58 protein-coding genes and 1 other RNA gene (1 of these 59 only partly in view) are annotated in these 55,764 nt (G+C 47.7%); 30 read left to right on the forward strand and 29 right to left on the reverse strand.

Going from position 1 to position 55,764, the window contains the following annotated elements; translation table 11 throughout:
- Positions 1-201: 201 nt before the first annotated feature.
- Positions 202-498 carry a hypothetical protein gene (locus J0A67_RS21970; RefSeq protein WP_206571554.1) on the forward strand — a complete coding sequence of 99 codons (297 nt, stop codon included), beginning with the start codon at positions 202-204 and terminating at the stop codon, positions 496-498.
- A 118-nt stretch (positions 499-616) separates the two neighbouring features.
- On the opposite strand, the gene J0A67_RS21975 is transcribed toward J0A67_RS21970, so the two are convergent.
- The gene (locus tag J0A67_RS21975; protein WP_206571555.1) at positions 617-1,090 is read right to left on the reverse strand and encodes a hypothetical protein; all 474 of its coding nucleotides are present in this window, start codon (positions 1,088-1,090) and stop codon (positions 617-619) included.
- A gap of 136 nt (positions 1,091-1,226) precedes the next feature.
- Between J0A67_RS21975 and J0A67_RS21980 the strand changes: the two genes are divergently transcribed.
- Positions 1,227-2,024: a helix-turn-helix domain-containing protein gene (locus J0A67_RS21980; RefSeq protein WP_206571556.1), complete on the forward strand. Its 798-nt coding sequence runs from the start codon at positions 1,227-1,229 to the stop codon at positions 2,022-2,024.
- A 257-nt stretch (positions 2,025-2,281) separates the two neighbouring features.
- A complete protein-coding gene (locus J0A67_RS21985; RefSeq protein ID WP_206571557.1) occupies positions 2,282-2,977 on the forward strand; it encodes a cupin domain-containing protein in 696 nt (231 codons plus the stop codon).
- Between the two features lie 153 nt (positions 2,978-3,130).
- On the opposite strand, the gene J0A67_RS21990 is transcribed toward J0A67_RS21985, so the two are convergent.
- On the reverse strand, positions 3,131-3,589 hold the full coding sequence (locus tag J0A67_RS21990; RefSeq protein ID WP_206571558.1) for a MarR family winged helix-turn-helix transcriptional regulator: 459 nt from the start codon (positions 3,587-3,589) through the stop codon (positions 3,131-3,133).
- Positions 3,590-3,737: 148 nt separating this feature from the next.
- A complete protein-coding gene (locus J0A67_RS21995; RefSeq protein WP_206571559.1) occupies positions 3,738-4,163 on the reverse strand; it encodes a DoxX family protein in 426 nt (141 codons plus the stop codon).
- Positions 4,164-4,449: 286 nt separating this feature from the next.
- Between J0A67_RS21995 and J0A67_RS22000 the strand changes: the two genes are divergently transcribed.
- On the forward strand, positions 4,450-5,589 hold the full coding sequence (locus J0A67_RS22000) for an acyltransferase family protein (protein WP_206571560.1): 1,140 nt from the start codon (positions 4,450-4,452) through the stop codon (positions 5,587-5,589).
- Between the two features lie 175 nt (positions 5,590-5,764).
- Here J0A67_RS22000 and J0A67_RS22005 read toward each other — a convergent pair whose 3' ends face one another.
- Positions 5,765-6,751 carry a GlxA family transcriptional regulator gene (locus J0A67_RS22005; RefSeq protein ID WP_206571561.1) on the reverse strand — a complete coding sequence of 329 codons (987 nt, stop codon included), beginning with the start codon at positions 6,749-6,751 and terminating at the stop codon, positions 5,765-5,767.
- A gap of 54 nt (positions 6,752-6,805) precedes the next feature.
- On the opposite strand from J0A67_RS22005, the gene J0A67_RS22010 reads away from it, so the two are divergent.
- The 3 genes from J0A67_RS22010 (at position 6,806) to J0A67_RS22020 (ending at position 8,528) form a co-directional block, all read left to right on the forward strand.
- A complete protein-coding gene (locus J0A67_RS22010) occupies positions 6,806-7,303 on the forward strand; it encodes an SRPBCC family protein (RefSeq protein WP_206571562.1) in 498 nt (165 codons plus the stop codon).
- Positions 7,304-7,366: 63 nt separating this feature from the next.
- Positions 7,367-7,861, forward strand: coding sequence for an SRPBCC domain-containing protein (locus tag J0A67_RS22015; protein ID WP_206571563.1), 495 nt, complete (start codon positions 7,367-7,369; stop codon positions 7,859-7,861).
- A gap of 304 nt (positions 7,862-8,165) precedes the next feature.
- Positions 8,166-8,528 (forward strand): VOC family protein, encoded by a 363-nt coding sequence (locus tag J0A67_RS22020; protein ID WP_206571564.1) that lies wholly within the window; start codon positions 8,166-8,168, stop codon positions 8,526-8,528.
- 211 nt (positions 8,529-8,739) lie between these two features.
- On the opposite strand, the gene J0A67_RS22025 is transcribed toward J0A67_RS22020, so the two are convergent.
- Entirely contained in the window at positions 8,740-10,269 is a 1,530-nt protein-coding gene (locus J0A67_RS22025) for a sulfatase family protein (protein ID WP_206571565.1), read from the reverse strand.
- 323 nt (positions 10,270-10,592) lie between these two features.
- Positions 10,593-12,272 (reverse strand): energy-dependent translational throttle protein EttA, encoded by a 1,680-nt coding sequence (gene ettA, locus J0A67_RS22030; protein ID WP_206571566.1) that lies wholly within the window; start codon positions 12,270-12,272, stop codon positions 10,593-10,595.
- Positions 12,273-12,403: 131 nt separating this feature from the next.
- On the opposite strand from ettA, the gene J0A67_RS22035 reads away from it, so the two are divergent.
- On the forward strand, positions 12,404-13,654 hold the full coding sequence (locus J0A67_RS22035; RefSeq protein WP_206571567.1) for a DUF349 domain-containing protein: 1,251 nt from the start codon (positions 12,404-12,406) through the stop codon (positions 13,652-13,654).
- A 74-nt stretch (positions 13,655-13,728) separates the two neighbouring features.
- Positions 13,729-13,950, forward strand: coding sequence for a DUF2795 domain-containing protein (locus tag J0A67_RS22040; protein ID WP_026952747.1), 222 nt, complete (start codon positions 13,729-13,731; stop codon positions 13,948-13,950).
- Between the two features lie 72 nt (positions 13,951-14,022).
- Here the strand turns inward: J0A67_RS22040 and J0A67_RS22045 are convergent, their stop codons facing one another.
- The 5 genes from J0A67_RS22045 to queA form a co-directional block, all read right to left on the reverse strand.
- Positions 14,023-14,754, reverse strand: coding sequence for a LytR/AlgR family response regulator transcription factor (locus tag J0A67_RS22045; protein WP_206571568.1), 732 nt, complete (start codon positions 14,752-14,754; stop codon positions 14,023-14,025).
- On the reverse strand, positions 14,751-15,827 hold the full coding sequence (locus J0A67_RS22050) for a sensor histidine kinase (RefSeq protein WP_241265299.1): 1,077 nt from the start codon (positions 15,825-15,827) through the stop codon (positions 14,751-14,753). Before J0A67_RS22050 ends, J0A67_RS22045 begins: the two co-directional genes overlap by 4 nt.
- Positions 15,824-16,672: a LiaF transmembrane domain-containing protein gene (locus tag J0A67_RS22055; protein ID WP_206571569.1), complete on the reverse strand. Its 849-nt coding sequence runs from the start codon at positions 16,670-16,672 to the stop codon at positions 15,824-15,826. The genes J0A67_RS22050 and J0A67_RS22055 overlap by 4 nt, the downstream gene beginning before the upstream one ends.
- 128 nt (positions 16,673-16,800) lie before the next feature.
- Positions 16,801-17,487 carry a 2-C-methyl-D-erythritol 4-phosphate cytidylyltransferase gene (locus J0A67_RS22060; RefSeq protein ID WP_206571570.1) on the reverse strand — a complete coding sequence of 229 codons (687 nt, stop codon included), beginning with the start codon at positions 17,485-17,487 and terminating at the stop codon, positions 16,801-16,803.
- Positions 17,488-17,579: 92 nt separating this feature from the next.
- Complete coding sequence (gene queA / locus J0A67_RS22065) at positions 17,580-18,629, reverse strand: tRNA preQ1(34) S-adenosylmethionine ribosyltransferase-isomerase QueA (protein ID WP_206571571.1); 1,050 nt, start codon at positions 18,627-18,629, stop codon at positions 17,580-17,582.
- A gap of 126 nt (positions 18,630-18,755) precedes the next feature.
- Here queA and J0A67_RS22070 point away from each other — a divergent pair, with 126 nt between their 5' ends.
- The gene (locus J0A67_RS22070; protein WP_206571572.1) at positions 18,756-20,003 is read left to right on the forward strand and encodes an ABC transporter permease; all 1,248 of its coding nucleotides are present in this window, start codon (positions 18,756-18,758) and stop codon (positions 20,001-20,003) included.
- Between the two features lie 64 nt (positions 20,004-20,067).
- Here J0A67_RS22070 and recA read toward each other — a convergent pair whose 3' ends face one another.
- On the reverse strand, positions 20,068-21,096 hold the full coding sequence (gene recA, locus J0A67_RS22075; protein ID WP_206571573.1) for a recombinase RecA: 1,029 nt from the start codon (positions 21,094-21,096) through the stop codon (positions 20,068-20,070).
- A 181-nt stretch (positions 21,097-21,277) separates the two neighbouring features.
- Between recA and J0A67_RS22080 the strand changes: the two genes are divergently transcribed.
- The 3 genes from J0A67_RS22080 (at position 21,278) to J0A67_RS22090 (ending at position 23,966) form a co-directional block, all read left to right on the forward strand.
- A complete protein-coding gene (locus J0A67_RS22080) occupies positions 21,278-22,066 on the forward strand; it encodes a DUF3108 domain-containing protein (protein WP_241265300.1) in 789 nt (262 codons plus the stop codon).
- Between the two features lie 152 nt (positions 22,067-22,218).
- Complete coding sequence (locus J0A67_RS22085; protein WP_206571574.1) at positions 22,219-22,908, forward strand: response regulator transcription factor; 690 nt, start codon at positions 22,219-22,221, stop codon at positions 22,906-22,908.
- A gap of 2 nt (positions 22,909-22,910) precedes the next feature.
- A complete protein-coding gene (locus tag J0A67_RS22090) occupies positions 22,911-23,966 on the forward strand; it encodes a sensor histidine kinase (RefSeq protein WP_206571575.1) in 1,056 nt (351 codons plus the stop codon).
- A 12-nt stretch (positions 23,967-23,978) separates the two neighbouring features.
- Here the strand turns inward: J0A67_RS22090 and J0A67_RS22095 are convergent, their stop codons facing one another.
- Both J0A67_RS22095 and J0A67_RS22100 read right to left on the reverse strand, forming a co-directional pair.
- Positions 23,979-24,362 carry a DUF3037 domain-containing protein gene (locus J0A67_RS22095; protein WP_206571576.1) on the reverse strand — a complete coding sequence of 128 codons (384 nt, stop codon included), beginning with the start codon at positions 24,360-24,362 and terminating at the stop codon, positions 23,979-23,981.
- On the reverse strand, positions 24,340-25,143 hold the full coding sequence (locus J0A67_RS22100; RefSeq protein WP_206571577.1) for a HipA family kinase: 804 nt from the start codon (positions 25,141-25,143) through the stop codon (positions 24,340-24,342). Before J0A67_RS22100 ends, J0A67_RS22095 begins: the two co-directional genes overlap by 23 nt.
- A gap of 166 nt (positions 25,144-25,309) precedes the next feature.
- Here J0A67_RS22100 and J0A67_RS22105 point away from each other — a divergent pair, with 166 nt between their 5' ends.
- From J0A67_RS22105 to tsf, 5 genes are all read left to right on the forward strand, one after another.
- Entirely contained in the window at positions 25,310-26,020 is a 711-nt protein-coding gene (locus tag J0A67_RS22105; protein ID WP_206571578.1) for an RluA family pseudouridine synthase, read from the forward strand.
- Positions 26,021-26,194: 174 nt separating this feature from the next.
- Positions 26,195-26,638, forward strand: a complete 444-nt coding sequence (gene rplM / locus J0A67_RS22110; RefSeq protein ID WP_206571579.1) for a 50S ribosomal protein L13 — start codon at positions 26,195-26,197, stop codon at positions 26,636-26,638.
- Positions 26,639-26,649: 11 nt separating this feature from the next.
- Positions 26,650-27,036 carry a 30S ribosomal protein S9 gene (rpsI, locus tag J0A67_RS22115; RefSeq protein WP_206571580.1) on the forward strand — a complete coding sequence of 129 codons (387 nt, stop codon included), beginning with the start codon at positions 26,650-26,652 and terminating at the stop codon, positions 27,034-27,036.
- A 38-nt stretch (positions 27,037-27,074) separates the two neighbouring features.
- Positions 27,075-27,836, forward strand: coding sequence for a 30S ribosomal protein S2 (gene rpsB / locus J0A67_RS22120; RefSeq protein ID WP_206571581.1), 762 nt, complete (start codon positions 27,075-27,077; stop codon positions 27,834-27,836).
- A gap of 114 nt (positions 27,837-27,950) precedes the next feature.
- Positions 27,951-28,781, forward strand: a complete 831-nt coding sequence (gene tsf / locus J0A67_RS22125; protein WP_206571582.1) for a translation elongation factor Ts — start codon at positions 27,951-27,953, stop codon at positions 28,779-28,781.
- A gap of 63 nt (positions 28,782-28,844) precedes the next feature.
- Here tsf and vapC read toward each other — a convergent pair whose 3' ends face one another.
- The 4 genes from vapC to J0A67_RS22145 all read right to left on the reverse strand — a co-directional run bounded on the left by vapC (position 28,845) and on the right by J0A67_RS22145 (position 31,738).
- Complete coding sequence (gene vapC / locus J0A67_RS23320; protein WP_206571583.1) at positions 28,845-29,237, reverse strand: type II toxin-antitoxin system VapC family toxin; 393 nt, start codon at positions 29,235-29,237, stop codon at positions 28,845-28,847.
- Positions 29,237-29,434, reverse strand: a complete 198-nt coding sequence (locus J0A67_RS22135; RefSeq protein ID WP_206571584.1) for a type II toxin-antitoxin system VapB family antitoxin — start codon at positions 29,432-29,434, stop codon at positions 29,237-29,239. The genes vapC and J0A67_RS22135 overlap by 1 nt, the downstream gene beginning before the upstream one ends.
- A gap of 164 nt (positions 29,435-29,598) precedes the next feature.
- Positions 29,599-30,888, reverse strand: a complete 1,290-nt coding sequence (locus J0A67_RS22140) for an aminopeptidase P family protein (protein WP_206571585.1) — start codon at positions 30,886-30,888, stop codon at positions 29,599-29,601.
- Positions 30,889-30,904: 16 nt separating this feature from the next.
- Positions 30,905-31,738, reverse strand: coding sequence for a glycosyltransferase (locus J0A67_RS22145; protein WP_206571586.1), 834 nt, complete (start codon positions 31,736-31,738; stop codon positions 30,905-30,907).
- A 139-nt stretch (positions 31,739-31,877) separates the two neighbouring features.
- Here J0A67_RS22145 and J0A67_RS22150 point away from each other — a divergent pair, with 139 nt between their 5' ends.
- The 4 genes from J0A67_RS22150 to J0A67_RS22165 all read left to right on the forward strand — a co-directional run bounded on the left by J0A67_RS22150 (position 31,878) and on the right by J0A67_RS22165 (position 36,430).
- Positions 31,878-33,104 (forward strand): M16 family metallopeptidase, encoded by a 1,227-nt coding sequence (locus J0A67_RS22150; RefSeq protein ID WP_206571587.1) that lies wholly within the window; start codon positions 31,878-31,880, stop codon positions 33,102-33,104.
- Between the two features lie 2 nt (positions 33,105-33,106).
- On the forward strand, positions 33,107-33,751 hold the full coding sequence (locus tag J0A67_RS22155) for an O-methyltransferase (RefSeq protein WP_206571588.1): 645 nt from the start codon (positions 33,107-33,109) through the stop codon (positions 33,749-33,751).
- A 61-nt stretch (positions 33,752-33,812) separates the two neighbouring features.
- Positions 33,813-35,414 carry a LysM peptidoglycan-binding domain-containing protein gene (locus tag J0A67_RS22160; RefSeq protein ID WP_206571589.1) on the forward strand — a complete coding sequence of 534 codons (1,602 nt, stop codon included), beginning with the start codon at positions 33,813-33,815 and terminating at the stop codon, positions 35,412-35,414.
- 23 nt (positions 35,415-35,437) lie between these two features.
- Positions 35,438-36,430 carry a DUF3078 domain-containing protein gene (locus J0A67_RS22165; protein WP_438839600.1) on the forward strand — a complete coding sequence of 331 codons (993 nt, stop codon included), beginning with the start codon at positions 35,438-35,440 and terminating at the stop codon, positions 36,428-36,430.
- On the opposite strand, the gene J0A67_RS22170 is transcribed toward J0A67_RS22165, so the two are convergent.
- Both J0A67_RS22170 and J0A67_RS22175 read right to left on the reverse strand, forming a co-directional pair.
- Positions 36,427-36,978, reverse strand: coding sequence for a hypothetical protein (locus J0A67_RS22170; RefSeq protein ID WP_206571590.1), 552 nt, complete (start codon positions 36,976-36,978; stop codon positions 36,427-36,429). The two genes, J0A67_RS22165 and J0A67_RS22170, sit on opposite strands and share 4 nt — an antisense overlap.
- 41 nt (positions 36,979-37,019) lie before the next feature.
- Positions 37,020-38,165, reverse strand: coding sequence for a DNA polymerase III subunit gamma/tau (locus J0A67_RS22175; RefSeq protein WP_206571591.1), 1,146 nt, complete (start codon positions 38,163-38,165; stop codon positions 37,020-37,022).
- Between the two features lie 280 nt (positions 38,166-38,445).
- Here J0A67_RS22175 and ssrA point away from each other — a divergent pair.
- Positions 38,446-38,846, forward strand: a transfer-messenger RNA (tmRNA) gene (gene ssrA / locus J0A67_RS22180).
- Between the two features lie 59 nt (positions 38,847-38,905).
- Here ssrA and J0A67_RS22185 read toward each other — a convergent pair.
- The 7 genes from J0A67_RS22185 to J0A67_RS22215 all read right to left on the reverse strand — a co-directional run bounded on the left by J0A67_RS22185 (position 38,906) and on the right by J0A67_RS22215 (position 47,117).
- The gene (locus J0A67_RS22185; RefSeq protein ID WP_241265301.1) at positions 38,906-41,563 is read right to left on the reverse strand and encodes an ABC transporter permease; all 2,658 of its coding nucleotides are present in this window, start codon (positions 41,561-41,563) and stop codon (positions 38,906-38,908) included.
- A gap of 1 nt (position 41,564) precedes the next feature.
- Complete coding sequence (locus J0A67_RS22190) at positions 41,565-41,897, reverse strand: PadR family transcriptional regulator (RefSeq protein WP_206571592.1); 333 nt, start codon at positions 41,895-41,897, stop codon at positions 41,565-41,567.
- Between the two features lie 178 nt (positions 41,898-42,075).
- On the reverse strand, positions 42,076-42,771 hold the full coding sequence (locus J0A67_RS22195) for an ABC transporter ATP-binding protein (RefSeq protein WP_206571593.1): 696 nt from the start codon (positions 42,769-42,771) through the stop codon (positions 42,076-42,078).
- The gene (locus tag J0A67_RS22200) at positions 42,768-44,255 is read right to left on the reverse strand and encodes a DUF5687 family protein (RefSeq protein WP_206571594.1); all 1,488 of its coding nucleotides are present in this window, start codon (positions 44,253-44,255) and stop codon (positions 42,768-42,770) included. The genes J0A67_RS22195 and J0A67_RS22200 overlap by 4 nt, the downstream gene beginning before the upstream one ends.
- Before the next feature lie 143 nt (positions 44,256-44,398).
- Positions 44,399-44,830 (reverse strand): VOC family protein, encoded by a 432-nt coding sequence (locus J0A67_RS22205; protein WP_206571595.1) that lies wholly within the window; start codon positions 44,828-44,830, stop codon positions 44,399-44,401.
- A 127-nt stretch (positions 44,831-44,957) separates the two neighbouring features.
- Positions 44,958-45,347, reverse strand: a complete 390-nt coding sequence (locus J0A67_RS22210) for a VOC family protein (RefSeq protein ID WP_206571596.1) — start codon at positions 45,345-45,347, stop codon at positions 44,958-44,960.
- A 126-nt stretch (positions 45,348-45,473) separates the two neighbouring features.
- Complete coding sequence (locus J0A67_RS22215) at positions 45,474-47,117, reverse strand: S41 family peptidase (protein ID WP_206571597.1); 1,644 nt, start codon at positions 47,115-47,117, stop codon at positions 45,474-45,476.
- Between the two features lie 157 nt (positions 47,118-47,274).
- Here J0A67_RS22215 and J0A67_RS22220 point away from each other — a divergent pair, with 157 nt between their 5' ends.
- From J0A67_RS22220 to J0A67_RS22240, 5 genes are all read left to right on the forward strand, one after another.
- Positions 47,275-48,033 (forward strand): hemerythrin domain-containing protein, encoded by a 759-nt coding sequence (locus J0A67_RS22220; protein WP_206571598.1) that lies wholly within the window; start codon positions 47,275-47,277, stop codon positions 48,031-48,033.
- On the forward strand, positions 48,033-48,446 hold the full coding sequence (gene ruvX / locus J0A67_RS22225; protein WP_206571599.1) for a Holliday junction resolvase RuvX: 414 nt from the start codon (positions 48,033-48,035) through the stop codon (positions 48,444-48,446). Before J0A67_RS22220 ends, ruvX begins: the two co-directional genes overlap by 1 nt.
- The gene (def, locus tag J0A67_RS22230) at positions 48,443-48,997 is read left to right on the forward strand and encodes a peptide deformylase (protein WP_206571600.1); all 555 of its coding nucleotides are present in this window, start codon (positions 48,443-48,445) and stop codon (positions 48,995-48,997) included. Before ruvX ends, def begins: the two co-directional genes overlap by 4 nt.
- Positions 48,998-49,795, forward strand: a complete 798-nt coding sequence (locus J0A67_RS22235) for an amidohydrolase (protein WP_206571601.1) — start codon at positions 48,998-49,000, stop codon at positions 49,793-49,795. It begins immediately after the preceding gene.
- A gap of 172 nt (positions 49,796-49,967) precedes the next feature.
- Positions 49,968-52,199, forward strand: coding sequence for an NADP-dependent isocitrate dehydrogenase (locus J0A67_RS22240; RefSeq protein ID WP_206571602.1), 2,232 nt, complete (start codon positions 49,968-49,970; stop codon positions 52,197-52,199).
- 193 nt (positions 52,200-52,392) lie between these two features.
- On the opposite strand, the gene J0A67_RS22245 is transcribed toward J0A67_RS22240, so the two are convergent.
- Positions 52,393-52,575, reverse strand: coding sequence for a hypothetical protein (locus J0A67_RS22245; RefSeq protein WP_206571603.1), 183 nt, complete (start codon positions 52,573-52,575; stop codon positions 52,393-52,395).
- A 217-nt stretch (positions 52,576-52,792) separates the two neighbouring features.
- Here J0A67_RS22245 and gap point away from each other — a divergent pair, with 217 nt between their 5' ends.
- Together gap and J0A67_RS22255 are read left to right on the forward strand one after the other, a co-directional pair.
- The gene (gene gap, locus J0A67_RS22250) at positions 52,793-53,797 is read left to right on the forward strand and encodes a type I glyceraldehyde-3-phosphate dehydrogenase (protein WP_206571604.1); all 1,005 of its coding nucleotides are present in this window, start codon (positions 52,793-52,795) and stop codon (positions 53,795-53,797) included.
- Positions 53,798-53,895: 98 nt separating this feature from the next.
- The gene (locus J0A67_RS22255) at positions 53,896-54,516 is read left to right on the forward strand and encodes an LON peptidase substrate-binding domain-containing protein (protein ID WP_206571605.1); all 621 of its coding nucleotides are present in this window, start codon (positions 53,896-53,898) and stop codon (positions 54,514-54,516) included.
- Between the two features lie 34 nt (positions 54,517-54,550).
- Here J0A67_RS22255 and J0A67_RS22260 read toward each other — a convergent pair whose 3' ends face one another.
- Positions 54,551-55,764, reverse strand: partial view of an arylsulfatase gene (locus J0A67_RS22260; protein ID WP_206571606.1) — the 3' portion only. The gene runs 598 nt beyond the window's last position; 1,214 of the gene's 1,812 nt are visible here — the last part of the coding sequence; its start codon lies off the right edge, out of view — the gene reads right to left on this strand; the stop codon is at positions 54,551-54,553.

Raw genomic sequence — 55,764 nt, forward strand, 5'->3', positions numbered from 1 at the left:
AGAGATTCGGCTTTATCTTTTCCCAAGTAGTCCTCGAAAGACTTAACATTGTCCTGCTTGTTATTGCATGAAAACAAAAGTAAAATTATAATTAAGTATCTCATTTCTCCGAAGTATTGTGCCTAACACCCATATAATAGACAACGACTTGTGCGCCTTCTTTTTGATGAGTAACTTAAGCTTTCAAGAAACGGAAAAGCCATGATTGTCCAAGCATCTGAGTTACTCAAGTACAATGAAGTCCTTGCTGTATTAAAAAGCAAATTCTCGGATTACGGCGTTTACGAGTTTGATTCGAAGCCCCAAAGAAGCATCATCGTACGGAAGTCGGCCACTGTCGGAGTACAAATTACTGTTCGCGATACCGAAATCATGATTGACGCATGTTGCCCAAACATTTTTGTATCTGGTCTGATAGGTTTTATGAGCACGATTTTTCCATTTTACCACAATTTCGAAATGAAGATCAGAGATTTTTTGAGAAAGACGTACAACTGAAAAACCAATCCAGCTTAGCAGTCTCAGTTTAAGCCAAACTATTTGAATCAGCATAGAAGCTTTACAAGGTTTCCAAATACGTTTGGAAGGGATCACGGCCAAACTTTCCCCACTCAGCCTAGTCTACTGCACTCGGTTTGGTAAGCCCCAAAAACAGGGCTATAGAAAGCACCACCAAGACAAACAACCGTACGATGCTCAACGCCTCCCACATTTTTGCCCTTCCAGTTAATTCCACATCGACTTCGGCAGAATAGGGCGTCCCCGTTATCTCCAAAAGCTGGGGAACGAAGTAAATACCCGTTATGATCAGAATCACGATATATCCGCTGACAGCGACTAATAGATTTTTTCGCCGGGGAGTCTTCCACGAAAGCACGAGCGTAATGATGAGAAGGAGCAGCGTGACCGGGTGGATGGGGATCCAAAACGCCTCCGGGTTGAGCGCATATTCTCCCTGAAACATGCTCAGGGAATAAGGTGGCGCAGCGGCCCACCGGGGCACCACGCAAAGATGTTCATAAATAGCAGCCCCGATCACGGCTGAAAAAGCTTGGCAAGCAAATGAGTAAACGATGTTCTTTAAGTGCATGATAATTTCAGTTTTGAATGCTCCACGCAAAAAAAGGGGGTCGGCACCTGGAGAAATTGTACTCATCGGACATCTCTAGGAAATTACATACTTTTGATTTTGAACCATTTCCGTTCTTCTCCCGTAGAGATCAGGCATGACATTCAATTCGCACATACCTCTCACTTCGTCGCATCTCAGCGACTCTATTTGTATGGTTTGGGAGGTACAGGGGCAATCTAACTTAAGAGAGACCATTCTTCCTAAGGGCGTTATAGAGCTTATCTTCAATCTTGGCGATGGAATAGCCGGCACACTCCCCGGTGACAAAAACATCCAAGCGCCCCCATGCTTCATACAGGGTATAGCCACTCAAGTAATCAGAACACGCTATGCCGGTCAACATCACTTGTTTGGAGTTCAGCTGAAACCTTCCATGCTGAGAAACATCTTTGGATTTGAGGGAGCGGAATTTAAAAACAACCTGGTGGACCTCACCCTCATCAAAGCCTCATTTTTGTCCCTTTGGCATCAGCTGATGGAGGCCGGATCTTTCGAAAAACGCATCCAGGTAATTGAAGCCGAATTTCCATTGGTGAAAAAAACGGATTGCATCCGTACCAAAAAAATGTGCAGTCTTTTTTTCTCCAACGGCGTTGAGGGCTTTGAGTCAGTGGAAGCATTTGCTTCCGCCATCAATTACTCTCCACGGCAGGTGAACCGCAAAGCGCATAGTCTTTTTGGTATCTCGGGTGAAGAACTTATCACCTACAAAAAATACCTCCAATCTGTCAATCTTATCCACAGTGGCAGACATACCTTAAGTGAAGTCGCTTACGAATCCGGCTTTTTTGACCAGGCGCACTTCTGCAAGAAATTCAGGATGTTCTCCGGCATCACCGCCAGAGAGTACATTTCCCTCAAAAGCCAAGCTCCATTTCATATCTTTTCATAGTTCTGCTTTAGCACCTACCTTCTACTGGCGTTCTGCAATCCCAGGGTCATTTCAAATAACCTCGCCCACACAAATCCTTGTCATTTCAGCATTGGGGCAAAATCCGTGTGGATAAAAGTATGACAAAGTAGGACGGCCTCACCAAACATGTCCGACAGGTACAATTTCTAAACCGGAAGCTTCCTGAATTTTGTCTAGCAGTTTTGTTTTGTAGAACGTGCGCTCGTTAAGGAGAATTTTTATCAAACAATTAAAAAATGAAAAACAAAATCAAGAAAATGGCCATCTATTCCATCATCATACTAGCAGGATACCTAGCTATTGGCTATCTGTTTCATCTCGTAATTTTTCCGGAAGACAAACCCGCTTTTGCCGGTTATTTCAAGCCCGACGACAGCTTTTACAGCAAGGCGGAAGGGATAAAACAATATGTTGAAAAGCAGGAAAACGGTTACGTTTACTGCTTCACCGAAATAGAACCCCTGGCAGCTGGGCCGCCTCCGCATATTCACAGTACGTTTGACGAAGTGTTCGAAGTCGTCAACGGAAAGCTTTCCATTTGGGTGGATGGCGAGAACCGGGAAATCGGTCCGGGGGAGAAACTTACCGTACCCAAGGGAACCCCACACAAACCTTACAATCCAACAAGTGAAACCATCCGAACGAAGGGAACCATTGCTTTTCCTGAGAGATTTGCCTACCACCTTCCCCAGGTATATGGAATCCTGGAAGAGGATCCAGAGTTGGCATATTCTCCCGGCATGTTATTACAAATGGCCATGTTCACCACCTCCGGCTTCGATTCTTATATCGCCGACGGCCCACCTGTAGTGGTTCAAAAAATCATCGGTTTTATCGTGACACCTTTGGCGAGGATATTGGGATATAAAAGCTACTATCCAAAATATGATAGCATCCGTCAACATGCGGAAGTGGGCTTGCATGGAAAGTAACGACTGCTTTCCCAAATTCAAAAACCCCAGTTTGAGAGCTCATATTATAAAAAGCCTCGCCAGATCCCGGTGACAAGAATATCAAGATTATGAGGCACCATCTTTCAAAACTAAAGTCCTCTGAACACTTTTAATCTTACGATCCCGGAGAGTTCATTCCCGGGTTTTTTCTTCCAAGACCGTCAAGAGCTTTTTGAGGGTTTCACGAAAGGCAATCCCTTCCTCCTGGCTGATGCTTTGGTCTTGAAAGGAAGCAATGATTTGGTCGGGGATGGCGACTGCATTCTCCCTCAGGCTCGTTCCCTCCGGGGTAAGGCTGACTAGAACTGAACGTTCATCCCTTTGGGACCTAGTGCGCTGGATGAGTTTTTTTTGCTCGAGTCGCTTCAGAAGTGGAGTAAGCGTGTTGGATTCAAGCATGAGCTTGTTGCCGATTTCATTGACCGTCTGCTCCGGAAGTTGCCATAAAACCAGCAGCACCAGATATTGGGGATAGGTGAGATCCAACTTCTTGAGAAAGGGCATGTAGATCTTGGTTGTCAGCCGTGAGGCCGCATAGAGTGGAAAACAGAGTTGGTTTTCCAGGTGTAGTTTGGCCAGTTGATCAGGCATAATCTAGGATCTTTTGGATATAAGGTTCCATTTTTCGAGCTTCTTAACTTTCGGCGTTTGAAAATGCACCTGCCGCCAGAGTCAACCTTCGAGACTTTTTTGCTTGTAGTGGTTCAGCCTTTAGACTTCAAAATCGGAAGTTTCAATCTTATTTCCTTTTGTTGAGCAAGTATCCCAGTGCGCCTGTAGACCAAAGTGCCCACAGGATCAATACTGGCTGAAAAAACAGGCGAATGAGTCTTTTTTGATCGGTATCCAAGCCAAATGCGTCAATCCCATTGGTGTATTGTGAAATATTTCCCGGGAAAATCAGGACAAAAAACACGGCGAGGACAATGCCGACCTTGACTTTGTGTCTGTACAAAAAGATCATGGTCAGTCCCAATAAAATCTCCACCACCCCGGAGGAAAGTACCACGAAATCCATAAAGGCAGGATCAGAAGGCAACCATCTCGGCACTTGGGCGAGAAATTCTTCCCGCTGGAATGTGAGGTGGCCAATCCCTGCGAAAGTCATAAAGGCCCCAAGAATAATTCTAAAGGTCGTCTGCACCCAGCTCGTTTCTGCATTCATATCGATAGCGTTTATATCGTACACGATACATATATAGAACGGTTTTTACAAACCGGATCTGCAATGAACATTTTGTTTGAGAAAAAGTGAAAAAGGGGCTGACTACTGCCTAGCCCTCGACATCCTTTGATGTCCCATTACACGGCTCAGGTCTTTTCAGTTTTAGAAAAAGTCCACGAAAAATAAAATTCGTAGGCCCAGGCCATAGAGGCATTAAAGCCACAGTATTGTTTGTCAATAACAAAAGTTTACATTAGTTTTTCCAACGCCCTACAAAATTTTACCCATGAAAAAGCAGCTACTGATTCCGGAGACGCTTAGCCAAAACAATTTTGATTTACTCCGTTTTCTTTTAGCCTCCGCGGTGATTTTTTGCCATTGCTATGCGATCTTCTACGGCTGGCAGCTTTTCGCAGAAAACGAACCTTTCATGAAATGGAGCGGCGGAAAAATAAGCATCGGCAGCGCCGCTGTGAATTTCTTCTTTGTCATCAGCGGCTTTTTGATCTTACGCAGCTTTGAGGGATCAGCCAATTTCCCTGATTTTTTAAAGAAGCGTGTTCTCAGAATCTACCCCGGATTCATAGTCGCTTTTCTGCTCTGCATCTTTGTATTTGGACCTATTGGGCATATCGGCCATAGCTGGATCAAATCCTATGGGGAGTTTATCAAGTATGTGCCACTAAAACTGGAATTGGCGAACATGCTCAGTTTGCAATCGCCAATTGAGGCCTACTACTTCAACCACTTGCCGCAGACAGGTCTAAACAACTCGATGTGGACCATCCAGTACGAATTTATCTGCTATTTGGCTGTCCCGCTATTGGTATGGCTGGGATTCCTAAAGTACAGGCTTGGCTTGGCTATTGTGTTTGTCGCCAGCTATGCGTGGCTAGCCTTGCAGAATTTAGGACTTGTTTTTCCGCATGATCCTAGTCTAAGTGGCCATCTCCTCGCCAATCCGCATTTCTATCCCCGCTTTTTCACTTACTTTCTCGCGGGGAGTTTCGCTTATGCCTATAGGCACCATATTCCGAGAAACAATGCTCTTCTGACACTATCCTTACCACTTTTTGTCTTGGCTTTTAAACTTCAACAGATTGACCTGCTATGGCCAATAGCGGGCACCTACTTGCTATTCTATTGTGCCTATCATCCGAAAGTGCTCTTCCCCAAGTTTGCAAAGCATGGAGACTTCTCCTACGGAATATATCTCTATGGCTGGCCCTTGCAACAACTGATCATGCTCTATTGGGGAGAGTATCTGACTCCGCTCACCTTCTTTGCTCTGGTCATGCCAGTGGTTTTGATTTTCGCAGTAGCGAGTTGGAATCTGGTAGAGAAGCCGGCCTTAAAATTGAAACAAATGACAATCAGGCAATTGAAACTGATTCCAATGAGGCAATCGGTTTTAAGGCAAAGGTGATGTTGGAGTATTGAAAGCCGTTGGTGACGGTCATGTGAGGAGAGAAGCGTCTACCAAGCGAGTGGAGGTGTTCTCAGGAGATCGGCTGGTTTGTTTCAAATGAGACTAAGCCTACAGTCAGTGAAGATCGAACTAATTCCTAAAAAGCATTTTTTCCAAAAAACGGAAAACCCAATCAAGCCCCCTTGTTATACTTGAACTTATAGTCAATCGGTGACATCCCTGTAATCCGACCAAAAACTTCTCGAAATGCTTTGGTATCGTTGTAGCCAACGTCATACATGACCTCATTGATAGACTTTCGGGAGTTTTCAAATGACTTCTTGGCAACTTCTATTTTCACTCGTTGTACGTAATCAAGAGGCGTGATACCAGTCGCTTTGATAAACCTCCTGTCAAAGGTTCTTCTGCCAATGCCAAATTTCGACGATAGCTCCTCAATGGAAATTCTGTCTTCGTAATTCTCTTCGATAAAAGCCTGGGCATTTAAAACTGTTTCGTCGTTATGCTTTTTATGCCCGTTGATAATGGAAAACTCGGCTTGCAGATTCCTGTCCAAATCGATCTGAAAGTACTTGGCACAATGAATGGCAGTTTCTCGGTCGTAAAATTTCTCCACCAAATACATCAGCAGGTGTAAAAATGAATATGCCCCTCCGTTGGTATAAATCCCGTCTTCGTCGGTGATCAGCTTATCGGTCTGCAAGTTTACCTCGGGAAATACACTTCTAAAATCGCCAGCCAAGGCCCAATGGGTAGAACAGGTCCTTCCAGCAAGCAAGCCTGTCGAAGCCAACATAAAACCACCAGCGCACATGCTCGCAATTTCCGCGCCTTGCTTGTATTGTTTTGCAATCCAATCAATCAACATCCTGTTCTTCTCAGTGGCAGTTTGGTAGCTGCGAACCAATGATGCGGGAATGACTACCAAGTTGGTCTCGGCAATCTCGCTGATGGAGTGGTCTTGCTTGATGGTAAGAAAGCCGTTTTCTAAAAAATAGTCCTTGGTAGCGCCCACCAAAGCGATCTTGAAAATTGGAGTCTTGCCCTTTTTTCCAAAATAGTTATTCGCCTCGCTGAACACCTGAAAGCCACCAACAATGCATGCAATGGTACTCATGGTCGTCTGCTGGTCGGGAACCAAAATGCTTAAGTGTTTCATCAGACCGTTTTTGACAAATTTAGACAAGAGGGCTGTCCAAATCAACCCCTTACAATGTCTAAATGTCACGCCATCAAAGCCTTACTTATCGCGTATTTTTGTACAGATCAAAAGAAAAACAAGATGGATAGCTATTCCTACAGTTTTACAACGGCTAAATCTCCAAAAGAAGTTTTCGAATTCCTGCAGGATGTGAAGCAATGGTGGTCAGGGTTTTACGAAGAGTCCTTTGAGGGCAGCAGCCAACAATTGAACCATGAGTTTACTTTTCATGCAGGAGGCGGCATGCACATCACAAAACATAGACTGATTGAGTCAATCCCCTATCAAAGAATTGTCTGGGAAGTAATAGAAAGCAAGCTCTCATTTTTGGAGAATCCGAAAGAATGGGAACGGACAAAACTCGTTTTTGAGATCTCCGACAGTGGCGGCGAAACCCGTGTGAAATTTACCCACGAAGGCTTGGAACCACAAATTGAGTGTTACGACCAATGCAGCAGTGCCTGGTCTCAATACCTAACTCAATTGAAAGAGAAATTTCAAGGCCAATGAAAACTTCCCTCCCATTTTAACAAGTATATCAAATCTGCAAAGCCCAATTCAACCACGAACAATATGGAAAGCAAGGACTACACCTCCACCATCATCGTTGACAAAGATGCTTCTACAGCCTTTAGAGCCATACAAAACTTCAGAGCTTGGTGGTCAAATGAAATCGAAGGCGATACCGACAAATTGGGAGAAACTTTCTTTTATCATTACAAAGATGTCCACTTGTGCAAAGTGAAACTGATAGAATCCATCCCTGACAAAAAGTTGGTATATCTGGTCACGGACAATGAATTTAATTTCATCGAGGACAAAACAGAATGGGTAAACACCAAGCTGATTTTTGACATTTCACAAGAAGCGGGGCAAAGAAAAATAAAATTCACCCACGAAGGATTAACACCAGCAGATGAATGCTATGAAGTATGCAACGATGCCTGGACAAGTTACATACAAGGCAGTTTGAAAAACCTAATCGAAACTGGCATCGGAAAACCGAATGGCAAAGAAGGAGGCTTAAATGCCGAGCTGGTCGAAAAATGGGGGCTGCCAAACAAGTAACAACGATGCTGGCGAAACACTTTTTCCTTTTGAAATTCTCACCCCAACAGGAAAGTAGCGTCTCCACAAGCTGGTGGAATGGGTTTGTGAAGTCACAAACCCAGACGAAAATCAACGGCAAAATTCATCCTTACAGAAGGATGATAGATTGACGAAATTGGTAAATTACTCTCATCGCTACCAACAAGACCTATAGGTAAGCTCAATAAAGATTCAACAAAATAGGTCGCTGGGTTTTATCGCGGCGGCGGGCTATTGATCCAAATCGAGCAGTTAATAAAAGTCAATCCAAATCATTTCTGTCATGAACTTTACTCGATTAGTCCCCAATGTCTACTATCAGGATATCAAGGACGGATTGAAAATATTCGTCGAATGCCTCGAATTTAAAATTGGGCACGAAGAATTGAAGTCGGATGATCCGTTTTGCGTGATCGAAAAGGACGGCTTGCAGATGTACCTTTTTCAACATGGGAAAATGGCAAAAGAACACAATCCCGAATTCAGACTTCAAACAAATGTGATTGATGAAGTATATCAAAAGGTAAGTTCATCGCATCCTGGTTTTTTGCATCCAAATCTCAGCAAGGTCACACTCCGTCCTTGGGGAGCAAAAGAGTTTGCGTTGAGGGACAATCAAGTTTGCATCATTATCCAGCAATGGTGAAACCGTACCAAGGATGGAAGGTTCACCTTTGAGATAACTGCGCTGTAGCGACCGGAACTGGTTTGTGGGGACACAAACCCGGGCGAATTTCAAAATTTTACCCATTTGGGAATCACACTAGAATGGATATTATCAAATAAAAAACCTCCGAAGTCTGCCCGACTTCAGAGGTTTTTAGCTTTCTGACCTCAGCGTTCAGCTTTCAGAATTATTATTTGGCAGTTGACTGACTTGCTCTATAGCGCTCGAGGAGCTCAGCCAATTCTTTTGCTTTTTCAGGGTCTGAAGAATAGAGATTTTGCATCTGGCCAGAGTCATTTTTCATATTAAACAGCAATGCTGGGGTGTCGAAATCAGTGTATCCTTTTAGCTCGGCAAAGTCGGCTGGAATCTTCCGATGGCCTCCAGTAGAATCATTGATGTAAAGGAAATCCCCTTTTCTGATTCCCCAAATGGTCTTGTAGGTATTGTGCACCAGCGCTTCCCGGACCGGAGTTTTTTGATGTTGGCCTTTCCATACTCTGCTGAAATCATAGCTATCCGGGGCTGCTTGGGCAGGGATCGCCGAACCCGTGAGTGATGCCAAAGTGGCCATGATATCTATCTGGGAGATCAATTCGTCGGACACCTTCCCTGCTGGAATCTGGCCCGGCCACTTCACGATAAACGGCACATGATGCCCACCTTCCCACACATCTCTTTTCAGGCCGCGGAACTCACCCATGCTGAAATGCCCGTATTCCATGGCCCGTGGCCAAGCATAGGCCTCCGGCCCGTTATCGGCCGTGAATATCACGATGGTATTCTCTTCCAATCCCTTTTTTTCCAAGGCCTGAAGTACCTGTCCGGCAACCCAATCCGTCTGAACCATGAAGTCCCCATAGGCCCCAGCCTTAGACTTCCCATCAAACTCATCATTGGGAATGATCGGCGCATGGGGCGACGGTAGGGCAAAATATAGAAAGAAGGGCTGATCGGCTGTTTGCTCGTTGATGTAGGAAACGGCCTTATCGGTCAGCGTTGGAAGCACCTCGTAAGGATTCCAGCCTTTTACTCTTGGTCCGGGCCGAAATTCCCAATGCCCTTCCTTAGTCTCAAAGCCGATATTGTCATAGGTCATCAACTCGGTGGGAGCCTCGACTACCTTGTCGTTTTTTACCCAGGCATAGGGAGGAAAGTTAATCGTCCCGTCGCCAAAGTAGTAGTCAAATCCCCGGTCTGCGGGCCCTCCCTTGATGGCTTTGCTCCAATCGATGTCATCCGGTCCGATGACCTTTATCGTCTTCGATCCGGAAGTGATCTCCGCACTGGGCTCGCCTTTCAGTTCCCAATTCCAGCCCAAGTGCCACTTGCCGATCGCAGCAGTTGCATAACCGTTGCTGCGCAGCACGTCTGCTACTGAGACATCCCCATCAGCAAAAAACGGCTTGCCAAAAGAATCCACGATATCATGTTGTCTCCTCCAATGGTAGGTTCCGGTCAGCAACGCGTATCGGCTTGGCGAGCAAATCCCCGAAGAGCTGTGAGCATCGCTAAATCTCATCCCCTCCCGCGCCATCTGATCGAGGTGGGGAGTAGGGATCTTCGAGTTGGGATTTTGGATTGCCAAATCCCCGTATCCCATGTCGTCCGCGTAGATGATCACGATGTTGGGCTTAGCATGCTGAGCCTCTGATGGGTTTTCGATTGAGCTGGCGAGTGTCGCCAAGACTGCCAAGGCAAGAGCTAAAATTTGTCTCATTGGATTTTCGGGTAGAGTTAATGGGAGCCAAAGGCGCGAACAGCTGAATGTCTTGACAATCGATCAAAAACAAGATTCAAAGCAGAAATAAATCCCGTCGCAACTGCTAACACCTTTGAGAAAGCTAATATCGCCTATTATTCTATAATTAGGCCAAATGGTCTAATTTTTTATCGATTCAAGATAGCCGGAATTTGCCTGATGCGAATTACAACTCGCCTTGTTTCTAAACTAGCTTGCCCTCTTAAAACCAAAACCTCCGAAATCTGCCTGACTCCGGAGGTTTTCAACATTCTGATTTCAGCCTTCTGATTTCAGATTTCTCACTTCAAATTCTTGTATCTGATTCGCTTTGGCGTCACGTCGCCCAAGCGCTTCTTCTTGCTTTCTTCGTAGTCGGTGAAGTTGCCCTCAAACCACACCACTTGGGAGTCGCCTTCGAATGCCAAAATATGCGTACAGATTCTGTCCAAGAACCATCTGTCGTGGGAAATTACCACGGCACAGCCGCCGAAATTTTCCAGAGCTTCTTCGAGAGCCCGGAGAGTATTCACGTCCAAGTCGTTGGTAGGTTCATCAAGAAGTAGCAGGTTTCCGCCTTCCTTGAGCATCATGGCCAAGTGAACTCGGTTGCGCTCTCCACCGGATAGCACCCCAACTTTTTTCTCCTGATCTGCCCCAGCAAAATTGAATTTGGAAACGTATGCTCTTGAGTTGACTTCTTTATTGCCCAACTTCATCAATTCGTTGCCGCCAGAGATGATCTGGTAGACGGTCTTGTTGGGATCCAAACCTCCGTGTTCCTGATCCACATAGGAAAGCTGCACGGTCTCACCGACTTCAAAATTGCCAGAATCAGGCTGCTCCTGACCTGTGATCAACTTGAACAGCGTACTCTTTCCTGCGCCGTTAGGCCCGATGACCCCGACTATGCCCCCTTGTGGGAGGGAAAAGCTGAGGTGCTCAAAAAGCAACTTGTCCCCATAAGCCTTGGACACATCGTTGACCTCAATCACCTTGGCACCCAATCGTGGTCCCGGCGGGATGAAGAGTTCCAGCTTGGCTTCCTTCTCTCGCGCTTCCTCACCGACCAACTTGTCATAGGCGTTCAGACGAGCCTTGCCTTTGGACTGACGTGCTTTGGGAGACATGCGAATCCATTCCAATTCCCGCTCGAGAGTCTTCTGGCGCTTGGATTCTGTTTTCTCCTCCTGCTTCAGGCGGTTTTGCTTTTGCTCGAGCCAAGAGGAATAGTTGCCCTTCCAGGGAATGCCCTCACCTCTGTCCAGTTCGAGAATCCATCCAGCGACGTTGTCCAGGAAGTATCGGTCGTGGGTCACGGCGATGACCGTGCCTTTATAGTTTTGCAAATGTTGCTCCAGCCAGTGTACAGATTCCGCATCGAGGTGGTTGGTAGGTTCATCGAGGAGGAGAACATCTGGCTCTTGAAGCAACAAGCGGCAAAGGGCCACACGGCGCTTTTCACCGCCGGAGAGGTGGGCAACGTTGGCATCGGCAGGAGGAAGCCTGAGTGCATCCATAGCCTTGTCCAGCATCACGTCCAGCTCCCAAGCATTTACGGCATCAAGCTTTTCCTGAACTTCCCCTTGTCTGAGAATCAGTTTGTCCATGGCGTTTGGATCCTCCATGATCTCGGGATCCATGAACTTCTCGTTGATTTCGTCAAACTCCTTCAGCAAGGCGACAGTCTCCGCTACTGCTTCCTCCACCACTTCTTTGACGGTCTTGGTCGGGTCCAGCTTTGGCTCCTGTTCGAGCATTCCGACCGTATAGCCAGGCGACCAGACTACCTCACCGAGGAATTCCTTATCCAAACCGGCGATGATTTTCAGCAAAGAGGACTTACCCGAGCCGTTTAGGCCCAGCACCCCAATTTTGGCACCATAGAAAAACGAGAGGTAAATATCCTTTAGGACTTTCTTTTGAGGGGGGTAAACCTTGGAAACCCCAGCCATGGAAAAGATGATTTTTTCTGCACTCATGCTTATATTTTAATCGTTTACTAACTCTTTGGAGCAAGATGGCAAAAATATACCTTTCTTAGGATAAGTGGGGGCTAAATGATTATTTTGCGAAAAATTGGAAACGACCACCTATAACCTATTGCATTGAAATGGAGCATCCTTATGGATATATCAAGGACAACAAAGTCTATTTGAAGGGATTCCTTGGACGAGAAGACCGGGAAATCGGAGAAGTAAAAGAAGACGAAGCCTCCACTATCAGCTATTTTGAAGCCCGATTTGAGCAAATCAAAGATAAAGTAGCCAAACTGAAATCAGACATCGAGGAAAACCAGAACAAGGGTTCCTTTCTGATGAAGCTGATCCACCTGCGTGACTCCCTGTACGAAACTGATGCGCTGGGAGATTTTATCCCGCTGATCGAAACCCTCAATGAGCAGGAATCCTTTTTGAATGAAATCATTCAGGCCAACCGATCCAAAAACCTCGAGGTAAAGAAAGCCTTGATCTTGGAAGCGGAGGCCATGAAAAACGATACCGACTGGAAAAATACCGCTGAGTTTTTCAAAGAACTGAAAATGCGCTGGATCAAAACCGGCCCGGTAGAAAAAGAAATCCACGAAGAGATCGAGCAGGAGTTCAATGACTCGCTGCAGACTTTCTTCGAAAACAGAAGGCATTTTTACGAAGGCCTAGCCCTGCAGGCTGAGGAAAACATAAAAGTGTATGAGGCGCTGGTCGCGCAGGCGAGAGAAGCCCACGACCTGCCTGACGCCAAGATGGCATTTGACATTTCCAAAAAAATCCAAAAAGAATGGAAGGAAGCCGGAAAAGTGCCGGCCGAAAAACGCCAGCCGCTCTGGGATGAGTTTTCCAAGCTGAACAACCGGATTTTCTCCCGCTATAAGCGCACGCTCAACCCCGGGCCGAGCATGCATCCCCGCGAGGTAATGCGTAAAATCGAGACCATGGTGGACGAGCTGAAAAAGATGGCCCATCAGCCTACAGGCTACGCGATCACCACCCGGGCAAAGGCTATTCAGGAAGAATGGAAGAAACTCCCCGCCCACAAGCCCAAGGAAGCAAACCTACCCGCCAGGTCCTACCAGTTTTTCATGGACATTATTTTCGAAAAAGCATTTCTGGAAAAACTTGCCCACGGGAAGCATCCCGGCTTTGAATCCATGTCCCTGCAGGAGCAAAACCAGATTAAGTCGGGCATTCTCAAGGACTTACTCCACAGAGACCAGACCGAACTGGAAACCATGCAAAACAACTCGGACAACTTCCGCGTGCAGACACCGGATTTCGAGATGATGATGCGAAAAAAGTTATCAGGGCTTAAGCGGAAAGTAGACGTAAAAAACTATATTTTGAAGCAACTTTCTCCTCGCATTTGAGTACAAACTACTTATTCAAAAAATCACTAATCTTGCACCTTTAAAATTCCGGAACACCTTTTAAAATAAACACTATGTACTGGACACTTGAACTCGCATCCTACCTAGAGGATGCACCCTGGCCAGCGACCAAGGATGAGCTGATTGACTACGCCATCCGCTCCGGCGCTCCACTGGAAGTAGTGGAAAATCTCCAAGAGCTCGAAGACGACGGAGAGCCCTATGAGACCATCGAGGAGATCTGGCCTGATTATCCGACCAAGGATGATTTCTTCTTCAACGAGGACGAATACTAAAAGACGAAAGCCCCGCCCCGATAGCAATCAAGGCGGGGCTTTTTACTTAGGAATGCGATTTTTTGGACTGGACTACAGCCCCAGCACTTGGCGGAGACGAGCATAGCCCGTCTTGCTCACCGGAATCTGCCCCCCCCCTTTCAATTTGACCAGGTAGGAATCCCGCTCGTAGGGCTCTATCCCCGTAATCCCATTGAGATGGATGATGAAGGATCGATGTACCCGTACAAACTTCCCGGGATCCAGGCTTTCCTCCAGTGTCTTCATGGTCATTTTTTTCAAGTACTTGCCTCCAGAAGTGTGGATGGCTACATAGTCGTCCTCCGCTTCGAAGAAAACCACTTCTTGCACGGGGATGATCTTGATGTCATTTTTCACTCGGACTACTAGCCTATTGCTCTTCTCGGCAAGCTGGCTTAGTTCCTGCTCCACTTTTTCTTCCTGAATTCTTTCCCTACGTTCCAAAAATCGATCTATGGCCTGTCTAAATCTGGCCTGTGAAAAGGGCTTTAAAAGATAATCCAGCGCCTTTGCATCAAAGGCCTTGAGCGCATACTGATCAAAAGCGGTTGTGAAAATAACTGCCGGCGGCTCATCCAAAAGCTCCAGCATTTCAAATCCCGTAATCTTCGGCATCTGAACATCCAAGAAAACTAGGTCAGGCTGATGCTGCTGTATGGCCTTCAGCCCCTGAAAGCCGTCTTGGCACACCTCCAACACTTCAAACTGTGGAAATTCCATCAGGTACTCGCTGACTATCCCGGCTGCCAGGGGTTCGTCGTCAATTATTAAGGTTTTGATCATTGGTACTGGGGGATTTTCAACGTGACACGAAATAGGGCTCCTGCACCTTCCGTGGCCAAAAGGTCTTTTCTTCCAAACAAAAGGTACAAGCGTCTTTCGACCGAGCTCAACCCAAAACCTGTTCCTTCCGGGGCGGCAAATTCAGGATCAAAGGGATTGCTCACTTCCAACAAGAGGTAGTTGCCCTCCTTTTTACACTGGATATCGATTTTCACCGAGCCTGTCACTCCGTACAGACCATGCTTAATGGCATTTTCGACCAGGGGCTGTATGAGCAGTTGCGGGATTCTGGCGGACTCGAGATCCGGATCCACGGCAAAATCCACGACCAATCTATGTCCAAACCTCACCCTTTCGATATCCAGATACATACGGAGATAGTTCAACTCTTCTTTGAGCGAAATCCAGCTTTGGGAATCTTTGCGGATAGTACCCCTCAGAAATTCCGAAAGTTGAAGCACCATTTCCCTCGCCTTGTCCGGTTGGGATCTTACCAATGCGCTGATGGAATTAAGGCTGTTGAAGAGAAAATGTGGCTGCAACTGCTGCCGTAGCTGTGCGAGTTCGGCGTCTTTGGACAGCTGAAGCATTTGGGACTCCCTCCTGTTGAGCTGGTCTTGGTCCTCGAGTTTGGACGCCAGCAAAGCAAGCATCGCCCACAGAATCTCCGCCCCGGCCAGGACCGTGAGTCTCAGATAAAGGGTCTTTTCAAGAAAAAACAAATAGTCTGCCTCGCTGGAAAACCACCACACGAGCAGATATCGGTGTCCGACAACACCAAGAATGCTAAGCATCAGCGGGACTCCCAAAGTCTGCCCAAGATTTTCCTTTTTGGGGAGAAAGTAGCTGAACATGCTTCTAATGACCGAAAGACCCAGCATCAGCATGAAGCCAAAGACCAGACTATCGACCGCGGCGGTTTCAACATCCAAGCCGTACTGGACCTGCAAAAGAAAACATCCCAAGAACCAGATGAATCCGGCTCCGGGGATGATCCATTTTCCCAGTTTTGGGTTTAAAAAAGCGTTGGAAAGCAAAGCGGAAGTTATTCTAGTTGGTTTTAATATCGTCAATAGGATTTGATTTCCAAGCCTCCAAAGAGTATGGTACCCTTGAGTACTACTACCTTGCTGCTGTCCACCCCGCCATCACGAAAGAATCGCTTGTCTTCCAGTCCGGCGGCAATGTTGGACACCTCGGTACGGATATCCCAGTGCGGAGGCACGATCAGCTTCACCCCTCCAAAAATGATGTCCACCTGGATGGTCACGACACCGCTGAAGTCGGCTTGGGTCAAGTCCAAATCAGCCCCGCCAAAGGCCGCGGTGATTTTGCCTCCTTGGAAATTCTTGGTCATCATCCGCCGGTTCACTCCACTGAAGACCGCATCGATATTGAGGGAGTCAGCGAAAGAAGTCCCGGTAGTACGTGTAAAACCGCTCTTGTCACCCGAAGCTGTCGAGTCTGAAGCGCCTGACTCATCAACGATCTTTGCATCTTCCACGGTGGAAGAGAAGGCCGACCCCGTGTGCATTTTTTGGGTCTTGAATTTCGCGTCCCAATTAGTCCTGATCTCGTCCAAGACCTGGTTTTCACGCTTTTTTTGCAAAATCAGGTACAAGCCCAAGGTAATCAAGCCTAAAGGCCAGACGTATTGCCCGATGCCAAAATCGAAATCAAAGGAATTTCTCGCGAGGAAGTAGGTACCCAAAAACAGCATCAAGAAACCAAAGAAACTTTTGAATTCGTGTTTGATGACGGAGAATAGACCAATTACGATCAGGATCATAGGCCAAGTAAGCACCCAACTCGGGATGAAGACACCGACTTTTCTTAGGAGGAGGATGATGCCTATGCCCAAAATGATAAATCCGAAGGCTATACTCCCATCGTTGTTTGATTTCTTGAAATTTTTCATGGCTTGGTGTGTTAATGTGATGGTCAAAAGTACATTTGACGCATCGCGGGAAGAACACACAATAGGCAGGCATGAGGAAAAAGTCGGTAAAGGCGCACAAAATGTCGGTGAAATTGCAGCCGTTTTTTTTACCGATTCGAATCCTTGCGGGAAAGCAGGAATTCGGCATACTCCAAGTCCTCGGGAGTGGTGATTTTGATGTTTTCCGGGTTACCCAAGATCAGGCTTACCTCCCAGCCCTGATACTCATAGACAGTAGCATCGTCCGTAAACTGGGGAAGTTCCTGTACTCGAAACGCCTCTTTGATCTTAGCAACCTGAAAAGTCTGGGGAGTCTGCACCAACCTAAAATGTCCCCGATCCTGGAAGATGCTTTTACCCGTCTCATCCACCTTGCGGATAGAGTCCTTCAACGGAACTATTGGTATGGCGCTGCCTGTCTTTTCTGCTTCTTCAAAACTCTTTTGGATCACTTCTTTTTCCACAAAGGGCCTCACTCCGTCGTGGATCGCAACCAATCCGTCCGTAAAAGGGAGCTTCTCCAGTCCATTTCTCACTGACTGAAATCGGGAATCCCCGCCTGCAACCAGCTCATGGGAAAGGGAAAAATCGTACTCTGCACACAAAGTCTTCCAAAGTGAAAAATCCCGCTCCGGAAGAACCAGGATCATCGCGATCCCAGGTTCAGCCTCGGCAAAGGCTCTTAAGGTATGCATCAATACTGGCTGCCCGCCGATGGGCAAATATTGCTTGGATACCGATCCTCCCATACGGGTTCCTTTTCCTCCCGCCACGAGAATTGCTGCTTTTCTCATCGATGATTTTTTGTCTTAATCTTTCCTCATCCAAGAAAGGGGGAAAATTGACCCGAAGGTATAAAAAAAAGCCCCTTTCGGAGCTTTTGGGATTAAAGGATCAACATCGCGTCCCCGTAGGAGAAGAAGCGGTACTTTTCTTTGATTGCCTCTTTGTAGGCCTTCATAATCAAGTCATAGCCGCCAAATGCAGACGCAGTCATCAGTAGCGTGGACTCTGGCAGGTGGAAGTTGGTGATCAAGGCGTTGGCTATCTTGAACTCGTAGGGAGGGATGATAAACTTATCGGTCCATCCACTGCTGGCCTTCAATCTGCCGCCGGCGGTCACCGAGGATTCTATGGTTTTGAGGGAGGTCGTTCCCACAGCTACGACGCGCTTTTTGCTATCCAAGGCTTCATTGACCAGCTTGACCGTTTTTTCGGGGATATTGTAGTTCTCCGAATCCATTTTGTGTTTGGTCAGATCTTCCACGTCCACTTGGCGGAAAGTACCCAAACCCACGTGAAGGGTAATAGGACTAACTTCCACTCCTTTCAACTCCAGCCTTTTCAACAATTGGGGAGTAAAGTGCAAACCTGCGGTAGGGGCAGCGACAGCTCCGACATTTTTGGCAAAAACAGTCTGATATCTTTCCCTGTCTTCCGGCTCGATCTTCCTTTCGATGATTTCCTTCAACAATGGGGTTTCGCCCAAGGTGTCTATGGTCTTTTCAAATTCCTCCTGGTTGCCATCAAACAAAAACCGGATGGTTCGCCCTCGGGAGGTCGTATTGTCGATCACCTCGGCCACAAGGTCGCTATCGCCGAAATAGAGCTTGTTGCCTACGCGGATTTTCCGTGCGGGATCTACCAGCACATCCCATAGTCTCAGCTCAGGATTGAGCTCCCTCAACAGAAACACCTCGATTTTCGCCCCAGTTTTTTCCTTGTTTCCGTACAGTCTGGCCGGGAATACCTTCGTATCGTTGGTCACAAACACGTCGCCGTCTTCGAAGTATTCCAGAATGTCTTTAAATATTCTGTGCTCGATTTGGCCGGTTTTCCTATGGACGACCATCAGGCGGGAATCATCTCGGTTTTCTGTAGGATAAAGGGAAATTAGTTTCTTGGGGACGTCAAATTTGAAGTCTGATAATTTCATATTGGAGCTTTAGGAGTCTTACTCGATATTCTTACTCTGGTATTTACTTTAAAAAATGCAAAGTTAATAACAATAATGCCCAAATTCAGCTAACTTAACAAATTGTTTTACCCAACTGTTATAAGCATGCTGTTTTTCCAATTGACCTGGGAAAGTTTCCGCTTCGCCGTCACCGCACTCAAATCCAACTTAACGCGCACTATCCTCTCCCTTTTGGGTGTCACCGTGGGTATTTTCGCGATCATCGCAGTGTTTACGCTCGTGGATTCACTGGAGGGAAAGATAAAATCCTCCTTTGCTTTCTTGGGAACGAACGTCATGCGGGTAGACAGATTTCCATTTGCCAGCGGCCCTCAGGATTACCCTTGGTGGAAATATTTCAGGAGACCTCCGGGCACATTGGCGGAATATCGGTTTATCCAGCAACGCCTAAAAAATGCGGAAGGGGTGACGATCTCCGCGTCAGCCACTGCTACCGTGCAGGCGGGCAGCAATGCATTTGAAGGAATGGCGCTCACTGGGGTAGCCTACACCTATCAGGACGTTTATGAGGTAGCCTTGGAAGAAGGCCGCTATTTTTCGGAGGCGGAAATCAACGCTTCCAGAAACTTGGCCATCGTGGGCAAAAAAATCGCCAACTCCCTCTATCCAAACCAACCGCCCCTAGGCAAAGAAGTGAAGATCAAGGGAATGAAATTCACCATCATCGGCATCTTTGAAGAGGAAGGCGAAGGTTTTCTGGAACTGCCCTCCAAAGACGAAGCCTGCCTGATACCCTACGGAGCGTTCAACAAGATGTACTATACCGGAAGAAACGGCCTAGAACCCACTATCGCGGCCAAAGGCTTGGAAACGGACATTGGCTTGGTTGCTTTGGAAAATGAACTGACTGGCCTGATGAGGGCAAAACGAGGCTTAAAGCCCACCGAAGAAAATGACTTTGCCCTCAATAAAACCGAGTTTATCCAGAACGCAATCGGATCGATCTTTGACGTGATCTCCGTAGCAGGATGGGTGATTGGCGGGTTTTCCATCCTGGTCGGCGGCTTCGGTATTGCCAACATCATGTTTGTGTCAGTACGTGAAAGGACCAACATTATCGGGATCCAAAAATCACTCGGTGCCAAAAACTATTTCATCCTGTTCCAATTCTTGTTTGAAGCAGTTTGCCTGAGTTTGATCGGAGGAGGGACTGGCATCTTCTTAGTTTATTTATTGAGCTTTATGCAGCTCGGAACCTTGGAACTAGTCCTGTCTTTCAAAAACATCATTTTGGGACTGGGTGTATCCTCGATCATCGGAGTAGTAGCCGGTATTGTACCCGCTACCCTTGCAGCGAGAATGGATCCTGTGGAAGCCATTCGGACGGCATAGGGCTCATTATTCGGCTATAAAAAGGGAGGCTTTCGCCTCCTTTTTTGATAAATTCAGTTTTTGACTATTCCTCCACAGAAACCGGAGGCTCTGTCGGAAGCAGGCCTGATGCGGCTTTGATCTTGCCTTCCAGCTCTTCCATCAGTTCTGGATTGTCCAACAACAGGTTTTTTACAGCATCGCGGCCCTGCCCCAGCTTTTCGCCATTGTAGGAAAACCAAGAACCGGCTTTTTTGATGATCTCCAGCTCTACGCCCAAGTCGATGATCTCTCCGACCTTGGATATGCCCTGCCCGTACATGATGTCAAACTCTACGACTTTGAAGGGAGGCGCCACTTTGTTTTTGACCACTTTGACACGCGTGCGGTTACCGAGGATATTGTCAGCACCTTCCTTGATTTGGCCTACGCGGCGGATATCCAGTCGGACTGAAGCATAAAACTTCAGGGCGTTCCCGCCAGTCGTCGTTTCCGGATTTCCGAACATCACGCCGATTTTTTCACGAAGCTGGTTAATGAAGATACAGGCGCAACCCGTCTTGTTGATCGCACCGGTGAGCTTTCTGAGTGCTTGGGACATCAATCGAGCCTGCAAGCCCATTTTGCTTTCGCCCATCTCGCCTTCGAGCTCGCCCTTTGGCACCAAGGCCGCCACGGAGTCAATCACGATGATGTCGATGGCGCCGGAGCGGATCAGATGCTCGGCGATTTCCAAAGCCTGCTCCCCATTGTCTGGCTGGGAGATCAGTAGATTCTCGGTGTCAATTCCGAGTTTTTCGGCGTAGTTTTTGTCAAAAGCATGTTCTGCATCGATGAAAGCAGCCAAGCCTCCGGAGCGTTGGGCTTCGGCGATGCAGTGCATAGTGAGGGTAGTCTTACCAGAAGACTCCGGACCGTAGATCTCGATGACCCGACCGCGTGGGATACCGCCAACCCCCAAGGCCATATCCAGCCCCAAAGATCCTGTGGAAATTGCCGGAACATCCTGCACTTTATTATCGCTGAGCTTCATTACGGTACCTTTCCCGTAAGTTTTCTCCAGCTTATCGATAGTAAGCTGCAAAGCTTTCAGTTTTTCTGCGTTATTACTCATGATTTCAAATTTGTAAAAGATTCAAATGTTGGTGAAATTAACGAAAGAACAAGGCATAACCAAGGTGAAAAGCCCCATTGTTTCCGAGGGCCAAATTCGTATTTTTAATCAATCAAATGATCTTTTTTTATCCAATACCTCTCAGTTCATCCAAAAATTGTCAGGTATTGTCAAGCATCAAATGAAAACTGCTCTAGGGATTTTATTCCTTCTTCTGACCACTTCCACGCTGACATTGGGTCAAAACGGCTCCAAAAACTCTGCCTTCACCTTTGGCGAAGAGTTGCAGTTTGAGGTTTCCTATGGCTGGCTGAATCTGGCGGAGGCCAAACTCCAAGTAGGCAAACGGGTCGTGCAAGAGCAATCCAGACCCCATTTCAAAATCGATGCCTTCGGAAAGACTAAGGGAGCGGCGACGATCTTTGGTAAGGTCAACGACAACTGGGGCACCCATCTGGACACCGGCACTCTCCTCCCCTCCCTGTCCTACCGACACATAGAGGAGGGGAAATACCGCAAAAACGAAAAAGTGTACTTCGACCAGGAAAACAAAAAAGCCCGGATGGAGCTCTATGATCGGGACAACCGCACCCTGAAGGAGTCGAAGGAATTTAAGCTGCCGGGAAATGTACAAGATTTGGTCAGCGGCTTCTATTACCTGAGATCCATGGATCTGACCAACCTGAAGAAAGGCCAGGCGATTTTGATCACGGGATTCTTTGACAAGGAAATATATAACCTAAAATTAATATTCGAAGGAACGGAGGAGATCGAGACCAATCTCGGGGTGATGGACACCTATATTTTTTCACCGCAAATTCCCACCAATAAGCTATTCAGGGGGGACTATCCGGTCAAAGTCTGGGTCACTAAGGATCAGAACAAAATACCAGTCAAGATCAAAGCCAACCTCTTCATCGGCTCGCTCAACATCGACATCGCTTCCGCCAAAGGTCTCAGAAACAAATAATTCACACTGAATTAATATTTCGCTAACACAGGATTCATGTCATGGCTTGATTTCACGAATTTTTTGACAAAGTTGAGTCGCCTGCCAATGATTGTTTGGCGGCTATCCTCAAATATTCTGTAATTTTAACCGAACCTTAAAGCAATTCCTCGATGAGCGAAAAGCAAAAGATCAAGGTCCTGGTCGTGGACGACGAACCGGACATTGTGGAGATCTTAAAGTACAACCTTCAAAAAGAGGGTTATGAGGTGGCGACAGCGGAGGACGGCATCAAGGCAGTCAAGACCGCCACCAAGTTCCAACCTGATGTGATTTTGCTGGACATCATGATGCCCAACCAGGACGGCGTGGAGACCTGCCTGCAGATCCGCCAGATTCCCGAGCTGAAAAACACCTTCATCATCTTCCTTACTGCAAGGATGGAAGAATACTCGGAGGTGGCGGCCTTTGACGTGGGCGCGGACGACTACATCACCAAGCCGATCAAACCGCGGGCGCTGATGAGTAGGATTTCGGCTCTGTTTAGACGAGAGTCCAAGAAAGAACAGGAGCAGAGCCAGATCAAGATCAAGGACCTGACCATAGACCGCGGCAGCTATACCATCGACAAATCAGGCAAAACCATTACGCTTCCCAAGAAGGAATTTGAATTGTTGTATTTCCTTGCCAAAAACCCTAATATGGTTTTTGGTAGAGATGAGCTCCTGCACAATATCTGGGGATCGGATGTGTTTGTTTTGGCCCGAACGGTCGACGTGCATATTCGTAAGGTCCGCGAAAAGATAGGCGAAGACTATATCTCTACCGTGAAAGGCGTAGGGTACAAGTTCGATTTGGGATAAAAATGCTGACCACTTCCAGGGGAATTTCTTTGATTTTGGCGATAGCCATATCGGTTCTCATGGCTGCTTTTCTCTCCTTGATGCCTGAGGTGACGCCTATGGTCTTGGTCGTTGCCAGCGGGCTCACGTTTTCGGTCTCCTATCTACTGATCAACATCACGCTCGAGTTTTTGGTCTTCCGTGAAATCGGCAACATCTATTCTCTACTGGAGAAAATCCAGAAAAAAGACCTCTCGGAGCTTCCCGACAAATCGCTCCGAGCCTCGCTATCACCCCTCCGCAAGATCAATTCCGTGATCAACTCCTATGCCATGGCCCGGCAAAAGGAAATAGACACGCTCCAAAAGACGGCGGAGTTTAGAAGGGAATTCATTGCCGACATTTCACACGAACTGAAAACCCCGATTTTCGCCACGCAGGGCTACATCCACACACTGCTGGACGGTGCGATCGAAGACAAGCAGGTGAGGATGAAATTCCTGAAGCGTGCCGCAAAAAGCCTGGATTCCCTGGACGTGCTAGTACAGGATCTACTGACGCTCAACCAAATGGAAAGCGGGGTCATCAAATTCAATTTTACGGACTTCGATCTCAAAGATCTCGTGCAGGAAGTGGTCGATCAGCTGGAGCATAAAGCCTCCAAAAGAGACGTGGTGATCAAGCTGGATTTTGATCCCGAAAAGAACTACATCACGCATGCGGACCGCCCAAAGATCTATCGAGTTTGCCAAAACTTGATCTTCAATGGTGTCAACTACAATCACAACGGCGGTGAGGTCAAAGTCTCCATCAAGACTCACAAAAACAGCATTCAAGTCGATATTAAAGACACCGGTCAGGGAATTCCGCCTGAAGATCTAAAGCGGATATTTGAACGTTTTTACCGCGTAGAAAAAAGCCGTTCCAAAGAAAAAGGAGGAACAGGGCTGGGACTGGCCATTGTCAAGCATATTTTGGAGGGCCACAAGAGCAAGATCTCCGTGAGTTCAACCGTCGGAAAAGGGTCTATTTTCAGTTTTTCACTCCCCTTGGAAAAGGAAAAAAAGGCAGCCGACTAAACAACAATCGACTTAAGTCACGTATTCCTCGAAAAGATCCCGCAAGGTGCCTTCCAAATTCTCCGAAAAACCCGTGTGTGGACGGGAAGTCTGAAGCATGGAACTGCGCACTGCAGTCAACCAGCGAAATCTGGATGCCGCATCCTGGAGTGAAATGGGATTTCCGGTCTGTCCACCCGCACAAATCTTTTCAAAAGAATCCAGATAACACCCGAAAAGATCCAAGTCCGCGTCCGGATCCAGCGCAAGCAACTTTTCGGCTGGCAGATGGATTTTGCAGGAGATGAAATTTTGCCGCTTGCAGCAAATCACCACGCCGACGTTCACGAATTCCTCGCGCTCCACGCGGGGCACCAACCTAACCAAGGCGTATTCAAATAAGTGCTTTCCTTGCATCCTTGGCTTCGTTTACAAAAACAGAAGAATTATTCATCCTTTTCATCAGAAAGGCCGCATATACTTCCCGCGCTTCGGCAGCGGTCTCGGTATCCCTAGAGGCCAATATCCATTCCTCGGGAACCATCTCCAGCACTCGGCAGATGAGCTCCCGCGAGATCTGGGCTTTCATTTCGGCATCCACCCGCTCCAATTCTGTAGCCCAAGGCAATAGCACGTGATCTTTCACGACTCCAAAAGGACTGAGGGCCTGCTTTTCCCAATTTTCCCAAGAGTGGTGAAAAAGGAACGATGCGCCGTGGTCGATCAGCCAAAGCTCTTTGTTCCAGATCAGCAGATTGGTGTTGCGAAAGGTTCGGTCCACATTGGTAATCCAGGCATCAAACCAAACAATGCGTGAGGCCAGATACTCATCCACTTGGGATGCGCCGGGGTCAAAGGTCAATGCCCGAGAAAGAAAATGCAGGGCCAGATTCAATCCCTGACTACTTTTGAGCAGGTCCTGGATTTCTTCGTCTCCCTCGGATCTGCCAAACGCTTCATCCAAATTGGCGAAGACAAGCTCGGGGACTTTGAAGCCCAGCCTTCTGGCCAGCTCGCCTCCGATCAACTCAGCCACCAGCGCTTTCTCGCGCTGCCCGGCTCCTTTGAACTTGAGCACATAGCTAAATCCATCGTCTGCATCCGCAAGCGCCGGAAGGGAACCACCCTCTCTGAGGGGCATCACATAGCGGGTTACATTGACCAGTCGGAGTGTTTCCTGAGAATTGTTTTCGTGCATTTGCCTAGAAAAGAAAACAAATTAAACCTGAAAACTCCGAATACCGGGCGATGAACGGCCCAATTTTCAAATTAGCGCCTGTTCTGTACCTCATTGGTTGGTGGATTTTTTTCCGACCGACGGATTCCCTACTTTTGCAGCCTCTATTGAAGAGGCAGGAGAATCCATGAAGAAAGTAGATTTTGAGAGTCTTATTCTGTTTGAAAACGCGGATTACCTGGTAATCAACAAGCCGCCGTACCTATCAAGCTTAGACGACAGGCACGAGGCGCAGAACATCCTAGACCTTGCCAAGGCACACACCTCCGATTCACAACTGTGCCACAGATTGGATAAGGAAACTTCGGGATGTCTGGTGATTGCCAAGAATCCAGAAGCCTACCGGCACTTGGCCATCCAGTTTGAAAACAGAAAAGTCGAGAAAGTCTACCATGCCGTGGTAGAGGGTATCAAGGAGTTCAACAATGAGCTCGTCGACCGAAACCTCGCGGCAAACAACAAGGGAATCGCCAAAGTGAGCAAGGATGGAAAGCCCGCCCAAACGATCTTCAACAGCCTGAAGACCTATTGGGCGCACACTCTCGTTGAATGCAAGCCGATCACTGGTCGACTGCATCAAATTAGAGTGCATTTGGCTTACCTCAAGTCACCGATATGCGGTGACACGCTTTATGGCGGCAAGCCTTTGTACCTATCTTCACTCAAGCGCCGCTTCAATCTCAAAAAAGAGACGGAAGAGTTACCAATCATGCAGCGGGTCTCTTTGCATGCGTATTCGATCATCTTTGAAGGACTGGACGGCAACCCAATCAAAGTGGACGCCCCCTATCCCAAGGATTTCCAGGTATTGGTTCACCAATTGGAGAAAAATGCCTGAAGCGCCAACAAAGGCCTGCAAACCAAATTTCCGCGAAAGAAAAATCGCCTAAGCCTATGAAAATTAGGAGTTAGTATCTGAAATAGTTTGCATGAAAAATAAAATACTTCTATCTTTGTGTCCCTTTTTGGGGTCGATAAATAAATAACAAGCTAAAAATTAAACAGTTACACAGTGGATACTCTGAGCTATAAAACCATCTCAGCCAATTCTTCCACAGTAGAAAAGCAGTGGGTGGTAGTGGATGCCCAAGCTGCGATTCTCGGACGATTGGCGAGTGAGGTAGCAAAAATCTTGAGAGGAAAGACGAAGCCAAGCTTCACTCCTAACGTGGATTGTGGTGACAACGTCATCGTAATCAACGCAGACAAAGTCAGACTGACAGGTGACAAGTGGAACGCCAAAGTATATGTGCGCCACACCGGTTACCCAGGTGGACAGCGAATCTCTACCCCAAAGCTGTTGAAGCAGAAGTCTTCGGCAATTTTGGTTGAGAAAGCTGTAAGAGGCATGTTGCCTAAAAACAGATTGGGAAGCAAGTTGTACGGTAACCTGTACGTGTATGAAGGTGCTGAGCATCCTCACGCGGCACAGCAGCCAAAAGCCATCACTCTTTAATCGTCTAAATCATGGAAATGATCAACAAAATCGGTAGAAGAAAGACCTCTGTAGCCCGCATCTATATGGCTCCAGGAAATGGCAAAATCACCGTCAACAACCAAGCAATCGAAGTTTACTTCCCATTTGATCTGCACCAGATCGTCGTGAAGCAGCCACTTGCCCTCGTGGGCGTGGACGGCAATTACGACATCCAGATCAATGTAGACGGCGGTGGTATCAAAGGCCAGGCAGAAGCGGCCCGTATGGCGATCTCCAGAGCGCTTTGCGAGTTTGACGAAGCCCACAGAAGCCCTTTGAAAAAAGAAGGATTCCTTACCCGTGACCCTAGAATGGTCGAGCGTAAGAAGCCAGGACGTAGAAAAGCAAGAAGAAGATTCCAGTTCTCCAAGCGTTAATCGGAACGATCTTCATTCAATAGAAAACAATTTCATTCATGTCAAAAATCGAATACAAAGACTTACTGGATGCTGGTGTTCACTTCGGACACTTGACGAGAAAGTGGGATCCAAGAATGTCTCCATACATTTTCATGGAGAAGAACGGTATCCATATTATCGACCTCAACAAAACGCTTGCTTGCCTCGAAGAAGCATCCAACGCAATCAAGCAAATCGTACGCTCCGGCAAAAAAGTGATGTTTGTCGCTACGAAAAAGCAAGCCAAGGACCTAGTAGCTTCCGAAGCTCAGCGTCTGAACATGCCTTACGTGACCGAAAGATGGTTGGGTGGTATGCTGACCAACTTCGCTACAATCCGCAAGTCCCTCAAGAAAATGTCAGGTCTTGAAAAACTGATGAAAGAGGACGCTTACAAAAACCTGGCGAAAAAAGAGCGTCTGATGGTAAGCCGTCAGAAAGAGAAAATGGAAAGCGTGTTGGGCGGTATTGCCGACCTGAGCAGACTTCCAGCGGCTCTTTTCGTAGTGGATATCAAAAGAGAACACATCGCGATCGCCGAAGCTCAAAAGCTTGGTATTCCGGTTTTCGCATTGGTGGATACTAACTCCAACCCTAACGAGGTGGACTTCCCCATCCCAGCCAATGACGATGCCTTCAAATCAGTTTCTTTGCTGGTAAAAGCATTTGGAGCAGCTATCGAAGAAGGTCTTTCTGAGCGCAAGAGAGACAAGGACGATGCTAAACTTTCTGAAGAGGAAGAAGCAAAAAGAGCTGTGGACGCTGAAACGCAAGAATAATCCACAATCGATTTGAAATATAAAAATTGAACATCCGGCTCCGGTCGATGTTCAATTTTTTGTTTTACCTGACCAACGAACATATCCCGTTTAAATCAATAAACAGATCACACCATGGCAATTACTGCACAAGAAGTAAACAAACTGAGACAAATGACCGGTGCCGGTATGATGGACTGCAAAAAAGCTTTGACTGAAGCTGAAGGCGACTTCGAAAAGGCAGTAGACATCCTCAGAAAAAAAGGTCAAAAAGTATCTGCTTCCAGAGCTGACCGTGAGACCAAAGAAGGAGTAGTAGTAACCCGCGTAGCCGAAAACGGCGCAAAAGGCATCCTCCTTTCATTGACTTGCGAGACTGACTTCGTGGCTAAAAACGAAGAATTCGGTGCTTTCGCAAACGCATTGATCGATCTTGCTGTAGCAAACGGTAGCGATTCCAAAGATGCTGTAATGGCCCTTCCTTTCGAAAACATCACCGTAGCTGAGAAAATCGTTGAAATGACCGGTAAAATCGGCGAGAAAATCGACATCTCCCACTTCGAAATCGTAACTGCTGAAGCGGTTGTTCCTTACGTTCACTCCAATGGCAAATTGGGTGTATTGGTAGGATTGGTTAACGCTTCTGGTGCAGACGTAGAAGAAGCTGGCAAAGACGTGGCGATGCAGATTGCAGCGATGAACCCTGTAGCCGTTGACAAAGACGGTGTGGATGCTTCTACTATCGAGCGTGAAATCGAAATCGGTAAAGAGCAGGCTAGAGCTGAAGGCAAAGCTGAAGAAATGCTGGAAAAAATCGCAATGGGCAAATTGCAGAAGTTCTACAAAGAAAACACTTTGTTGAGCCAGCAGTTTGTAAAAGACGGTTCCAAGTCTATCGCGCAATACCTTGACGGTGTGAGCAAAGGCCTGACCGTAAACGCGTTCAAGAGAATCTCCATCGGATAATCTTCCGATCTTTATTCTTATAAAAAACCCCTCCCGGAGCGATCTGGGAGGGATTTTGTTTTTCTAGTAGAATTGAAGATCTATGACTTTCCCAATATTCAGGAAATCTCTATCATCATGCAGTAAAGGAGTTCCCTCCAAATTGGCAAAAAACGCTATTTGGCAATCCTGACTTTTTCTGACGGTGATACCCATCTTCCTACAATTCCGATAAACCTCTGCCGCCCCAAAAGCGACGACATACGGATCTACTTTCAATTGAGGGAGGAAGTTAAAAAAATGGGAGATCCTTTGGACTTCGTCGTCAGTCCCCATTCCCTGTAATATTTCTTGCAAGATGATCGGACAAATCACAGCCTTATCCTCTAAAAGCAATTTTCTTACCTTCTCTCGAATAGCGGGATTTGAGTCTCTGAAAAAATGAATCCATGCGCTTGTATCAATTAGGACTCGCATTAGTCTCTTCCACTTCTCATTTCTTCCAAGTCACCTTCCCATTCGATCTTTCCCGCAAGATCTGCAAGTTCACTCAATTTCAATTTCCGTAAGTACTCTTCAAGAGCCCGATTCACAGCTTCTTTTTTTGTGGAAATTGCAGTCAACTTCATGATTTCATCAATCAGTTCCTGATTTATTTCAATGTTAGTTCTCATGATTTTAGGACCGATACACCAATTTACTTTTTTTTATACACCTAGAATAAAAACTCCCCAAAAATAGTTCCGGTCTAGCTTTTCCAAAGTTTGAACCTTTGGAAAAGCTAGACCGGAACAAGCTGTATGCTTCGTCCTGTGTCTCCACAGGCCGTTCTTATACCTTAAGCATTCATTAACTCCTCGATCTCGGCTGCCTCGATCGGGATATTTCGCATGAGGTCTAGGAAACCGTTTTCCTGGATCACTACGTTGTTTTCCAGTCGAATGCCGAAGCCCTCAGCTGGAATATAGATCCCCGGCTCGATGGTGAATACCATACCCGGCTTGATCGGAAAGTGCATCGTCCCCACATCGTGTACATCCAAGCCCAAATGATGTGAAGTCCCGTGCATGAAATATTTCTTAAATGCCGGCCAGTTCGGATCCTGATTTTTGATATCCGTCTGATCAATCAATCCCAGACCCAACAACTCTGATTGCATGATCAAGCCCACTTCCTTGTGATAATCCTGGATATTCGTACCCGGTCTGAGAATCTCGGCAGCCGCTCTATGCACTCGCAGCACGGCATCGTATACTTCACGCTGCCGTTTGGTAAATCTGCCGCTCACAGGAATCGTTCGGGTCATGTCCGCATTGTAGTTGCCATACTCGGCTCCCACGTCGAGGAGAAGCAATTCGCCTGCGTTGCAAGCCTTGTTGTTTTCAATGTAATGCAGCACACAAGCAGAAGCCCCCGAAGCGATGATCGGCTCGTAGGCGAAGCCTTTGCTTCTATTGCGGATAAATTCGTGGATAAACTCTGCTTCGATCTCATACTCGGTCACGCCTGGCTTCACAAAGCCTAGAATTCTTCTGAAACCCTTCTCTGTGATATCACAAGCAATCTGCATCTGGCCTATCTCCTCCCTTTCCTTTACACCTCTCAATTCATGCATGATCGGGGCAGCTCGTTCGAATCCATGAAGTGGATGCTTCTCCTTGCAGGACTTGATGAATCTGGCATCTCTCGTTTCCACGACTACACCCGCTCGCAAATGTTCGTTCGTATTCAGATAGATTCGATCAGACAAAGACATGACCGAGTTGAAGATCTGATCAAAGGCCGAGAGCCACTGGATATTTTGGATACCAGAAGCCGCCTCCGCCTCCTCCTTGGTGTATTTGTGTCCTTCCCAGACGGCGATATGCTCATTGGTCTCCCTTAGAAAAAGCACCTCACGCCAAGCAGGATTGGGGCAATCGGGAGCGATCAGCAGGATGGTCTCCTCTTGGTCTATCCCACAGAGGTAAAACAAATCGTTGTTTTGCCTAAATTTCATCGTGCCGTCCGCGTTGGTCGGCAGGATGTCGTTGGCATTAAAAACAGCAACCGAGTTCTTGGCCAATTTCGCGGCAAATTTGACTCGGTTTCGAATGTAAAGTTCTTTGGGTAACGGATTGTATTTCATATTCCTTTGATAATTCTCAGATTAGTTTTTTGAGTCCATTTTTGCAGACAAACTGCCGCTTTGCCTGATTTTGCCGCATCATCGCCATGTTTTCCTCCTGATCCGTCCAGCTTTCCTTGTGCCAAAGATGATATTGCACCGCCAGATTCCTTACCGATTTCAGATGATAACCCATCCCCTCGAATCTCCAATGCAAGTCGATATCCTCTCCCACCGCCGGTCGGACATAATCTTCGTCAAAGCCGTTAATTGCTTCGATAGCCTTGCGGTGAAAGGACATGTTGCAGCCCTTGAGCTGGCTCATCTTCCGAAGTCTCGGGATGAAGCCCAGCCAGCCCTTTGGGTCAATAAATACCCCTTCCTCCAAAAAGGCTCCGCCATTCTTTTTGATCTTAGCAGCGTTCTTTCTGATGACCTTTCCCATTTTTTCGAGCGCGTAATCTCCACCGATCAGCCTTTCGGAGGTCTCTGCATCCAACTTGACGCGCTTTCCTGCCAAAATTGATTTGTCGTCGGCAAGTTGGCAGTGAAACTCCATGAACCTGGGATGTAGTACACAGTCTCCATCAATAAATACCAGCCAATCGGCTTTGGCCGCTTGTATGGCCCGATTCAGCGCTTTGTTTTTTCTCCAACCCACATCGGGCTGTGTAAGATGGTAAACAGGAAAAGAACTTTCCAGTCCCTTGACGTACGCCTCCATCTCCCCGCTCTCTCCGTCTTCCGAGATGATGACTTCAAACTCGCGAAAGGTCTGGTCCTCCAGCGATTTCATCACCGCGTCCAAAAACCTCGTGTTTTTGTAAACCGAAATGATCAGCGAGGCTTTGGGGGGAGTCGAACTCAGCATAAAAACGGGGAGAATTAAACTTGAATCGGCATTTCGGTGTTAGCAAAACCTGTATGAATGCTCGGCTACAAACTTAAGGCTAATCCCAAGAAGATAAAAAGCTGATTTTTTCGCTACTTTCAAATTCAAACTGGAATTCATGTACCAACTCAAGGAACTGGCAAACGGCATCCGGATCGTCCATCAACAAGTCACCCATACCCGACTGGTCCATTGCGGCTTTATTCTAAATATCGGCAGCCGGGACGAAGACAAGGACCAAGAAGGCTTGGCCCACTTTTGGGAACACATGGCATTCAAAGGCACCAAAAAGCGTAAGACCTTCCATATCATCAACCGGCTCGAATCCTTGGGAGGTGAGCTAAATGCCTACACAACCAAGGAAAAAGTCTGCTTTTACGCCTCTGTGCTGAAGGATCACTATCCCAAAGCTGCCGAGCTCCTATTCGACATCACCTTCAACAGTACCTTTCCAGAACGTCAGATCGAAAAGGAACGCCAAGTGATCCTAGAGGAAATGGCGATGTACCGCGATTCCCCGGATGACTCCATCCAGGATGAGCTCGACGAATTGGTGTTTGCCAACCATGCCTTGGGTCGAAATATCCTAGGTACCGAGGAAACGGTTGGTCGCTTTACCCAGGAGGATTTCTTCGACTTCATCGCGACTCGGCTCGACACCTCCGAGATCGTATTCTCAGTAGTCGGCAATATCACTTTCGAAAAAGCCCTGAGAGCCATAGAAGGCCCACTCTCGCAAATCCAAAGCAAGCGCACACTCTATGTTAGGAGTGGTTTTCATGACTACAAAGCGAGACACAAAACCGTGCAAAGAGACGTGACACAATCTCTTTGCGCCATCGGACGTCCAGCCTATTCCCTTCACGACAAAAACCGCTTCAAACTTTATCTGCTTAACAACATCTTGGGCGGACCAAGCATGAACAGCAAGCTCAACCTCTCCCTCCGGGAAAATTATGGCTACGTCTACTCCGTCGAGTCTAGCTATCAGACTTATTCGGACACTGGCTTCTTCGGCGTCTTCTTTGGCTCCGAAGAAAAAACCCTAAAAAAATCGCTTGCGGTCGTCCATCGAGAGATGGAAAAACTTAGAAACAAAAAACTCGGCAACATTCAGCTGCACATGGCCAAAGAGCAAGCCATCGGGCAGATGGCCATGGCCGAGGAAAACTACGCGGCACTCATGCTCGTCTACGGCAAAAGTCTCATTGACCATGACAAGATCGATCCGTTGGAAAGAATCTTCGAGAAAATCAGGGCTACCACTGCCGAGGAAATTCAGGAAATTGCACAGGAAATCTTCAACCCTGACCAGCTCAGCTACCTCATCTATACCCCAAACTGACCATGGAACTATTTGACCCCGCACTTTTGGCCTACTGTGAATCCACCAGCACCGCAGAGGATGCTCTTCTGAAAAAGATCGTCAGGGAGACGCAGGCAAAAGTCTTGATGCCGCGGATGCTGTCAGGACATCTGCAGGGCAAGATGCTGGAGTTTTTTTCCAAAATGCTGCAGCCCAAAACAATTCTGGAAATCGGAACTTACACGGGATACTCGGGGATATGCATGGCCCGAGGACTCAGACCAGACGGAAAACTGATCACCCTCGATATCAATGACGAGCTTGAGCCAATGGTCAGGGGATTTTTTGAGGAAAGCGGACTAGCGCCCCGAATCGACTACAAGCTCGGTAACGCCAGGGACATCATCCCGACCTTGGCGGGGCCGTTTGACCTGGTCTTCATAGACGCAGACAAATTCTATTACTCGGAATACTTTGATCTGGTCATAGATAAAGTATCGAGCGGCGGGATCATCCTCGCAGACAACGTGCTTTGGTCGGGTAAGATTTTGGTAGAGGAAGGACAAAAAATCGACAAAGACACACAAGCGCTTTTGGATTTCAACAGGAAGGTACAAGACGATCCCCGGGTGGAAAATGTCCTGCTTCCAATCCGCGATGGTGTATTGATGGCCAGAAAACTGTAAGTGCAGTAAAAAGGGAACCATTTTTGCTGACAAGGGCAGAGTAAAACGAGAGTCACTTTCGATGAAACCCCGTCACTACCTCACCCTCCTTTTTTTAGTTCAGTTTCTATGTCTACAGCGGCTTTGGGCCCAGATCCCGCAAGTTCCTGCCCAGCTGCAATTTGCAGACATCACCGTGAGAATCAACCCTCAAGCCCAAAGGGAAATCCAATTGGACGTGGATGCCCAATATCGAAACCCGTCCTATTTCAAAGTGAAGCAGGACCGAGTCAACCTCTATCTGCCCATCGTCGAGCGCGAGCTGCGAAACCAAGGCGTTCCTGAAGACTTCAAATACTTGGTCATCCAGGAAAGTGGGCTTATTCCGGATGCCGTCTCTACCTCCAATGCGGTTGGATTTTGGCAATTTAAACAAGGAACGGCCGAAGAGGTCGGGCTACGCGTGGATGCGCAGATCGACGAGCGCAAAAATATAGCCACCTCCAGCCGGGGAGCCGCACTTTATCTCAAGAAACACAACAGCCAGCTCGACAATTGGATGACAGCCTTGGTGTCCTATCAGATGGGGCTTGGAGGCGCGAAGAGCTACTTTGGGAGTCAATACTCCGGAAAGAAGGTAGTCGAAGTAGACCGAAACACCCACTGGTATTTCAAGAAGTATCTTGCACACAAGATCGCCTATGAAAACCAGTCTACGATGTTGGTGTCGAGCCCGCAACGACTGGCAGAGGTCAGCGTGCAGGGGCCCTCCACGATGGCCGCTCTATCCAAGCGCTTTGGCGTGAGTGAGGCACACCTCAAGGAGTTTAACAAATGGGCTGGAAACGGGAGGATACCCGCTGGTACCTATACCCTTTTCTACATCAAAGAAGGAAGCCTTCCTCTAGAGCCTGCAGTAATTAAGTCTGAGGAAAAACCGAAGAAAAATCAGACCTATACCGCATCCGCCAAAAACTCACCGGCATACAAACAGGCCAACTCCTACCCTAGAATATCCGGAAACACCACCAAGGCCAGCCAGCCGAACCAAATCACCGTCAATGAACTGGATGGCGTCCAAGCCTCAAAAACAACTTCCTCCGAAAAATTCTCCCAAGAAATAGGCATCAAGGAAAAGAAGTTTCTCCGCCTCAACGACCTGGATCCAGAGGACCGCGTGGAAACCGGCAAGTATTACTATACCGAGAAAAAGAAATCAAGCGCGGACGTCGAGACCCATATCGTGATGCCCGGCGAAACCCTTTGGTCCATTTCCCAGAAATACGGCATAAAACTGTCCTCGCTCAAGTCCAAGAACCGGATCAGGAAGGACTCAGAACTCAAAGTAGGCATGGTACTGAACCTGCGCGAGCCGAGAAAACGAGGGGAGGATATTCAGATCGTCCCGGTCAACCAGCCGGCTCCTCAGAAAAGAACCGAAATTGCTTCCACTGAATCCAGGCCTGCTGAGACCAGAGTAGCAGAAAACAGCCCGACTCAGATTTCTGAGAATGCTTATAGAACTGAGGCCAGAAGAGTAACCCATAATGTCAGCCGGGGCGAAACCCTTTTTGCTATATCCAAAAAATATGGTGTTTCTGTAGACGAGCTGAAATCCTGGAACAACATCGGGAGCCAAAACATCATCAGCATCGGTCAGAAATTGGTTATCTTCGTGCCCTGATCTGCCTATCTAACCATCGATTAATGAGTAAGAATTTCCTTTTCACAGGAATCCTGATTTTCCTTTTTGGCCTATCAGCTTTTGGTCAAGATAGAAATATAATTCCCGACACAGTCCTGATCAATGGCGACACCCTGCTGATGCTCGGGGATTCTATCCTGATAGACGAACCGGTAAAAGAGATCTTCTGGAAAACCGGCGGAAACTACAACCTCAACATTCAGCAGGTCACCTTGAGCAATTGGGCGGCCGGTGGATCCAGCTCCTTTGCACTGAATTCAGGCGTCACGCTATTTGCCAACTACAAAAAAGACTCGAAAGTCTGGGACACCCAGATGACGGTAAACTTGGGCTTCAACCGTCAGGGCAGTCGCGACTTTGAAACTCGCAAGACCAACGACAATTTCGTATTCGTCAGCAACTACGGGCGGCAGCTTTCCAAGCTAATGTACCTCAGTACCCAGCTGGATGCGCGAACCCAGCTTTTGCCAGGCTATAAATACTCGAAGCCCTCAGGCAGTGAAAGGGAAGTTCGAACCAAAATATCCGACCTGCTTTCTCCAGGCTATCTACAATCCTCCACAGGTTTGAACCTGAGAAAGACCTACGAGAACAAAGGCAAACTATCCGTCATCGTGTCGCCGTTTACGGGACGATTCACCATTGTGATGAACGACTCGCTTAGCAATGCCGGCGCTTTTGGTGTGGTCCCAGGCGAAAACGTCCGAGCCGAGGCAGGTATGTCTTTCGCGGCCGGAGTTGTGGATTTTGTCATCATGGAAAATGTGACTTGGAAAGCCGACCTGAATCTCTTTTCCAACTACGAGAGCTTCGGCAATATGGTGGTCAACTTCAACTCGATCATCCGATTGAAGGTAAACAAATTCATCTCCACCCGGATCGAAACCGCCGTGATCTACGACGAAAACGTCTATGTCCAGCAAGATGACGGCAGCTCCAAGCAAGCCGTGCAGCTACAGAACCTGATCAATTTCGGGATTTCACTGGATTTCTAGAAGTCCACTTCCAAGCCAAACTTCCGCTGAAACTCGGCTAGAGCGGGATGCTTGTCCCTTAAAAAATTCAGCTTGTCGGTGTTGGTGTACAGCTTGGGCTTGCCATTATCGATTTCTTCCATCAGCTCTACCGTGATAATTACCCTGTCAGCTCCGGTAAACTGTCGTATCAAAGCAACCAACTCAGGCTTCATTTTTCCGGCAATCTCTTCCTGAATCGAGCCCATCACTCCTAAAACTACCTCTCCTCCGTCCTTTACCTTGATAGGTTGATCCAGAATAGCGAGTTCGAACTTTCTGTCGGCTTTTCGGTAATGCTCTTGGATGGAATAGACGTGCTGGTCAAACAGCTCCTGAGTCAAAGTCACCGAAGATCTGGATGTTTTTACTTCTACGACCTCTTCCTTCATAACCATTTTGGCAGCCTCGGCACTTTCTTTAGCCTTCTGATCCACCATTCTCTTGGTATGGCTCAGGCTGACTGGAATGGAAATCGTGGTTTTTAGCGGACTTTTCTTCGATACGGATATATCGGCAGAACTAGGCAAAGGGACGAGCTCGGGCGCTTTAGACTTCCCCGCCTGTTCACTCAGACTTTTTTTTTTGACTCGGCGCTGGACAGAGTAGCTAGCCTAAATGCCTGGGGAAGCTTGGCCATTTTCATTAGCGCCAACTCGACGTGAAGACGCTGGTTTTTACTCGTCTTGTAGTTGATGTCGCACTGGTTTGCCAGATTGAGTGCAGAAAGCAATAAAGAAACTGACGCCTGTTGGGTCTGCTGTAGATAACGCTCCATTGCTGACTCCGACACTTGCAACAGCTCAACGGTCGCCTCGTCTTTGACTACCAACAAGTCCCTAAAGTGCTCACTCAGCCCAACGATGAAATTATGGCCATCGAATCCTTTTTTCAGGATTTCATCAAAAATTAAGAGCGTTGCAGAAAGGTCCTCCGCCAATAACGCATCCACTACCTTGAAATAATAGTCGTAGTCAAGGATGTTGAGGTTTTCGATCGTCTCCTTATAAGTCACCTTTTTCCCTGCGGAATAGGTCACTATCAGGTCGAAAATCGAAAGCGCATCCCGCAAAGCTCCATCCGCCTTGGTAGCAATTAAGCGCAGCGCCTCATCTTCGTAATCTACCTTTTCCTTTTCCGCGATATGCTTCAGGTGATCCGAGATGTGCTTGATCTGAATTCGGTTGAAGTCAAAAATCTGGCAGCGTGAAAGAATCGTAGGAATGATCTTGTGCTTCTCTGTGGTAGCCAAGATGAAGATCGCATACTTGGGCGGCTCCTCCAAGGTCTTCAAAAAAGCATTGAAGGCTGCTGTCGAAAGCATGTGAACTTCGTCAATGATATAGACTTTGTACTGCCCCTTTTGCGGAGCGTAGCGCACTTGGTCTACTAGATTCCGAATATCATCTACTGAATTGTTGGAAGCAGCATCCAGTTCGTAGATATTGAAGGAGGAACTGTTCTGGAAAGAAACACAAGACTCGCATTTGCCACAGGCTTCGAAGTCTTTGGTGACGTTTTCGCAGTTGATGGTCTTGGCAAGGATACGTGCGCAGGTAGTCTTCCCGACACCACGTGGTCCGCAAAATAAGAAAGCCTGGGCTAGGTGATTGTTTTTGAGCGCATTTTGAAGCGTGGTGGTGATGTGCTGCTGTCCCACGACACTTTTAAAGTCTGCCGGTCTGTATTTTCTTGCCGAAACGACGAAGTTTTCCATCGCTGCAAGATATAAAAAACTGGATATTCGGCAGGAGAGAAAAATAGCGATCGGGAAAGTTTTTCAATAAGCAGCTGAGCGTAAGCAGTATTGGATTGGGAGTTGAGAATTGAAAAAATCGGGATTGGCGTTTGGTGTCCGATATCCGGAGTCGAACGCTTTGGACTTTGGGAGAATGGCGAATTGCAAACGTTACGCCCTAGAGCAGGAAGCTCGTATTTCGCAATTCACAGCTGGGAGTGAACCATTTTTCCATTACTTTTGTCCTCCCTACACAAATGGGGCTGACCGGTTTTGACAGTAGGTGTAAAGATCGGGCTCGCATGCAGGCTGGAGTATGTACGGCCTTGAAAGATTCATACGAACGATAAATGGCGAAACTTCTTACGCCATGGCTGCCTAATCTAACCTTATAGGATAGATCGCTTAAAGGGTTGAGTTACGAGAGTGATTCCCCGGCCACATCTCCCCACCCGCCGTCTGATCCGGGTGGATCCGAGGTGTCGACTTGATCGGACTGCTGCTTGTGATGCGATTAAGCAAGCTTAAGACCAATCGATAAGCCAAACTCAGGTGTGTCACCCAGCATAGTTTGGTCGAAAACCCAATCGGTGACTAAGCATGTAGACGGTACGGTGTTTCCTTATCTGGACGTGGGTTCGAATCCCACCAGCTCCACCTGAAGAAAGAGAAGCGAGAAATCGCTTCTTTTTTTTGTGGAAAACTAATGCTCAAAGTCTCTACTCGCTTTTCAGTACCTTGGCGGGGTTGCTTCTCGCGGCGTTGATCGTCTGTGAGCCTATCATTAAAAAAGCAATCCCCAACACCACAACCAAGCCTGCGGACAATTCCAAAAGCCTTATGGGCTCATGATATGGGAAGTTGACAAGTACGACTTTTTCAAAAAAGAAATAGGTGACAGGCAGGGCAAGTCCCGCCGATATTGACAGCAGAATCAGGAAATCCCGGCTCAGTAGATAGACTAGATTTTCCGAACTGGCCCCCATCACTTTGCGGATTCCGATCTCTTTGATCCTCGTCTCTGTCGCAAACACCACCATGCCAAACAGCCCCATTGAAGCGATGGAAATCGCTAGGAGCGACAAGAATCCGATGATCTTAATCATCACGGAAAACTCGCTGTAGGCTTCCTCGATATCCTCATCAAAAAACTTGGCATCCAATGGATGTATAGGGTCTATCTTCTTCCATGCTGCCTCCACCTTGGCCATCGTTTCTTGGATATTATCGCTTTGGATCTTGGCATTGACTACAGCCGGACTGCCCGGTGTCCAAAACATCAGCGCCGTTGGCTCGATGAGATTGTCCACCTTGCCGTAGTGAAAGTCTTTCATGACGCCCACAATCGTCATCTTTCGCCCAAATCCCTGGACATTGCTGAAGGTGACTTCCTCTCCGATTGCACGCTCCGGGTCCTGGTTGGCAATGTTGAAGCGCTTTAATACCTGTTCGTTGACAATCACCTCGCTAACGGCCGCTTGGGTGGCAGGACGAGCTTGAAAGTTGCCTCCAGCGATCAGTTCGTAGCCATGGAGTGCAAGGTAATTTTCATCGACATGGTTGGTCATTACCAATACGGAGTCCGTGGATTCTCCGTAACGCATAAAACCTCCCCAGGCATTGCCAATACTGGTCACAATCAGGGAGCGCGACAGTTCGCTTACTTCCGGCATCTCTCGGAGCTCTTTGAGAAAAACCTCCGGGTCGTTGCCCTGCATTTTGATGTTGAGGATATTCTCGGTGTTGAAACCCAGGTCAAACTCCAGGATGTTTTTGTATTGCACATAGCCGATCGCTGTAGCCGTAATAAAAATCAAGGTGAAGGTGTACTGGACAACGACCAATACTCTTCGGATTGGAAGATGCCGAAACACTTTCACAGAGGAAACATTCCGAAGGGCATCCATAGCACTGACTTTGGAGAAAAAAAGTGCTGGCAAAAAGCCGGCAATCACACCCACTAGAATCGAAAAAAGAAGGAAAATCACGATCAATTTCGCATTCAAGTCCAGCTTTACGAGACGCTGCATCTCCGGCGCCATATTGATAAGCTGTGGGCGTAGCAGTAGGAACAAAACAAATGACAGAAGTAAAGCAGCTAGGGACACCATGATTGCTTCGGCGAGAAACTGCTGCCAAACTTGGTTTTTGCCGGCACCGATCGCTTTCCTCAGTCCCACCTCTTTAAACCGGCGCATCGCCCGGGCTAGGGACAGATTGGTATAGTTAAAACATGCAGAGAGGATCACCACCAGGGCGAGGCTACCGACTATCCACAACAACTGTGGTGGGACGTGGGGACTGATGTAGCGCAGGCCCTCGGAACGTCGGAGATCCTCCGAAACTACGATATCGTACAAGGGAAGAAGTTCGAGTCGAATCTCCGTGTCTTCTTCACTGAGATTTTCATTCTTGGCCAGTGCGTCCAGCTGAGTCTGTACAGCCCCCTTGTCCGCATCCTCCGACAAACGCAGGTAAACATAGTTGGACCACATGTTGTCCCAGCTCTCGAAATCCGGATCACCGCTGTTTCTACTTTCTAGAGTGGAAAAGGAAACAAGCGCTTCAAAGTCGATATGGGAAAAGAAAGGCACATCTTCCACGATTCCGGTCACTTGATAGTCCACCGAGTCAAACCGAACCGCCTTGCCAAGTGCGGGCTGATGGCCAAAAAGCTTCTCGGCCGCCGACTCTGTAAGCACGAGGGAATAAGGGGCTCGCAGCGCCGTGTGTGGATTGCCTTCTTTTATTTCCAAAGAGAGCATTTCAAAAAGTGACGTCTCGGCCCAAAAACCTTTAAGGGGGAGAACATTCTCCCCCACCACCGCATCACCGGAGAAATCATCGCGGAGTATGGACACGTGCTCAACTCCCGTGACCTCTTCCCGGATCAGCCGGCCGGTTTTGACCGAAGTAGAGGGATATTTTCCCTGTGCACGTCCTTTGGTATGGACGTTCGTTATCCGATAGACTCGCTCTCCCTTTCCATTAAACCGGTCATAGGAATAGATATCATTCAGAAATGCGATCAGCAACAGCCCGACAGACATGCTGATCGCAAGACCGACTATGTTGATAAAAGAAAACAGCTTGTTGCGCATCACGTTGCGCGAAGAGGTTTTGAGATAGTTTCCGATCATGATGGGTTTTATAAAAGGGTGAAAAAACTCAGGCTTTCGTACGGTATAGCTTCGGAAGAACTTGATCGCATCGATGATGTAAATAAGTTTTGCCCGGCCTGGACCAAGATTTTGCACATTTCGCTCAAAGTACTCGTTCAGATCACCGAGAAGATCTTCTGCAAGCCGGGGTCTGCAATACCAAGCCACAAAGCGCTGCGCCCAAGCCGGCGGATGGTGATGCCTTTGCTCTTTCATATCACAGATTTTTCCAAGCCAAGGAAGGTATCCTATCCCACAGTTGGTCGCGCATCTCCTTGGCATTGACCAAGGCATTTTTGCCGGGAATGGTCAGCTGATAGAATCGCTTCCGTTTTCCTCCACGTGCCCTCGTCGCCTCGCCCAGCTGGCTTTTCACGAGGCCTTTTTCTTCCAGGCGATTCAGTACGGCATGTACCACACCCAGCTTCACGGTGCGTCCCGTGTGCGTGCTGAGCTCATCGCAAACCGCCACACTATACGCTTCATCCATCAGCGCGGCGACTGTCAGTAGTACCAGCTCTTCAAATTCCCCGATGTTGGTTCCTTTCATTCAAGATTTAAATTCCCTGAATGTATGTAAAACGATATTATAATACATACAAAATAAGATTTTTAACAAAAACGCTTTTCACCTCAGACTAAAAAAGTTCGTCTGCTTTGTTCCCACAAACAAAAACGCCTTCCGAAATTTCATCAGAAGGCGCGCATGTATGGGGCTAAGTGTATTTTCAGCCGGTAAAATAGGCATCTAGCTCGGCCATCATTTCAGCCTTTTCACGCAGATCGCGGATCACCTTGCCCTTTTCCAGTAGGACAATCCGATCACAGATCTCCGTGACGTGATTCAGATCGTGACTCGAGATCAGGAAGGTGACTTTGGAGTTTTCCTTTTCCCTCAGAATCAACTTTTTCAGACGGATCTGAGAACTCGGATCCAGGTTTTCGAAGGGCTCATCCAAAAATACCACCTCCGGATTCCCCATCAATGCCGCGGCGATACCGACCTTTTTCAGGTTGCCTTTCGAAAGGTCTCTGATGTATTTTTTCTTGCCTAGCACTTCGTCGTTGAAGAGCTCGACAAACTTGTCCAAATGCAGCTTGAGATCAGCTTCAGACAGGCCATAGATTTTTCGAAGCGTCTGAAAATACTCATCAGGAGTCAGATATGCCAAGAGCATGTGCTCGTCAAGATAGGCCCCTGTTTTGGCTTTCCAGTCCTCTGTTTTACTTACATCCTCGCCATTGAGGGTCACTGTGCCTGCAGTAGCTCTTACCAAATCGAGCATGATTCGGAATAGGGTGGTCTTTCCGGCACCGTTGTTCCCCACCAGTCCAAAACATTCTCCAGAGGGGATTTCGAGAGATTCCACATCCAGGACGACGGCTTCTTTGTATTGCTTTTTGAGTTGGGATATCTGTATCATAGTTCTTGACGGAAGGAGGAAGAAATTTCGTATCGGTTGGAAAGGACGCGGTCAATGTTGATTTGGGACAGGCGCTTAAAGCCCAATATCCCCAAGATCCCCGTCACGCTCAGGGCCAAAAGCCCGACGTAGTCGTTGAATAGCAGCGAAAATGGCACGTAGATCAGGTAAGGACCGAGCATCATGGGAATCACGATCAGAAATTGCGCGATGCCCACACCTTCGTAGTTGAACATGGCTCCTTTATTTAGATCCATGGGTTTAGGCTTCCACAGCGCCAGATAGATGATGACGTGGACCAGTATCCCGACGTTGAACAGGAAGGTGGCCAAATGGATCAACAAGAAATGCCAGCCAAAGTAGACGTATGGCACAGAAGCCAAAAAGCAGATGGCGGACACTCCCAAAAAGAGCAGGTATTTTCCACGCACCAGCGCCTCGATTCCTCCCCTTCTATTCAGGTAAAAGTCGAAGTTGGAAGAGTTCCAGCTAAGAAAGAGCTGGCCGTATTGGATCATGAAAATCCCCGTGATGAAAACGCCGACGAATATGAAGATAAAACTGAAGCCATCCTCGGTAGTATAGGCTGGATTGTTGTAAAAGATCAGCCCATAGAGTAGGAAAAAGCCAGTCATCATCAAAAACGTGCGGCTCTTCTTGTGCCGGATGATCAGCTTCCACTCCAGATTGGCCAACTCGCCAGCGAGTCCAAACCTCGAAAAAAAACCGATCGACTGATTGACAAATCGTACATCCTCTTCCTCGGATAAGTCTTCCATATAAGCGTTGGACACATAAAATCTAAAACAGAGCAAGTAGGAAACCACCATCAAGATCGCCATCCCAAGTACGGGAATCGGGCTGACCAAGGCGTAGTCAAATACCGGCTGAACCAGCTCGCCTAGATTAAACCATCCCATGTAACTGGATCCTGCACCAGCTACCAAGACCAGAAAAATCACAAATAAGCCAATCAGGCTATCTTCAAACCTTTGCTTGAACCACAGCATAAACCAATGTAGCGTCCAGCTCGCGAGTGCGATGGTAGACACCCACATCAGCGCCCCGGATGCTCCGTACTTTTCTGCTACCACCTGCATGGAAAAGGGCAGCACGAGCAAAATGGCGATGATATTCAAGGGGGAAACAAACGATCTAGTCAATAGCATCCTGATGATCCGGCTCTTCCCAATCGGAAGATGGAGCAAACTCTCCAGCTCGACCACCGGGAGCTTTTGGATAAAGTATCGATAGAGAAATTCTCCCAAAAAGAAATAAATCAAAAAGCTGTTGAGTAGGGCAATATGATCCTGCCCGGCTGCGACTTTTTCCAGTATTAGTTTGAGCAGGAGGCCTAGGCCCACCACGTAGCTTAACAGGACTAAGCCCAAAACAACCAGCAGGATATTGGTCAGGAGACTTTTGGCAAAGGATGTCGAGCGCACACTCTTGAGGAACTGCAATCGGGCAAGTGTAAAAAACATGCGTATTGTCGGAGTTTAAATTCTAATTGCAAAATATACCGAATTGCTAGATTATCCCGCAAGTTCAGCTAGGACTTGGTGCAAAATGATACCACCAAGACACCGAGCGAGTTGCTTTTTTGAATATCCAAGGCTCTGGAGGATCAAAAGTCATCGTTGATCTCTAGCCAATACCCATCCGGATCACGAATGTAAATCTGCTTGACTCCATCGACACGGTTGGTGACCTCACCGCTTACGCCTGCCCAGCTTTCGAAGGGGTAATTTCTGGACTTCATGTTATCCACAAAGGTCTGCATGTCGGGAATACTGAAACAAAGGTGGTTGACCTTGGACTTTTCCGAGGGCACCTCTTTACCCTCGATGAGATGAAGTGCGGAGCCGCCTCCAATGTCATACCAGGCATGGATCCCATCTTTGAAAGGCTCCTCGATTTCCTGAAGTGCCAAGACGTTTTGATAAAAGTCCATGCTCTTTTTTAAATTCGAAACATGGACTGCGATGTGGTTGACTTTGATCTGGGCAAATGCGCTCGCGGAAAACAAAATCAGGACTATTGTCAATATCTTTTTCATCGTCTTAGGGACTTGCGTATTCGATATTAGGGCTTTTTGGCCAAAGAAGGCCTATTTCCTAAATAAAAGCGCATTTAAAAACCTAAGCGCAAACGTTTTGAAGCTTTGGCCCAAAAAATCCAAAGTCTCAAAAATCGTCATTCACCTCAATCCAGTAGTTGTCTGGATCCCTGAAAAAAATCTGTCTTATCCCGTCTGGCCGAATGTGGATCTTTCCTCGGTCTCCCGCCCAGTTTTCAAAAGAGCAGTTTTTCTCATTCAAGTTTCGGATGAAAGCGTCCATGTCCTCCATGCTAAAGCACAGATGATTCGTCTTTGATATTTCCTGAGGCGGCTTCAAATCAAGCTCCTCTATGAGATGGACTGTAGCTCCGCCGCCGATGTCATACCAAGCGTGCAGCCCGTCTTTGAAGGGCTCTTCGACTGCAGTCAAACCCAAAACGTCTTCGTAGAATTTTCTACTTCGCGCCAAACTGGAAACATGGATGGCAATATGGTTGATCTTAACAGCGGACATGGTGGAAACGGTTAAAAAGAAAAAAGTAATTTACTATACCGCTACAAGATCGGCCCAAATCGGCAAAATCAAAAAGCCAGTCCGCATTGGACTGGCCTTTGGCATCAATTTTTTGAGAAAAACAGGCTACTCATCCGACAAGGTTGTAGCCATCGCAATCCGATCTGCCTCCCCGAATAGGTTCATAGCCTGGAGATAAACTTCATTGATATCATTAATCACACGGTAGAAGGCATTGTCATCATAAATCTGGCGGCCCAAATGCGCTTTTACTAGGATTTTCAGATATTCTTTGGACTTGTTGAAGTCTTTGGAGTCAAACTCCACCTTATTTTTCTTCCCGTACTCCACCAAATCCATCAACATGGCATCTGTCACTTCATAGTCTTTGTAGTATTGATCAAGGCTCATTGAGGCGAAGTCAGCTTTGTTTTTGTTCACAAAATCCAAGACATACTCTCTAGACGCGTCGGTACTGAACAGTCTTCTTACATAGACACTATTCATCGTAGTATCAAGCGGTACAAAGTAATCCGGCATGATACCTCCTCCCCCATAGACCGTCCGGCCTTTCTTGGTCTCATACTTCAGGCTGTCGTTGAACTTGATGCTATCTGCAGAGAAGAATTCCCCGTGAGTGTAGCGGTCCATCAAATCGGTTTCATAGGCCTCATAGTTTGAGTCATAAGGTTTTTGGATCGATCTGCCGGAAGGTGTAAAATACCGGGCTATGGTCAATCTCAACTCAGCCCCATCCGACAAGTCAATCGGCATCTGCACCAAGCCCTTGCCAAAAGAACGTCTTCCTACTACCAATCCGCGGTCATTGTCCTGAACGGCTCCTGCCAAAATCTCAGAGGCTGATGCAGATCCTTCGTCGATCAAGACGATCACAGAACCTTCCTCGAACATCCCAGGCTTAAAGGCAAAGGCCTTTTGGCTGTATTGGCTCACTTTCCCTTCTTGAGAAACGATAAGATCGCGATCCCCCAGCAGTTCATCAGCCATGTTGATCGCCGCTCCCATGTATCCACCAGGGTTGCCTTGGAGGTCGATGATCAGCTTCTTCATGCCTTTGGACTGAAGGTCAGTCAAGGATGTCTTAAACTCCTCATAGGTCGTCGCTGCAAACCGGCTTACTTTGATATACCCGATCTCATTGTTGACCATGTAGGAAGCATTGATGCTGTATTGGGGTATTTTGTCCCTGGTGATCTCGTAGGAAATCAGCTCGGGCTGGCTCTTTCTCTTGATATCCACGACAACTTTAGAACCCCTCGGACCTCTCAGATGGTCAAAGACATCCCGGTTGGTGATGCCTATCCCGGCTACATTTTCCCCGTCCACCTTGATAATCTGATCTCCGGATTGGATACCCAAAGCCTCTGAAGGACCGCCGGTAAGCGGCGCGACAACATAAATGGTGTCTCGGATTATCCCAAACTCTACGCCGATGCCATCAAATTCTCCTTCCAGCTGGGACTGTGCCAAAGACGCATCCCTGGCGGGAATGTAACTGGAATGGGGGTCCAGATTTTCCAACATCTTGGTAATCCCAAACTCCACCAGCTCATTCGTATTTACACTGTCCACGTAGTCGCGGTTGATATAAGTCATGATTTCCTGGAGCTTGTAGAGCGCCGCCCTGAGATCATTTTGGTTGCTTTTCGGCTCAGCGAAGGTCGCCCCAATCCAAATTCCCGCAGAAATTGCCAGGGCCAATATGATCGGAAGCCGGATTTGTGATTTAGTATTTTTGGTCTCGCTCACTTTTTCTCTGATTTTGTATTCAATTAACTCAAACTACCGATAAATGATCCACGAAGGAAACCGATTTTAGATAAAATTAACGATTGTTTGTACGGGCGGGATCGCTAAAGGTCAGATTTATTCCCCTTTTTCCTCCAAAAAAAATTAATTTTGTGCAATGTACTCGAATCGGGATTTCGAAAAGTCGTCAGTAGGTGAGTTAGTTTCAGAAAACTATGTTTTCGCGGCTGTACTGCATTATTTCGGAATCAGCTTTTATCAGTACCCTACCGATTCGCTTGAGAAGGTTTGCCGCAGGCATAAAGTCAGTCCGAGAACTCTGGTTGCCGAGCTGGAATCCTGGGCAAAGCGGGTGGATCCCACTCCCGAAGAACTCTACCTCAACCCTATCGAGCTCCTTGTTGCCTACCTCAAAAGGAAACACTATTTCTTTGTTCGTCAAGAGCTTCCGTTTCTCTCTAATCTAATTTCGGGGATTCAGCCAGAGCCTTATTTCAGCGCCTTGATGGCCGACCTGCGGATCATGTTCCCGCTGTTTGTAGAGGATTTCATCCACCACATCCACGAGGAGGAAAGCCGGCTCTTCAAGCGCATTGAGACCCTTCAAGACATCGAAGACGGACACTTCCACACCCAGGATGCGTTGACGATACTGGAAAAGGACCCCATCCACCTCATGGCCGACCAGCACGAGATCCATGATGACGAGATGGAAGGGATAAGACGCCTCACCCGCGATTATTTCTTGGAAGAGGACGCCCCACTTACGATGAAAGTACTCTATCACGAGCTTCAAAACTTCGAAAGAGAACTCTCCATACACGCCAAAATCGAGGACGAATTGCTGTTCCCCAAGGCTGTTGAGCTCGAAAGAGAGGCACTTCGCAGAATCAGAAAAAAAATCCAAACCAACTGATGCCCAGAGTTCTCGCCATAGACCTGGGAACCAAACGCACTGGATTGGCCGTTACAGATCCGCTGCAAATCGTGGCAAATCCCTTGGAAACGATTGAGACTGGACAGCTGATGCTTTTTCTCAAAGCCTATTGTGCCAAAGAAGAAGTCGAAGCGCTGGTGCTTGGGCTACCGACCCGCCTCAATGGGGAGGACAACGAAATGACTCCAAAAGTATTGAAACTGAAAGGAGAGCTTGAGAAAGTATTTCCCGACAAAAAAATAGCCCTTGTGGACGAACGGTTCACATCCAAAACGGCCATGCAGAGCATGATCGCAATGGGCAGCAAAAAGAAAGACCGCAGGGAAAAGGCAGGAAATCTGGACAAAGTCTCTGCGGCAATCATCCTACAATCTTACCTCGAACAAAAATGATTTACCCCATAGTTGCCTACGGTAACCCCATCCTGAAAAAAGAAGCGGAAGAAATCACCGAAGGCACGGACTTGAGCGCTCTGATCAATGACATGTACGCGACCATGGACCACGCCAATGGCGTGGGGTTGGCCGCACCCCAGATCAATCAGAGTGTACGGCTCTTTGTCATAGACAGCTCTCTGATGCTGGATGAAAATGACGAAGAGAAAGGAATTCGACGTGCGTTTATCAACCCGATCATCTTGGATGAGTACGGGGATGATTACGGTTTTGAGGAAGGCTGCCTGAGCATTCCCGAGGTGCGCGCGGAAATTATCCGTCCGGACAAACTCACGATTGAATATTTCGATGAAAATTGGAATCTGAAGGAAGAGGAATTTTCCGGAATGACGGCCCGGGTGATCCAACACGAGTACGACCACTTGGAAGGCATTCTCTTCGTAGATTACCTGAAAGGCTTGAAAAAACGCCTGATCCAATCAAAACTGATCGATGTCAGCAAGGGAAAAATCTCCACTGACTACCGCATGATCTATCCGCTACGCTAGATGGGAAGAAGCCCCGAAATCCGCATATCCTTGGTTCAGACCGACCTGCACTGGCAGGACAAGACGGCCAACCTCGCCATGTTGGAGGAGAAAATCTGGGGGCTGAAAGGCAAAACCGATCTGATCGTCCTGCCGGAAATGTTCCCGACGGGGTTCAGCATGGAAGCGTCCACGCTAGCCGAGCCGATGAACTTGATGGTGTGCAAGTGGATGAAGCAAATGGCCGCGCATACCAAGGCTACGGTAACTGGAAGTGCGATTATCTCAGAAGGCCAAAAATATTTCAACCGCTTGCTTTGGGTGAATCCAGACGGGTATACCGAGCACTACGACAAGCGCCATCTTTTCCGCATGGCAAATGAGGACAAGATTTTTTCGCCGGGGCCAAAACTTCCCATCTTCAACCTGAAGGGCTGGGAGATCTGCCCCCAAGTCTGCTATGACCTTCGCTTCCCCGTATGGTCCAGAAACATTTGGGAAAATGGGGTGGCCAGCTACGACGTCATTTTTTACATTGCATCTTGGCCCGCTGCGCGGGTTTCTGCTTGGGATGCGCTGCTTCCCGCCCGGGCAATAGAAAACCTTTCCTATTCTTTGGGAGTCAACAGGATTGGCTCAGATGGAAACGGAATTTCCTATGTAGGCCATTCGGCAGCCTATGATTTCCGTGGGGAAAAGCTTGCTGACTTAGGCGAAAAAGACCAAATCCAGACCGTGACGCTTTCGGCCCAAAAGCTGGAAGTGTTTCGGGAGAAATTCCCTGCTTGGAAAGACGCCGACGACTTCACTGTGCTCTGAAATCCATTCCGTTTTAATTCCCCGACTTTACTTTGGCGGGGTTTGATGCAAACCTATTTTTTGTATTTTAGGCGCCAAAATTCAGACCCTGTCCCTCCTTTTTTTGACCGGTGGCCGCGGCCAGCACCCAAAAAGCAAACAGGCAAATCCTTTTTAGAATCCTATTGAAACTATGAGTGACCAAACTCCCAAAATCCTTTATACGCTGACAGATGAGGCGCCAGCCTTGGCCACGTATTCCCTGCTTCCCATTGTACAAGCCTTCACCAAGTCTGCCGGAGTGAAAGTAGAAACTCGGGACATATCGCTCTCCGGCCGTATTATTTCGGCCTTCCCCGAGTTTCTGAAGCCAGATCAGGTCATCAATGACGACTTGGCTGAACTCGGAAAAATAGCCACGACTCCAGAGGCCAACATCGTAAAGCTCCCCAACATTTCTGCGTCCGTCCCGCAGCTGAAGGCCGCTGTTAAGGAACTGCAAGGCAAAGGATACGCACTCCCGGACTATCCTGAAGAGCCAAAGACAGAAGAAGAAAAAAACATCAAATCCCGATACGACAAGATCAAAGGTTCCGCCGTTAACCCAGTCCTTCGCGAGGGTAATTCAGACCGCCGAGCCCCCCTGGCGGTGAAAAACTACGCCAAGAAACATCCGCACTCCATGGGCAAGTGGGCAAAAGACTCCAAGTCCCATGTAGACAGCATGACTGAAGGGGACTTCTATGGCAGTGAAAAATCTCTCACGATGGAAGCTGAAACGACCGTTTCCATTGAGCTAGTTGGAAAAGACGGAAAGAAAGAAATCTTGAAATCTAGCTTGAAGCTTTCCGCCGGCGAAGTGATTGACGCTTCTACCATGAGCATTTCAGCTCTGAAGGCCTTTCTGAAGCAGGCCAAAGCCGATGCGAAGGAAAAGGGAGTTTTGTTTTCCCTGCACATGAAAGCAACCATGATGAAGGTGTCTGACCCGATCATTTTTGGTCATGCGGTAAAGGTATTTTTCGAGCCAGTATTCAAAAAACACGCGGCCACCTTGGAATCCATTGGAGTGGACGTCAACAATGGCTTTGGGGACTTGTTGGCAAATTTGGAAAAACTTCCAGAAGACAAAAAAGCGGAAATCCTAGCCGATATTGACGCTTGCTATGCAGACAGTCCAGACGTAGCCATGGTAAATTCTGACAAGGGGATCACCAACCTACATGTACCAAGCGACGTGATCATAGATGCATCCATGCCAGCGATGATCCGCAGCTCAGGCAAGATGTGGGACAAAAACGGCAAGCTCCAAGATACCAAGGCGGTCATCCCAGACAGATCATATGCAGGTGTCTACCAAGCAACGATCGATTTCTGCAAAGAGCACGGCGCCTTCGACCCGGCAACCATGGGCTCTGTACCCAATGTCGGTCTGATGGCTCAAAAAGCCGAAGAGTACGGCTCCCATGACAAGACTTTCGAAATTCCTTTCGACGGAAAGGTTAACGTAGTGGATGCTGCTGGCAATGTATTGCTTTCTCACGAAGTAGCTGCTGGCGATATCTGGAGAATGTGCCAGACCAAAGACGCCCCTATTCAGGATTGGGTGAAGCTGGCGGTGACCCGCGCGCGCCTTTCCTCTACCCCAGCGGTATTTTGGCTTGATGCCAATAGAGCGCATGATGCGGAATTGATCAATAAAGTGGAGAAATATCTTCCAAACCACGACACTACCGGCTTGGAAATCCACACCATGTCACCGATTGAGGCAACGATCTTCTCCTGCCAGAGAATCAGGGAAGGAAAAGACACCATCTCCGTGACGGGAAATGTGCTAAGAGACTACTTGACCGACTTGTTTCCAATTTTGGAAGTGGGTACTTCCGCCAAGATGCTTTCCATCGTTCCCTTGATGAACGGAGGTGGTTTGTTTGAAACTGGAGCAGGTGGATCAGCTCCGAAGCACGTAGAACAATTCACTGAAGAAGGGCACCTGCGTTGGGACTCTTTGGGAGAATTCCTGGCATTGGCGGTTTCTCTGGAGCACCTCGGCCAAACCTTCAACAATCCCGAGGCGCTATTGCTGGGAGAGACCTTGGATGTCGCCACCGGCAAATTCCTGGACAACGACAAATCCCCTGCTCGCGTAGTCGGCAAGTTGGACAATAGAGGCGGCCACTTCTACCTAGCGCTCTATTGGGCGGAGGCTTTGGCTTCCCAAACCAAAGACGCAGAACTTCAGGCGAAATTTGCCCCCATTGCAAAGGCTTTGGCGGCAAACGAGGAAAAGATTGTCGAAGAATACAACAGCTCTCAGGGCAAGCCAGTGGACATAGGCGGATACTTCCGACCCGATGCTGACAAAACCTCGAAGGCCATGCTCCCGAGCAAGACTTTCAATGATATTTTAGCACAATTGGCATAGTCAAGACGGCCGGGCTCATAGCCCGGCTTTTTTTTGCCTTCTTTGAAACTCGCTTTATCGACTCTAAGAAACTCCTCGTTCACCGACGCGTATATTCACCACTCAAAAGAATAAAGGCATAGTCATTGAATTTTTTTAGCCTTTCTGTGAGCCACGACCTCCTTGTCCTCAATATCAAATGCTTGGCCCGACTCTACTTGGCGACGATCCTACCTTCGCTATCAAAGAGCGTCCCTCCACTTTGCTTTCTCAGCCCGGAACTACTCGTTTCAAACGCATGGATTTCCCCAGACCGACCTCCCAAAAAACAAGTCACAACCACTTCAATCGGAAACGTGATGCAGTAAGTTTGACCAGTCTTTTTTTTGGAGTTCATGGAAAGGTATATTTTAAACTTTCAGTCAGAAAAAAATATTCACAGGCGAAATCGTTTGAATTCAGAATCAATGTGATTCGCGGTTTGAGCAGATCAAAGAAGTTTGGGCTATCCGTTTATTTGTAATAACTTAGCCTGCCCTCAGGAAATTTTGACCTAAAGAGGTCTCCTGACCCTGTTTTTGGAATCAAACCTATACTCAAAATCAACAATACTTATGAGCAAGATCAAAGTAGGAATCAACGGATTCGGAAGAATCGGACGTCTCGCCTTTCGCGTAGCGCAGGAAAGAGAAGACATTCAGGTAGTAGCGATCAACGACTTGATCGATGTGGATTACATGGCCTACATGCTGAAGTACGATTCAACCCATGGCCAGTTCAAAGGCACCGTGGAAGTAAAAGACGGTTCCTTGATCGTAAACGGCAACTCCATCCGCGTGACTGCCGAAAAAAGCCCAGCCAGCCTCAAGTGGGGTGAAGTAGGCGCCGACTACATAATCGAATCCACAGGTATCTTCCTGACAAAAGACACGGCTCAAGGCCACATCGATGCAGGCGCGAAAAAAGTAATCATGTCTGCTCCTTCCAAGGATGACACCCCTATGTTTGTGATGGGTGTAAACGAGGACTCATATACTGAAGACATGGTGTTCGTTTCCAATGCATCTTGTACCACCAACTGCCTTGCGCCTATCGCCAAAGTCTTGAACGACAACTGGGGCATTGAAGAAGGCCTCATGACCACCGTACACGCAACCACCGCAACCCAAAAGACCGTGGATGGCCCTTCTGCCAAAGACTGGAGAGGTGGACGTGGAGCTGGCCAAAACATCATCCCATCCTCTACAGGTGCTGCCAAAGCGGTAGGAAAAGTCATCCCTGAGCTAAACGGCAAATTGACCGGCATGGCATTCAGAGTTCCTACTCCAGACGTATCCGTAGTGGACTTGACCGTGAGATTGAAAAAGCCAGCTAAATATGCTGAAATCTGCGCGAAAATGAAGGAAGCTTCCGAAACCACCATGAAAGGTGTACTCGGCTACACCGAAGACGCCGTGGTTTCCAATGACTTCATCGGGGATGCAAGAACCTCCATTTTTGATGCGGAAGCAGGCATTCAGCTTTCCGATACATTCGTGAAAGTGGTTTCTTGGTATGACAACGAGTGGGGCTACTCAAATAAAGTAGTCGACCTCTTGGCCTACATTGCAAAAAAATAATTCCAAAAAGCCCCGAAATCTCGGGGCTTTTTCCGTTTTAAGGGAAGAATGGATCCGGACCAAGGCAAAGGCTTCGGCCGAAAGACAAACACACAGCTATGTATCTGCCATTTTTCCCTTTGAAACTGGTGGCTTTTCCTGGAGAAGAGCTCAACCTCCACATCTTTGAACCAAGATATAAAGAGCTTCTCGCCGATGTAGAGCAGACTGGGGGCAGTTTTGGCATCTGCGTCTATTTGGACAAACTGAGCAGTTTTGGCACCGAAGTCGCGCTCGAGAAGGTCAACAAGCGATACGAGGACGGACGCTTGGATATTAGAACCCGGGGGCTTCGGGCATTCCGGATTCTCAGTTTCGACAATCCCATGAAAGGCAAGCTATATGCAGGAGGTACCGTCGCCCACCTCAATGACGACCCCAAGGTTTCCGAGTTTCTCCATCACGAGTTTGTCTTCTATCTCCGAGAGTTGCTACACCTGCTGAATTTCCAAGGCGAAATCAATCCCCAAACGGTCAATTCCTACACCTTCTCCCACAAACTTGGGCTGAAACTGGAAGAGGAGCTAGAATTGCTTCAGATGGAATCAGAAAGCGAGAGAACGGAGTTTCTCATCAAGCATTTTAAAAGAATCATACCTGCGATCAAAGCTGTCGAGCAGGCGAGGGAAAAAATCAAACTCAACGGACACTTCAAGCATCTGGATCCCTTGGATTTTTAGAATTTGGGCTATCGAGTAGTCCTTATCATTTCGATCAAATGCGCGTCAAGGTCATCAACCTAAAATCCATCACTTTTCCCTTGGGAATATCCAGCGCCTTCAGTGAAAGCTTCCCGGATCCTTTGGAAAGGCTGATTTTGCCTAGGCTCATCCTCCCCCACTTTTGCTCATAGGATTCCTGCCTCGGAACCCGATCCTCTTCCGCTCCCAACAATTGCGGGACATAAGGGATTACCACCTTCCCCTCCAATACATCTTCCCCCATTCGCAAACAAAGAGTCGACCCTAGAACATCCTCTTCACAGGTGTAATAGATCTCCACCTCAAATTGTCCGTCGGCAAGCACTTCCACTTCCCAAGTCAAGCTATCTTGGGTGGAAGTCCAATTGGTAAAATAGGAGCTATTTGGAAAACGATTTGACCGTTGAATGTTTCCGTGCCCCACGGCGTCCCTCGCCGGCAGCAGATTGTATTTGAATTCGGGGTGTCCCAAAGGAAAACTTCTGTTATCCTCCTGGGGCAGCTCCATTGTGACCTCCGCGACATGGGCTTGCTTTATTTCACGCATCCTTGCAAGCACTTCCGGGAACTGACCAGACACCACGAGGCGTTGCCCCGGGTCAGAGCGCAAATCGAAAAGCTGATCCTTTTCATCCAAAAGGAACGACTCGCTCCGCAGACTGGCCCTTTTCTCCCAATAGGAAAAAACATAGCGATCTGGCCATAGGGCATCGCTCTGCAGAAAAAGTGGACTCAGGTCTTTGCCGTCAAGAGGCTTTTCGGAGGCATAGTCGATTCCTGCCAGCGACAGTAGGGTAGGAAACAGATCCATTGCACTAGCCACCTTGGAAACTATTCTACCAGCCTCGATCTTTCCTTCCCACTGGATAAAAAGCGGGCTCCTCACCCCGCCCTCGTCGACCGAACCTTTCCGTCCCTTCAAATCGCCATTCCAACGATAGCCGTTTGGGCCATTGTCGGATAGGAAAAGGATGATCGTATTCTCCAAAAGCCCAGTTTCCCGAACGCTCTCCACCAGCCTCCCTACATTCCAATCTATATTCTCGACCATGGCCAAGGCAGCGCGGGAATGCCCCATATCTTCCTGCCCGTCATAGCGGTGGGCGGAAAGCTGCTTTTCCCTAAACCGCTCCCAATAGATGCTAGGCACTTGCATGGGACTGTGGGGTGTGTTGTAGGGAAGATATAGGAAAAAAGGATTTTCGAGGTTTGCCTGCACAAAATCGA

Origin of the sequence: Algoriphagus aestuariicola (assembly GCF_017254835.1) — a bacterium.
In the GTDB taxonomy this organism is placed as follows: Bacteria; Bacteroidota; Bacteroidia; order Cytophagales; family Cyclobacteriaceae; genus Algoriphagus; species Algoriphagus aestuariicola.

Excerpts from the sequence above, each read along its gene's own strand:
- J0A67_RS21970 (WP_206571554.1), top strand. The coding sequence starts at position 202 with ATGATTGTCCAAGCATCTGAGTTACTCAAGTACAATGAAGTCCTTGCT.
- J0A67_RS21975 (WP_206571555.1), bottom strand. The coding sequence starts at position 1,090 with ATGCACTTAAAGAACATCGTTTACTCATTTGCTTGCCAAGCTTTTTCA.
- J0A67_RS21980 (WP_206571556.1), top strand. The coding sequence starts at position 1,227 with ATGACATTCAATTCGCACATACCTCTCACTTCGTCGCATCTCAGCGAC.
- J0A67_RS21985 (WP_206571557.1), top strand. The coding sequence starts at position 2,282 with ATGAAAAACAAAATCAAGAAAATGGCCATCTATTCCATCATCATACTA.
- J0A67_RS21990 (WP_206571558.1), bottom strand. The coding sequence starts at position 3,589 with ATGCCTGATCAACTGGCCAAACTACACCTGGAAAACCAACTCTGTTTT.
- J0A67_RS21995 (WP_206571559.1), bottom strand. The coding sequence starts at position 4,163 with ATGAATGCAGAAACGAGCTGGGTGCAGACGACCTTTAGAATTATTCTT.
- J0A67_RS22000 (WP_206571560.1), top strand. The coding sequence starts at position 4,450 with ATGAAAAAGCAGCTACTGATTCCGGAGACGCTTAGCCAAAACAATTTT.
- J0A67_RS22005 (WP_206571561.1), bottom strand. The coding sequence starts at position 6,751 with ATGAAACACTTAAGCATTTTGGTTCCCGACCAGCAGACGACCATGAGT.
- J0A67_RS22010 (WP_206571562.1), top strand. The coding sequence starts at position 6,806 with ATGTCTAAATGTCACGCCATCAAAGCCTTACTTATCGCGTATTTTTGT.
- J0A67_RS22015 (WP_206571563.1), top strand. The coding sequence starts at position 7,367 with ATGGAAAGCAAGGACTACACCTCCACCATCATCGTTGACAAAGATGCT.
- J0A67_RS22020 (WP_206571564.1), top strand. The coding sequence starts at position 8,166 with ATGAACTTTACTCGATTAGTCCCCAATGTCTACTATCAGGATATCAAG.
- J0A67_RS22025 (WP_206571565.1), bottom strand. The coding sequence starts at position 10,269 with ATGAGACAAATTTTAGCTCTTGCCTTGGCAGTCTTGGCGACACTCGCC.
- ettA (WP_206571566.1), bottom strand. The coding sequence starts at position 12,272 with ATGAGTGCAGAAAAAATCATCTTTTCCATGGCTGGGGTTTCCAAGGTT.
- J0A67_RS22035 (WP_206571567.1), top strand. The coding sequence starts at position 12,404 with ATGGAGCATCCTTATGGATATATCAAGGACAACAAAGTCTATTTGAAG.
- J0A67_RS22040 (WP_026952747.1), top strand. The coding sequence starts at position 13,729 with ATGTACTGGACACTTGAACTCGCATCCTACCTAGAGGATGCACCCTGG.
- J0A67_RS22045 (WP_206571568.1), bottom strand. The coding sequence starts at position 14,754 with ATGATCAAAACCTTAATAATTGACGACGAACCCCTGGCAGCCGGGATA.
- J0A67_RS22055 (WP_206571569.1), bottom strand. The coding sequence starts at position 16,672 with ATGAAAAATTTCAAGAAATCAAACAACGATGGGAGTATAGCCTTCGGA.
- J0A67_RS22060 (WP_206571570.1), bottom strand. The coding sequence starts at position 17,487 with ATGAGAAAAGCAGCAATTCTCGTGGCGGGAGGAAAAGGAACCCGTATG.
- queA (WP_206571571.1), bottom strand. The coding sequence starts at position 18,629 with ATGAAATTATCAGACTTCAAATTTGACGTCCCCAAGAAACTAATTTCC.
- J0A67_RS22070 (WP_206571572.1), top strand. The coding sequence starts at position 18,756 with ATGCTGTTTTTCCAATTGACCTGGGAAAGTTTCCGCTTCGCCGTCACC.
- recA (WP_206571573.1), bottom strand. The coding sequence starts at position 21,096 with ATGAGTAATAACGCAGAAAAACTGAAAGCTTTGCAGCTTACTATCGAT.
- J0A67_RS22080 (WP_241265300.1), top strand. The coding sequence starts at position 21,278 with ATGAAAACTGCTCTAGGGATTTTATTCCTTCTTCTGACCACTTCCACG.
- J0A67_RS22085 (WP_206571574.1), top strand. The coding sequence starts at position 22,219 with ATGAGCGAAAAGCAAAAGATCAAGGTCCTGGTCGTGGACGACGAACCG.
- J0A67_RS22090 (WP_206571575.1), top strand. The coding sequence starts at position 22,911 with ATGCTGACCACTTCCAGGGGAATTTCTTTGATTTTGGCGATAGCCATA.
- J0A67_RS22095 (WP_206571576.1), bottom strand. The coding sequence starts at position 24,362 with ATGCAAGGAAAGCACTTATTTGAATACGCCTTGGTTAGGTTGGTGCCC.
- J0A67_RS22100 (WP_206571577.1), bottom strand. The coding sequence starts at position 25,143 with ATGCACGAAAACAATTCTCAGGAAACACTCCGACTGGTCAATGTAACC.
- J0A67_RS22105 (WP_206571578.1), top strand. The coding sequence starts at position 25,310 with ATGAAGAAAGTAGATTTTGAGAGTCTTATTCTGTTTGAAAACGCGGAT.
- rpsI (WP_206571580.1), top strand. The coding sequence starts at position 26,650 with ATGGAAATGATCAACAAAATCGGTAGAAGAAAGACCTCTGTAGCCCGC.
- rpsB (WP_206571581.1), top strand. The coding sequence starts at position 27,075 with ATGTCAAAAATCGAATACAAAGACTTACTGGATGCTGGTGTTCACTTC.
- tsf (WP_206571582.1), top strand. The coding sequence starts at position 27,951 with ATGGCAATTACTGCACAAGAAGTAAACAAACTGAGACAAATGACCGGT.
- vapC (WP_206571583.1), bottom strand. The coding sequence starts at position 29,237 with ATGCGAGTCCTAATTGATACAAGCGCATGGATTCATTTTTTCAGAGAC.
- J0A67_RS22135 (WP_206571584.1), bottom strand. The coding sequence starts at position 29,434 with ATGAGAACTAACATTGAAATAAATCAGGAACTGATTGATGAAATCATG.
- J0A67_RS22140 (WP_206571585.1), bottom strand. The coding sequence starts at position 30,888 with ATGAAATACAATCCGTTACCCAAAGAACTTTACATTCGAAACCGAGTC.
- J0A67_RS22145 (WP_206571586.1), bottom strand. The coding sequence starts at position 31,738 with ATGCTGAGTTCGACTCCCCCCAAAGCCTCGCTGATCATTTCGGTTTAC.
- J0A67_RS22150 (WP_206571587.1), top strand. The coding sequence starts at position 31,878 with ATGTACCAACTCAAGGAACTGGCAAACGGCATCCGGATCGTCCATCAA.
- J0A67_RS22155 (WP_206571588.1), top strand. The coding sequence starts at position 33,107 with ATGGAACTATTTGACCCCGCACTTTTGGCCTACTGTGAATCCACCAGC.
- J0A67_RS22160 (WP_206571589.1), top strand. The coding sequence starts at position 33,813 with ATGAAACCCCGTCACTACCTCACCCTCCTTTTTTTAGTTCAGTTTCTA.
- J0A67_RS22165 (WP_438839600.1), top strand. The coding sequence starts at position 35,438 with ATGAGTAAGAATTTCCTTTTCACAGGAATCCTGATTTTCCTTTTTGGC.
- J0A67_RS22175 (WP_206571591.1), bottom strand. The coding sequence starts at position 38,165 with ATGGAAAACTTCGTCGTTTCGGCAAGAAAATACAGACCGGCAGACTTT.
- J0A67_RS22185 (WP_241265301.1), bottom strand. The coding sequence starts at position 41,563 with ATGAAAGAGCAAAGGCATCACCATCCGCCGGCTTGGGCGCAGCGCTTT.
- J0A67_RS22190 (WP_206571592.1), bottom strand. The coding sequence starts at position 41,897 with ATGAAAGGAACCAACATCGGGGAATTTGAAGAGCTGGTACTACTGACA.
- J0A67_RS22195 (WP_206571593.1), bottom strand. The coding sequence starts at position 42,771 with ATGATACAGATATCCCAACTCAAAAAGCAATACAAAGAAGCCGTCGTC.
- J0A67_RS22200 (WP_206571594.1), bottom strand. The coding sequence starts at position 44,255 with ATGTTTTTTACACTTGCCCGATTGCAGTTCCTCAAGAGTGTGCGCTCG.
- J0A67_RS22205 (WP_206571595.1), bottom strand. The coding sequence starts at position 44,830 with ATGAAAAAGATATTGACAATAGTCCTGATTTTGTTTTCCGCGAGCGCA.
- J0A67_RS22210 (WP_206571596.1), bottom strand. The coding sequence starts at position 45,347 with ATGTCCGCTGTTAAGATCAACCATATTGCCATCCATGTTTCCAGTTTG.
- J0A67_RS22220 (WP_206571598.1), top strand. The coding sequence starts at position 47,275 with ATGTACTCGAATCGGGATTTCGAAAAGTCGTCAGTAGGTGAGTTAGTT.
- ruvX (WP_206571599.1), top strand. The coding sequence starts at position 48,033 with ATGCCCAGAGTTCTCGCCATAGACCTGGGAACCAAACGCACTGGATTG.
- def (WP_206571600.1), top strand. The coding sequence starts at position 48,443 with ATGATTTACCCCATAGTTGCCTACGGTAACCCCATCCTGAAAAAAGAA.
- J0A67_RS22235 (WP_206571601.1), top strand. The coding sequence starts at position 48,998 with ATGGGAAGAAGCCCCGAAATCCGCATATCCTTGGTTCAGACCGACCTG.
- J0A67_RS22240 (WP_206571602.1), top strand. The coding sequence starts at position 49,968 with ATGAGTGACCAAACTCCCAAAATCCTTTATACGCTGACAGATGAGGCG.
- J0A67_RS22245 (WP_206571603.1), bottom strand. The coding sequence starts at position 52,575 with ATGAACTCCAAAAAAAAGACTGGTCAAACTTACTGCATCACGTTTCCG.
- gap (WP_206571604.1), top strand. The coding sequence starts at position 52,793 with ATGAGCAAGATCAAAGTAGGAATCAACGGATTCGGAAGAATCGGACGT.
- J0A67_RS22255 (WP_206571605.1), top strand. The coding sequence starts at position 53,896 with ATGTATCTGCCATTTTTCCCTTTGAAACTGGTGGCTTTTCCTGGAGAA.